Origin of the sequence: Rhizobium sp. Root1212 (assembly GCF_001424985.1) — a bacterium.
In the GTDB taxonomy this organism is placed as follows: domain Bacteria; phylum Pseudomonadota; class Alphaproteobacteria; order Rhizobiales; family Rhizobiaceae; genus Pararhizobium.
The window spans coordinates 1184318-1240072 of the sequence record NZ_LMDA01000001.1 but is presented as its reverse complement, the minus strand read 5'-3'; the positions used below and the strand labels follow the sequence as shown (position 1 = coordinate 1240072).

55 protein-coding genes and 1 riboswitch (2 of these 56 only partly in view) are annotated in these 55755 nt (G+C 62.6%); of the genes, 36 read left to right on the top strand and 19 right to left on the bottom strand.

The features are described 5' to 3' along the window. Nucleotides 1-372, bottom strand: the start of a protein-coding gene (locus ASC86_RS05885) for a class II glutamine amidotransferase (protein ID WP_056317383.1). The gene continues 471 nt to the left of window position 1, outside the view; 372 of the gene's 843 nt are visible here — the first part of the coding sequence; it begins with the start codon at nt 370-372; its stop codon lies off the left edge, out of view. A 257-nt stretch (nt 373-629) separates the two neighbouring features. Here ASC86_RS05885 and ASC86_RS05880 point away from each other — a divergent pair, with 257 nt between their 5' ends. The 11 genes from ASC86_RS05880 (at nt 630) to ASC86_RS05830 (ending at nt 13099) form a co-directional block, all read left to right on the top strand. Continuing rightward, nucleotides 630-1757, top strand: coding sequence for a Gfo/Idh/MocA family oxidoreductase (locus ASC86_RS05880; RefSeq protein ID WP_056317379.1), 1128 nt, complete (start codon nt 630-632; stop codon nt 1755-1757). An 84-nt stretch (nt 1758-1841) separates the two neighbouring features. Beyond that, a complete protein-coding gene (locus ASC86_RS05875) occupies nt 1842-2681 on the top strand; it encodes a MurR/RpiR family transcriptional regulator (protein ID WP_082509885.1) in 840 nt (279 codons plus the stop codon). Between the two features lie 80 nt (nt 2682-2761). Further along, entirely contained in the window at nt 2762-4699 is a 1938-nt protein-coding gene (gene iolC / locus ASC86_RS05870) for a 5-dehydro-2-deoxygluconokinase (RefSeq protein ID WP_056317372.1), read from the top strand. A gap of 76 nt (nt 4700-4775) precedes the next feature. After that, on the top strand, nt 4776-6629 hold the full coding sequence (gene iolD, locus ASC86_RS05865; RefSeq protein WP_056317369.1) for a 3D-(3,5/4)-trihydroxycyclohexane-1,2-dione acylhydrolase (decyclizing): 1854 nt from the start codon (nt 4776-4778) through the stop codon (nt 6627-6629). An 11-nt stretch (nt 6630-6640) separates the two neighbouring features. Continuing rightward, a complete protein-coding gene (gene iolE / locus ASC86_RS05860; RefSeq protein ID WP_056317366.1) occupies nt 6641-7558 on the top strand; it encodes a myo-inosose-2 dehydratase in 918 nt (305 codons plus the stop codon). Between the two features lie 23 nt (nt 7559-7581). After that, nucleotides 7582-8382, top strand: coding sequence for a 5-deoxy-glucuronate isomerase (gene iolB, locus ASC86_RS05855; RefSeq protein WP_056317362.1), 801 nt, complete (start codon nt 7582-7584; stop codon nt 8380-8382). 34 nt (nt 8383-8416) lie between these two features. Next, nucleotides 8417-8821: a GFA family protein gene (locus ASC86_RS05850; RefSeq protein ID WP_056317358.1), complete on the top strand. Its 405-nt coding sequence runs from the start codon at nt 8417-8419 to the stop codon at nt 8819-8821. Nucleotides 8822-8984: 163 nt separating this feature from the next. After that, nucleotides 8985-10577, top strand: a complete 1593-nt coding sequence (locus tag ASC86_RS05845) for an adenylate/guanylate cyclase domain-containing protein (protein ID WP_056317355.1) — start codon at nt 8985-8987, stop codon at nt 10575-10577. A 209-nt stretch (nt 10578-10786) separates the two neighbouring features. Further along, on the top strand, nt 10787-11653 hold the full coding sequence (locus tag ASC86_RS05840) for an AraC family transcriptional regulator (protein ID WP_082509883.1): 867 nt from the start codon (nt 10787-10789) through the stop codon (nt 11651-11653). Nucleotides 11654-11727: 74 nt separating this feature from the next. Further along, entirely contained in the window at nt 11728-12339 is a 612-nt protein-coding gene (locus ASC86_RS05835; RefSeq protein WP_056317351.1) for a LysE family translocator, read from the top strand. A gap of 85 nt (nt 12340-12424) precedes the next feature. Further along, a complete protein-coding gene (locus ASC86_RS05830) occupies nt 12425-13099 on the top strand; it encodes an HAD family hydrolase (RefSeq protein ID WP_056317349.1) in 675 nt (224 codons plus the stop codon). On the opposite strand, the gene thiD is transcribed toward ASC86_RS05830, so the two are convergent. The 4 genes from thiD to ASC86_RS05810 all read right to left on the bottom strand — a co-directional run bounded on the left by thiD (nt 13100) and on the right by ASC86_RS05810 (nt 17174). Next, a complete protein-coding gene (gene thiD / locus ASC86_RS05825; protein ID WP_056317345.1) occupies nt 13100-13903 on the bottom strand; it encodes a bifunctional hydroxymethylpyrimidine kinase/phosphomethylpyrimidine kinase in 804 nt (267 codons plus the stop codon). Then, nucleotides 13900-14535, bottom strand: a complete 636-nt coding sequence (thiE, locus tag ASC86_RS05820; RefSeq protein WP_056317342.1) for a thiamine phosphate synthase — start codon at nt 14533-14535, stop codon at nt 13900-13902. The genes thiD and thiE overlap by 4 nt, the downstream gene beginning before the upstream one ends. Next, entirely contained in the window at nt 14532-15329 is a 798-nt protein-coding gene (gene thiM / locus ASC86_RS05815; RefSeq protein WP_056317338.1) for a hydroxyethylthiazole kinase, read from the bottom strand. The genes thiE and thiM overlap by 4 nt, the downstream gene beginning before the upstream one ends. 48 nt (nt 15330-15377) lie before the next feature. Continuing rightward, nucleotides 15378-15474, bottom strand: a riboswitch (TPP riboswitch). Between the two features lie 116 nt (nt 15475-15590). After that, nucleotides 15591-17174 carry a peptide chain release factor 3 gene (locus ASC86_RS05810; protein WP_056318321.1) on the bottom strand — a complete coding sequence of 528 codons (1584 nt, stop codon included), beginning with the start codon at nt 17172-17174 and terminating at the stop codon, nt 15591-15593. A gap of 91 nt (nt 17175-17265) precedes the next feature. Here ASC86_RS05810 and dut point away from each other — a divergent pair, with 91 nt between their 5' ends. Both dut and ASC86_RS05800 read left to right on the top strand, forming a co-directional pair. Next, on the top strand, nt 17266-17736 hold the full coding sequence (gene dut / locus ASC86_RS05805) for a dUTP diphosphatase (RefSeq protein ID WP_056317336.1): 471 nt from the start codon (nt 17266-17268) through the stop codon (nt 17734-17736). Next, a complete protein-coding gene (locus ASC86_RS05800; RefSeq protein WP_056317334.1) occupies nt 17736-18611 on the top strand; it encodes a GNAT family N-acetyltransferase in 876 nt (291 codons plus the stop codon). The genes dut and ASC86_RS05800 overlap by 1 nt, the downstream gene beginning before the upstream one ends. 77 nt (nt 18612-18688) lie before the next feature. Here ASC86_RS05800 and ASC86_RS26485 read toward each other — a convergent pair whose 3' ends face one another. Both ASC86_RS26485 and ASC86_RS05790 read right to left on the bottom strand, forming a co-directional pair. Then, a complete protein-coding gene (locus ASC86_RS26485; protein WP_244477526.1) occupies nt 18689-19150 on the bottom strand; it encodes a hypothetical protein in 462 nt (153 codons plus the stop codon). A 39-nt stretch (nt 19151-19189) separates the two neighbouring features. After that, a complete protein-coding gene (locus ASC86_RS05790) occupies nt 19190-19630 on the bottom strand; it encodes an Lrp/AsnC family transcriptional regulator (protein ID WP_056317331.1) in 441 nt (146 codons plus the stop codon). Nucleotides 19631-19761: 131 nt separating this feature from the next. Here ASC86_RS05790 and ASC86_RS05785 point away from each other — a divergent pair, with 131 nt between their 5' ends. Then, the gene (locus tag ASC86_RS05785; protein WP_056317328.1) at nt 19762-20655 is read left to right on the top strand and encodes a DMT family transporter; all 894 of its coding nucleotides are present in this window, start codon (nt 19762-19764) and stop codon (nt 20653-20655) included. A gap of 86 nt (nt 20656-20741) precedes the next feature. Here the strand turns inward: ASC86_RS05785 and ASC86_RS05780 are convergent, their stop codons facing one another. Continuing rightward, nucleotides 20742-21260 (bottom strand): DNA starvation/stationary phase protection protein, encoded by a 519-nt coding sequence (locus tag ASC86_RS05780; RefSeq protein ID WP_056317326.1) that lies wholly within the window; start codon nt 21258-21260, stop codon nt 20742-20744. A gap of 292 nt (nt 21261-21552) precedes the next feature. On the opposite strand from ASC86_RS05780, the gene ASC86_RS05775 reads away from it, so the two are divergent. Together ASC86_RS05775 and cysK are read left to right on the top strand one after the other, a co-directional pair. Further along, nucleotides 21553-22170, top strand: coding sequence for a LysE family translocator (locus ASC86_RS05775; protein ID WP_056317323.1), 618 nt, complete (start codon nt 21553-21555; stop codon nt 22168-22170). Nucleotides 22171-22302: 132 nt separating this feature from the next. Continuing rightward, nucleotides 22303-23271 carry a cysteine synthase A gene (gene cysK / locus ASC86_RS05770; protein WP_056317321.1) on the top strand — a complete coding sequence of 323 codons (969 nt, stop codon included), beginning with the start codon at nt 22303-22305 and terminating at the stop codon, nt 23269-23271. A gap of 94 nt (nt 23272-23365) precedes the next feature. Here the strand turns inward: cysK and ASC86_RS05765 are convergent, their stop codons facing one another. Beyond that, nucleotides 23366-24898 (bottom strand): YifB family Mg chelatase-like AAA ATPase, encoded by a 1533-nt coding sequence (locus ASC86_RS05765; RefSeq protein ID WP_056317318.1) that lies wholly within the window; start codon nt 24896-24898, stop codon nt 23366-23368. A 655-nt stretch (nt 24899-25553) separates the two neighbouring features. After that, the gene (gene gshB / locus ASC86_RS05760) at nt 25554-26501 is read right to left on the bottom strand and encodes a glutathione synthase (protein WP_056317315.1); all 948 of its coding nucleotides are present in this window, start codon (nt 26499-26501) and stop codon (nt 25554-25556) included. A gap of 651 nt (nt 26502-27152) precedes the next feature. Between gshB and ASC86_RS05755 the strand changes: the two genes are divergently transcribed. From ASC86_RS05755 to ASC86_RS05740, 4 genes are all read left to right on the top strand, one after another. Continuing rightward, a complete protein-coding gene (locus ASC86_RS05755) occupies nt 27153-27485 on the top strand; it encodes a metalloregulator ArsR/SmtB family transcription factor (RefSeq protein WP_056317312.1) in 333 nt (110 codons plus the stop codon). After that, nucleotides 27482-28174 (top strand): MIP/aquaporin family protein, encoded by a 693-nt coding sequence (locus ASC86_RS05750; protein WP_056318315.1) that lies wholly within the window; start codon nt 27482-27484, stop codon nt 28172-28174. The genes ASC86_RS05755 and ASC86_RS05750 overlap by 4 nt, the downstream gene beginning before the upstream one ends. A 2-nt stretch (nt 28175-28176) precedes the next feature. Further along, nucleotides 28177-28599, top strand: coding sequence for an arsenate reductase (glutaredoxin) (gene arsC / locus ASC86_RS05745; protein ID WP_056317309.1), 423 nt, complete (start codon nt 28177-28179; stop codon nt 28597-28599). Nucleotides 28600-28739: 140 nt separating this feature from the next. Beyond that, nucleotides 28740-30035, top strand: a complete 1296-nt coding sequence (locus tag ASC86_RS05740) for a TCR/Tet family MFS transporter (protein WP_156386936.1) — start codon at nt 28740-28742, stop codon at nt 30033-30035. Nucleotides 30036-30060: 25 nt separating this feature from the next. On the opposite strand, the gene ASC86_RS05735 is transcribed toward ASC86_RS05740, so the two are convergent. From ASC86_RS05735 to rsmI, 6 genes are all read right to left on the bottom strand, one after another. Next, nucleotides 30061-31176 (bottom strand): sn-glycerol-3-phosphate import ATP-binding protein UgpC, encoded by a 1116-nt coding sequence (locus ASC86_RS05735; protein ID WP_056317305.1) that lies wholly within the window; start codon nt 31174-31176, stop codon nt 30061-30063. Between the two features lie 11 nt (nt 31177-31187). After that, nucleotides 31188-32030 (bottom strand): sn-glycerol-3-phosphate ABC transporter permease UgpE, encoded by an 843-nt coding sequence (gene ugpE, locus ASC86_RS05730; RefSeq protein ID WP_056317301.1) that lies wholly within the window; start codon nt 32028-32030, stop codon nt 31188-31190. Nucleotides 32031-32044: 14 nt separating this feature from the next. Next, complete coding sequence (locus tag ASC86_RS05725) at nt 32045-32869, bottom strand: ABC transporter permease subunit (protein ID WP_056318311.1); 825 nt, start codon at nt 32867-32869, stop codon at nt 32045-32047. 435 nt (nt 32870-33304) lie between these two features. Then, on the bottom strand, nt 33305-34603 hold the full coding sequence (locus tag ASC86_RS05720) for an extracellular solute-binding protein (RefSeq protein ID WP_056317298.1): 1299 nt from the start codon (nt 34601-34603) through the stop codon (nt 33305-33307). Between the two features lie 369 nt (nt 34604-34972). Beyond that, nucleotides 34973-35341: a YraN family protein gene (locus ASC86_RS05715; RefSeq protein WP_056317295.1), complete on the bottom strand. Its 369-nt coding sequence runs from the start codon at nt 35339-35341 to the stop codon at nt 34973-34975. Further along, nucleotides 35331-36251 carry a 16S rRNA (cytidine(1402)-2'-O)-methyltransferase gene (gene rsmI / locus ASC86_RS05710; RefSeq protein ID WP_056317292.1) on the bottom strand — a complete coding sequence of 307 codons (921 nt, stop codon included), beginning with the start codon at nt 36249-36251 and terminating at the stop codon, nt 35331-35333. Before rsmI ends, ASC86_RS05715 begins: the two co-directional genes overlap by 11 nt. 202 nt (nt 36252-36453) lie before the next feature. Between rsmI and ASC86_RS05705 the strand changes: the two genes are divergently transcribed. From ASC86_RS05705 to pyrF, 5 genes are all read left to right on the top strand, one after another. Beyond that, on the top strand, nt 36454-36984 hold the full coding sequence (locus ASC86_RS05705; protein ID WP_056317288.1) for a dihydrofolate reductase family protein: 531 nt from the start codon (nt 36454-36456) through the stop codon (nt 36982-36984). A gap of 221 nt (nt 36985-37205) precedes the next feature. Continuing rightward, nucleotides 37206-38324, top strand: coding sequence for a DNA polymerase III subunit beta (gene dnaN, locus ASC86_RS05700; RefSeq protein WP_056317285.1), 1119 nt, complete (start codon nt 37206-37208; stop codon nt 38322-38324). 239 nt (nt 38325-38563) lie between these two features. Further along, on the top strand, nt 38564-39160 hold the full coding sequence (pmtA, locus tag ASC86_RS05695; RefSeq protein ID WP_056317281.1) for a phospholipid N-methyltransferase PmtA: 597 nt from the start codon (nt 38564-38566) through the stop codon (nt 39158-39160). A gap of 10 nt (nt 39161-39170) precedes the next feature. Beyond that, complete coding sequence (locus tag ASC86_RS05690) at nt 39171-39752, top strand: histidine phosphatase family protein (protein WP_056317278.1); 582 nt, start codon at nt 39171-39173, stop codon at nt 39750-39752. Further along, nucleotides 39749-40453, top strand: a complete 705-nt coding sequence (gene pyrF / locus ASC86_RS05685) for an orotidine-5'-phosphate decarboxylase (RefSeq protein WP_056318308.1) — start codon at nt 39749-39751, stop codon at nt 40451-40453. The genes ASC86_RS05690 and pyrF overlap by 4 nt, the downstream gene beginning before the upstream one ends. 303 nt (nt 40454-40756) lie before the next feature. Here pyrF and ASC86_RS05680 read toward each other — a convergent pair whose 3' ends face one another. Further along, nucleotides 40757-41857 carry a NosD domain-containing protein gene (locus ASC86_RS05680; RefSeq protein ID WP_244477525.1) on the bottom strand — a complete coding sequence of 367 codons (1101 nt, stop codon included), beginning with the start codon at nt 41855-41857 and terminating at the stop codon, nt 40757-40759. Nucleotides 41858-41948: 91 nt separating this feature from the next. Here ASC86_RS05680 and ASC86_RS05675 point away from each other — a divergent pair, with 91 nt between their 5' ends. The 3 genes from ASC86_RS05675 to ASC86_RS26200 all read left to right on the top strand — a co-directional run bounded on the left by ASC86_RS05675 (nt 41949) and on the right by ASC86_RS26200 (nt 43836). Continuing rightward, a complete protein-coding gene (locus ASC86_RS05675) occupies nt 41949-42236 on the top strand; it encodes a DUF1330 domain-containing protein (RefSeq protein ID WP_056317275.1) in 288 nt (95 codons plus the stop codon). Nucleotides 42237-42368: 132 nt separating this feature from the next. Then, nucleotides 42369-43343 (top strand): complex I NDUFA9 subunit family protein, encoded by a 975-nt coding sequence (locus ASC86_RS05670; RefSeq protein WP_056317273.1) that lies wholly within the window; start codon nt 42369-42371, stop codon nt 43341-43343. Nucleotides 43344-43671: 328 nt separating this feature from the next. Further along, on the top strand, nt 43672-43836 hold the full coding sequence (locus ASC86_RS26200) for a hypothetical protein (protein ID WP_156386907.1): 165 nt from the start codon (nt 43672-43674) through the stop codon (nt 43834-43836). Nucleotides 43837-43946: 110 nt separating this feature from the next. Here the strand turns inward: ASC86_RS26200 and ASC86_RS05665 are convergent, their stop codons facing one another. Then, nucleotides 43947-44753: an undecaprenyl-diphosphate phosphatase gene (locus tag ASC86_RS05665; protein ID WP_056317270.1), complete on the bottom strand. Its 807-nt coding sequence runs from the start codon at nt 44751-44753 to the stop codon at nt 43947-43949. A 222-nt stretch (nt 44754-44975) separates the two neighbouring features. Between ASC86_RS05665 and ASC86_RS05660 the strand changes: the two genes are divergently transcribed. The 5 genes from ASC86_RS05660 (at nt 44976) to ASC86_RS05640 (ending at nt 49907) form a co-directional block, all read left to right on the top strand. Then, complete coding sequence (locus ASC86_RS05660) at nt 44976-45668, top strand: glutathione S-transferase family protein (protein WP_056317267.1); 693 nt, start codon at nt 44976-44978, stop codon at nt 45666-45668. Nucleotides 45669-45679: 11 nt separating this feature from the next. Beyond that, on the top strand, nt 45680-46840 hold the full coding sequence (gene queG, locus ASC86_RS05655) for a tRNA epoxyqueuosine(34) reductase QueG (protein WP_056317264.1): 1161 nt from the start codon (nt 45680-45682) through the stop codon (nt 46838-46840). Continuing rightward, nucleotides 46840-47712: an SDR family oxidoreductase gene (locus tag ASC86_RS05650; RefSeq protein WP_056317263.1), complete on the top strand. Its 873-nt coding sequence runs from the start codon at nt 46840-46842 to the stop codon at nt 47710-47712. Before queG ends, ASC86_RS05650 begins: the two co-directional genes overlap by 1 nt. A gap of 376 nt (nt 47713-48088) precedes the next feature. Beyond that, nucleotides 48089-48460, top strand: a complete 372-nt coding sequence (locus ASC86_RS05645; protein WP_056317260.1) for a septal ring lytic transglycosylase RlpA family protein — start codon at nt 48089-48091, stop codon at nt 48458-48460. A gap of 157 nt (nt 48461-48617) precedes the next feature. Then, the gene (locus ASC86_RS05640) at nt 48618-49907 is read left to right on the top strand and encodes an RsmB/NOP family class I SAM-dependent RNA methyltransferase (RefSeq protein WP_056318303.1); all 1290 of its coding nucleotides are present in this window, start codon (nt 48618-48620) and stop codon (nt 49905-49907) included. A gap of 267 nt (nt 49908-50174) precedes the next feature. On the opposite strand, the gene ASC86_RS26845 is transcribed toward ASC86_RS05640, so the two are convergent. Beyond that, entirely contained in the window at nt 50175-51095 is a 921-nt protein-coding gene (locus ASC86_RS26845) for a hypothetical protein (RefSeq protein WP_280136966.1), read from the bottom strand. A gap of 390 nt (nt 51096-51485) precedes the next feature. Between ASC86_RS26845 and ASC86_RS05630 the strand changes: the two genes are divergently transcribed. The 3 genes from ASC86_RS05630 to ASC86_RS05620 all read left to right on the top strand — a co-directional run. Then, entirely contained in the window at nt 51486-52766 is a 1281-nt protein-coding gene (locus tag ASC86_RS05630; protein WP_056317254.1) for an imelysin family protein, read from the top strand. A 463-nt stretch (nt 52767-53229) separates the two neighbouring features. Then, nucleotides 53230-54675, top strand: a complete 1446-nt coding sequence (locus tag ASC86_RS05625; protein ID WP_056317249.1) for a di-heme oxidoredictase family protein — start codon at nt 53230-53232, stop codon at nt 54673-54675. Continuing rightward, on the top strand, nt 54675-55755 hold the 5' portion of the coding sequence (locus ASC86_RS05620) for an imelysin family protein (RefSeq protein WP_056317246.1). 35 nt of this gene lie beyond the right edge of the window; only the first 1081 of its 1116 coding nucleotides appear in the window; it begins with the start codon at nt 54675-54677; the stop codon falls past the right edge of the window. Before ASC86_RS05625 ends, ASC86_RS05620 begins: the two co-directional genes overlap by 1 nt.

Genomic DNA, 55755 nt, shown 5'->3' with positions numbered 1-55755 from the left:
CGGCCGGCGCAACTGCTCGAAATCGCCGATCTGGCCGTTGTGCATGAACGACCAGCGGCCATGGACGAAGGGGTGACAATTGTCGCGTCGCGTGCCGCCGCCGGTTGCGGCGCGCACATGGGCGAGGAACAGGGGAGAGCGGATCTGCCGGGCAATGCTCTTCAGGTTGCAATCCGACCATGCCGGCAGGATATCGCGGTAGCGGCCGGGCTCGGGATGATCGCCATACCAGGCGATGCCGAAGCCGTCGCCATTGGTGGCCGTCTTGGCGCGGGTGGCGCAATGGGATTGCTCGATCAGCGAATGCGCCGGCGATGTCACCAGTTCTTCGAGATAGAGCGGTTCCCCGCGGTAGGCGGCCCAGCGGCACATGATCGGAACTCCATATTGGCAACGAAGCAGGCTGCCATTGACGGTTGGTTAACCATGATTTGATCCGATCATTCAACGCAAAACCGTAAAAATACGTTAACGATCAGGTCGAAGTCTGCTGAGAGCAAGAGATAGCCGGTTTTGCGGCGGATGGCGGTCCGTGGGAAGCACTTTCGATAATCGAATAAACATTCCATATTGACATAAGTTGGTATTCTCATTTCATTCTGTTCCGGCAAGCCTCGGGAGGAAATGAAATGAGCGGCAAGCGCATCGGTGTCGGCCTAATCGGCACGGGTTTTATGGGGCGTGCGCATACGCTCGGTTTTTCCATCGCCCAGCGCAGTTTCACCCTGCCGTTCGAGCTTGACCTCGCCGTCATCGCCGATGCCACCCTGCCGGCCGCAGAAGCCGCGCGCCGCAATTTCGGCTTCCGCAAGGCGACGGATGATTGGAAGAGCCTGCTTACCGATCCCGAAATCGATGTCATCGACATCACCACGCCCAATCTCCTGCACCGCGAAATGGCATTGGCGGCCATCGCCCACGGCAAGCATGTCTATTGCGAAAAGCCGCTCGCCCCGACCGTGGACGAATGCGCCGAACTCGTCGCCGCCACCGAAAAGGCCGGCGTCATCACCCAGGTCGGCTTCAACTACCTCAAGAACCCGCTTCTGAGCCTCGCCAAGGACCTGATCGACAGCGGCGAGATCGGCAGGGTAACCTCGGTGCGTGGCATCCATGCCGAAGATTTCATGGCCGACCCCACCGTTCCCTTCGGCTGGCGGCTCGATCCCTTAAGCGGCGGCGGTGCGCTCGCCGATATCGGCAGCCATATCATCGCCTCCTTCCGCCATCTGGTCGGGCCGATCTCTTCGGTGCTTGCCGAAACGGTGACACTGGTGAAAGAGCGCCCCGTCGCCCGTGGCGCAAGCGAAATGCGCCCCGTAGAGATCGACGACATCACCCGCGCCTTTGTCCGCTTTGAAAGCGGCGCGACCGGTAGCTTCGAAGCCAACTGGTGCGCCACCGGTCGCAAGATGCAGCATGATTTTGAAATCTACGGCACCAAGGGCGCTATCGTCTTCTCGCAGGAGCGCATGAACGAAATCCGGCTGTTCCGCGCCGGCGAAGACATCCGCACCCGCGGCTTCACCACCATCTGGGCTGGCCCCGAGCATCCGCCCTACGGCGCCTTCTGCGTCGCCGCCGGACACCACCTCGGCTTCAACGAACTGAAGGCCATCGAGGCCCACGAATTCCTGAACGCCATCGCCACCGGCAAACGCCCGGCAACGGATTTCCGTGAAGGCTACGAGGTCCAGAAGGTCGTCTCCGCCTGCTATGCCTCGGCCCGCTCCAGCAGCTGGATCACGATTGCATAGGCCGCCTTCCACCGAATGGAATGTTTATTCTGTTCTCTTCCATCACGATCGGCTAAAACCCCGATGAAGAGAAAAGGGGAAGCGATGAGCGACGAACAGGTCCCGCAGGATTTCGAGGCCTTGAAGGCGGCCATCCTCCAGCGCAAGGCGGTGCTGCCGAAGCGGCTGAAACAGGTGGCCGCCTATGCGCTTGATAACCCGGACGAGATCGCCTTCGGTACCGCCGCGAGCATCGCGGTTTCGGCCGATGTCCAGCCCTCGACGCTGGTGCGTTTCGCCCAGCATTTCGGCTTCGAAGGCTTTTCCAGCCTGCAGCAGATTTTTCGCGCGCGGCTGCGCGAGCGTGCTCCCGGCTATGACGAGCGCCTACGGGCGCTGGCGGAAAAGGGCCATGACGAGCTTGAAAGCGGCGCCATCCTCAACGGCTTCACCGCCGCCGCCCACAATTCGCTGGATGCTTTGACCTCCGCCATCGATCCCGTCCGCTTCGATAAGGCTGTGAGCGTCCTTGCCAATGCCTCGACCATCTATCTCATCGCCAAGCGCCGCGCCTATCCGATCACCAGCTACATGGCCTATGCCTTCGGCAAGCTGAAGATCCGCTGCCAACTCGTCGGCACCGCCGCCGGTATCGATGACGACATGCTGGCTTTCGCGGGCGAGGGCGATGCAGCCTTCGCCGTCAGCTTTTCCCCTTACGCGGCCGAGACGGTCGGCCAGGCCCGGACCGTCGCCGAAAAAGGTATTCCCGTCGTATCCCTGACCGATTCGGTGTTCTCCCCGCTCGCGGAATTCTCCGCCGTCTGGTTCGAACTCGCCGAGGCCGATCATGCGGGCTTCCGCTCGCTCTCCGCCAGCATGGCCTTTGCCATGGCGCTCACCGTCGCCGTGGCCGAAAAGCGCCAGCAGATCGCCTTGAAATGAATGGAATGAAAATTCCATATTGACTTAACATCGGAATTTACGTTTCATATCGGCCAATGTCAGACTGCCGGGAGGAAGCCATGGGCCAGACGAACAGCGCCGCGACCGATAGGACGCTCGATATCATCACGATCGGCCGCGCCTCCGTCGACCTCTACGGCCAGCAGATCGGCACGCGGCTGGAGGATGTGGCAAGCTTCGCCAAGTCCGTCGGCGGCTGCCCGACCAATATCTCCGTCGGCACCGCCCGTCTGGGCCTGAAATCCGCCCTCGTCACCCGCGTCGGCAAGGAGCAGATGGGCCGCTTCATCCGCGAGCAACTCGCGCGCGAGGGCGTCGAAACCGCCGGCATCGTCACCGATCCCGAACGTCTGACGGCACTGGCCATCCTCTCGGTCGAAAGCGACCATTCCTTCCCGCTGCTGTTCTACCGCGACAACTGCGCCGACAATGCCTTGTGCGAAGACGATATCGACGAAGCCTTCATCCGTTCCTCCCGCGCCATCCTCGTCACCGGCACGCATTTCTCCAAGCCGAACACCGATGCCGCCCAACGCAAGGCGATGCGCATCGCCAAGGCGAACGGCGGCAAGATCGTCTTCGATATCGATTACCGGCCGAACCTCTGGGGCCTCGCCGGCCACGATGCCGGCGACAACCGCTACATCGCCTCCGAGCGTGTTTCCGCGCACCTGAAGACGGTGCTCGCCGAGTGCGACCTGATCGTCGGCACCGAAGAGGAAGTGCTGATCGCCTCGGGCGAACAGGACCTGCTCTCGGCCCTCAAGACCATCCGCGCCAACTCCTCCGCCACCATCGTCCTGAAGCGCGGCCCGATGGGTTGCATCGTCTATGACGGCCCGGTGCCGGACGATCTGGAACAGGGCATCGTCGGCAAGGGCTTCCCGATCGAGGTCTATAACGTCCTCGGCGCGGGCGATGCCTTCATGTCCGGTTTCCTGCGCGGCTGGTTGCGCGGCGAGCCCCATGCGACCTCTGCCACCTGGGCCAATGCCTGCGGCGCCTTCGCCGTCTCCCGTCTTCTCTGCGCCCCGGAAATCCCGACCTGGACAGAACTGCAGTTCTTCCTCGAAAACGGCAGCAAGGAAAAGGCGCTGCGCAAGGACGAGGCGATCAACCACGTCCACTGGGCCACCACCCGCCGCCGCGACATCCCGGTTCTGATGGCGCTCGCCATCGATCACCGTCTCCAGCTCGAAGAACTGGCCGCCGGTGACGCCGAAAAGCTCGCCCGCATCCCGGCCTTCAAGGTCCTCGCCGTCAAGGCCGCCGAGCGCATCGCCGCCGGCCGCCCCGGCTTCGGCATGCTGCTCGATGACAAGTATGGCCGCGACGCCCTGTTCGCCGCTTCGAAGAACCGCGATTTCTGGATCGGCAAGCCGATCGAATTGCCCGGCTCCCGGCCGCTGCAATTCGAATTCAGCCAGGATCTCGGCAGCCGCCTGATCGACTGGCCCATTGATCATTGCATTAAGGTTCTGAGCTTCTACCACCCGGACGATCCGGCCGACCTGAAGGCCGCCCAGATCGCCAAGCTCCGCTCCGCCTTCGAGGCTGCCCGGAAAGTCGGCCGCGAAATCCTGATCGAAATCATCGCCAGCAAGCACGGCCCGCTTCAGGACGATACCGCCGCCCGCGCTTTGACCGAGCTTTACGATGCCGGCCTGAAGCCGGATTGGTGGAAGCTGGAGCCGCAGGCCAGCCGCGCCGCCTGGGCCGCCATCGACGGGGTGATCGAAACCCGCGATCCGCTCTGCCGCGGCGTCGTTCTCCTCGGACTGGAAGCCCCCTACGAAGTGCTGAAGGAAGGTTTCGCCGCCGCCAGGAGCGCCCGCACCGTCCGCGGTTTCGCCGTCGGCCGCACCATCTTCGCCGATGCCGCCAAAGCCTGGCTTTCCGGCTCCATGGATGATGAGCAGGCCATCGCCGACATGGCCGGCCGCTTCAAGGCGCTTGTCGATCTGTGGCAGGGGCTGGGAGAGACGAAGGCGGCTTGAGTCGAGACTTGCCCCTCACCCTAACCCTCTCCCCGCGAGCGGGGAGAGGGGACGACAGAATATTGAGGAGAAAACAATGGCCCAGAAAACCGTTCGCCTGACCATGGCGCAGGCCGTGGCGCGGTTCCTGACGCGGCAGATGACTGTTATCGATGGCGAAAAACTGCCGATCTTCGGCGGCGTCTTCGCCATTTTCGGCCACGGCAACGTCGCCGGTGTCGGCGAGGCCCTGCATGCGATCAAGGACACGCTGCCCACCTATCGCGGCCAGAACGAGCAGGGCATGGCCAATGCCGCCATCGCCTTCGCCAAGGCGAGCTTCCGCCGCCGCTTCATGGCCTGCACCACCTCCATCGGCCCCGGCGCCCTCAACATGGTGACGTCGGCCGCGCTCGCCCACGTCAACCGCCTGCCCGTGCTGCTCCTGCCCGGCGACGTCTTCGCCAACCGCCGCCCCGATCCGGTGCTGCAGCAGGTCGAAGGGTTTGCCGATGGCACCCTCTCGGCCAATGACTGCTTCCGCCCCGTGTCCCGCTATTTCGACCGTATCACCCGCCCCGAACAGATCATCCCGGCGCTGCGCCGCGCCATGCAGGTGCTGACCGATCCCGCCGATTGCGGCCCGGTCACCCTTTCGCTCTGCCAGGACGTGCAAGCAGAAGCTTACGATTACCCCGAAAACTTCTTCGACGAAAAAATCTGGCTCCCCCGCCGCATCCGCCCCGATGCCGACGAACTCGCCTCCGCCATCGCGGCGCTCAAGGCGGCTAAAAACCCCGTCATCATCGCCGGTGGCGGCGTGCTCTATGCCGAAGCCACCGCCGCCCTCGCAACTTTCGCCGAAAAACACGGCATCCCCGTCGTCGAAACCCAGGCCGGCAAGTCTGCCCTGCCGCACAGCCACCCGCTCAACATGGGCTCCGTCGGCGTCACCGGCACCTCCGCCTCGAATGCCCTGACGGAAACGGCGGACGTGGTTCTCGCCGTCGGCTCCCGCCTGCAGGATTTCACCACCGGCTCCTGGGGGCTGTTCAAGAATGAGAACCTGAAGATCGTCGGCCTCAACGTCCAGCCGTTCGATGCGGCCAAGCACGAAAGCCTGCCGCTGGTGGCTGATGCCCGCGAAGGCCTCGAGGCGCTGAGCGCCGGCCTTGGCGCGCATAAGGTTGATGGGGCCTGGACAGGCAAGGCCAAGACACTGAAAACCGAATGGATGCAGGCCGCTGACAAGGCGACTGCGACGACCAACGCCGCCCTTCCTTCCGATGCGCAGGTCATCGGCGCCGTCCAGCGCGCCCGTGGTGGCGCGTCCACCACGCTCGTCTGCGCCGCAGGCGGTCTGCCGGGCGAGCTGCACAAGCTCTGGCAGGCGGAAACGGCCGGCGGCTACCACATGGAATACGGCTTCTCGACCATGGGCTACGAGATCGCCGGCGGCCTCGGCGTCAAGCTGGCGAAGCCGGAAAGCGACGTTATCGTCATGGTCGGCGATGGCAGCTACATGATGCTGAATGCCGAAATCGCCTCCTCGATCATGCTCGGCGCCAAGCTGACGATCGTGCTGCTCGACAATGCCGGCTATGGCTGCATCAACCGGCTGCAGATGGCGACCGGCGGCGCGAATTTCAACAACCTGCTGAAGGACACCCACCACGTCACGCTGCCGGGCATCGATTTCGCGGCCCACGCCGCCGCCATGGGCGCCGTCTCCCGCAAGGTCGCCTCGATCAGCGAACTGGAAACAGCACTCAAGGAAACGGCAAGCGAGCCGCGCACCACCGTCATCGTCATCGATACCGATCCGCTGATCACCACGGACGAAGGCGGCCACTGGTGGGATGTCGCCGTGCCCGAAGTATCGGAACGTTCTTCCGTCAACGTGGCCCGCAAAGCTTATGAAAAGGCGCTGCTCGCCCAGCGCTTCGGTTAAGGAGAATTTGCATGAAAGCCAAACTCGGCATGTCGCCCATTGCCTGGTGGAACGACGACCTTCCCGAACTCAGCGACGACGTATCGCTCGAAGAATGCCTGCGGCAATCGCGGGGTGCAGGCTTCACCGGCATGGAGCAGGGCCGCCGCTTTCCGAACAATCCGGGTGAAATGCTGCCGATCCTGCGTGCCGCCGACGTGACGCTCTGCGGTGGCTGGTTCTCCGGCACGCTGGTCGATGAGGATTTGTCGGCCAACAAGGACCGCATCGCGCCGATGATCGAATTGTTCAAGGCCGTGAATGCGCCGTGCATCGTTTACGGCGAAGTTGGCCGCTCGATCCAGGGTGACCGCTCCAAGCCGCTCGCCACCAAGCCGCGCCTGACCGATGACGAGATGAAGGCTTACGCCCGCCGCGTTACCGAGTTCGGCGAATGGTGCGCCGACCAGGGTATGCCGCTCTCCTACCATCACCACATGGCCGCCGTCGTCGAAACCGAATCGGAACTCGATGCCTTCATGAAGAATTCCGGCGAAGGCATCCCGCTGCTGCTGGATGCCGGCCATCTGGCCTTCGCCGGTGGCGACGTTATGCGCGCCATCGACAATCACCATACCCGTATCAACCATGTGCATGTGAAGGACATCCGCCGCTCGGTCGTTGATGGCCTGGATCGCAGCAAGCAGTCCTTCCTCGATGCCGTGGCCCTCGGCGCCTTCACCGTACCGGGCGATGGCTCTCTCGATTTCGGCGCCATCGTCCAGCGCTTCGCCGATTACGGCTATGAAGGTTGGTTCGTGGTCGAGGCAGAGCAGGACCCACGCAAGTCGCCGCCGCAGAGAATGGCGGAGATCGGCTATGCCGAACTGATGCGCGTCATGACCGCTGCAGGCTATACCGTGGAAACGGAAGGCTTCCCCAAGGGGTAAAGCTGAATAAAAGGACCAAGGACATGCCAAACCTGCTCGTGAAACCCAAGGGCGACACCGGCCGCGTCCACGACATCACGCCGGAAAGCGCCGGTTGGACCTATGTCGGCTTCGCCCTCGACCGTCTGATAACCGGCGAAAGCTCCAGCGGCGACACCGGCGACCGCGAGGTCTGCCTCGTCCTCATCACCGGCAAGGCCAAGGTCTCGGTGGATGGCGAGGATTTCGGCGAACTTGGCGAACGCATGACCCCCTTCGAAGGCCAGCCCTATGCCGTCTATGTGCCGAAGGGCAGCAAATGGCAGGTCACCGCCACCACGGCGCTCGACCTCGCCGTCTGCTCCGCACCGGGCGGGGAGGGATATAAGGCCAAGGTCATCCGTCCCGGCACCCACCCGCTGATGACCCGCGGCAAGGCGACCAACACCCGCTACGTCACCAACATCATGCCGGAGGACGACGCCTCCGCCCACTCGCTTCTCGTTGTCGAAGTGATTACTCCCGGCGGCCACACCTCGTCCTATCCGCCCCACAAGCACGATCGGGACAATCTCCCGGCCGAAAGCTTTCTGGAGGAAACCTATTACCACCGCCTCAACCCCGCCCAGGGTTTCGCCATGCAGCGCGTCTACACAGACGACCGCTCGCTGGACGAAACCATGGCCGTGGAAGATGGCGATGTAACCCTGGTGCCGAAGGGCTATCACCCCGTCGCCGCCATCCACGGCTACGACCTCTATTACCTCAATGTCATGGCCGGCCCGTCGCGAATCTGGAAGTTTCACAACGCTCCGGAGCACGCCTGGCTTTTCACCGGCGTCTGACGCGCTATCTCCTTATTCGAAGGAGATAGCGGCCATGAAGATCGACGGACAATGCCATTGCGGGCTGATCAGCTATCAAGCCGAGATCGACCCACAAAACGTCTCCATCTGCCATTGCACCGATTGCCAGCAATTGACCGGCAGCGCCTATCGCGTCACGGTAAGCTGTCGTCTCACGGATTTCGAGCTGACCGGCGCAGCGCCGAATATCTACGTGAAGCATGGCGATAACGGCCGGAGGCGTTACCAGATGTTCTGCCCGAATTGCGGCTCTCCGGTTTACACCACCGGGGCAGGCGAAGATGCCGCCGAAATCGGCATCCGTGTCGGCACCGTCAACCAGCGCCGGGCGCTTTCCCCGAAACGGCAGAAATGGTGCATGTCAGCCTTGCCATGGAGCGCGTCCATCGAAGACCTGCCGGGCCGACCCGCCGAGTGATGGCCTGCCGGGCGCCATCGCTTTCGCCGCACCGGTTTCTCCCCAAAGAAGGTTATGCCGGCTGCTGCCGCAGGTACATTTTTACATTGCGCGCACGGCGCTGTTGTCCTGATATCTGGGCCATGGTGCAGGCTTGCATCGATCAACCGGGTGCATGAAAAAGATGACGGTTCCCGACGACTTGCGACAGAACATTGCCGAAAGCCGTTTCGGCGCCCGCCTGCTGATCGTGCTCGTTCTCGTGATGATCGCCGGTCTGCCGCTGGCTGTCTGGCTGGATATCAACAGCCTCTCGCGCGATGCCCTGCAGCGACAGGCGCAGGATATGAGTTCGCTCATCACCAGCATCCGCTCCTACTACGCGACGAATGTGGTGGGGCGTGTGCTCGCGGCCCATGCCGATGGGCAGACCAGCGAAACGGTCCTCTCGCACAACTATGCAACCATCCCCGGCGCCATTCCCATTCCGGCGACGCTTTCTCTGGAGCTTGGCGACGTCATCAAGGAGCAGCAGGCCAATATTTCATACCGCTTCATCTCGGATCTGCCATTCAAGAATCGTGCGCCGCATCCGATGGATGCCTTCGAGGTTTCGGCGCTCGCCACGCTGCGCGCGGATTCCAAGAAAACCGTCACGAGCATAGAACGGAAGGGTTTTGACAATATCTACCGGCTGGTGACGCCGGTCATCATGGGGCCGGCCTGCGTGGCCTGTCATGACAGCCACCCCGAAAGCCCGAAAAAGGACTGGAAGGTCGGCGATGTTCGCGGCATTCAGGAAGTGACGATCACCCAACCCTTCGCCCGCAATGCCTTTGCCTTCAAATACCTGCTGCTCTATTTCTTCTTCGTCGCGATCGTCGGCATCAGCTTCCTCGTGCTGCAACGGCGGCATGCCCATGTCATCAGGAGCTTCAACCGCGAACTCGAGGCGACCAATGAGTTTCTGGCCAGCATCTCGCTCAAGATCTCGCGCTATCTCTCGCCTCAGATCTACAAGAGCATCTTCAGTGGCCAGAAGGATGTCGTGGTTCATACCGAGCGCAAGCGGCTGACGATCTTCTTTTCCGATATCAAGGATTTCACGGCGACGACCGAGCGGCTGCAGCCGGAAGCACTGACGGAGATGCTCAACGAATATCTGACTGAGATGTCGAATATAGCTCTCGCCCATGGCGGCACGATCGACAAGTTCATCGGTGATGCAATACTCGTTTTCTTTGGCGATCCTGAAACGAGAGGCGCGGTGGAGGACGCGAAGGCCTGTATCCGCATGGCCATGGACATGCAGCATCGTCTCGGCGAGTTGAAGGCGAAATGGCGCAGCGACGGCACGGAAGAGCCCTTCATGGTGCGCATGGGCATCAATACCGGTTATTGCAATGTCGGCAATTTTGGCAGCAACGACCGCATGGACTATACGATCATCGGCGCAGAAGCGAACCTTGCGGCGCGCTTGCAGAGCATCGCCGAGGGCGGCAAGATCGTCATCAGCTATGAAACCTATGCGCTTGTGCAGGATATCGTCGATGCCCATCCGCTGCCGCCGATCACGATGAAGGGTATCCAGCGCGAGGTGGTGCCCTATTCGATTGACGGCCTTCTGGCCGGAGGGGATAGGAAAAGGCGTGTTCTGAGCGAACATCTGGCCGGGCTCGACCTTCATCTCGACATCGGCCAGCTCGATCCGGACGAGAAAGTGCGCGTTCGAAAGGCTCTGGCCGACGCCATGGCCGCGCTCGACAGCGCCTCGTGATCATGTTTGCCTGGCTGGCCCTAACGCGATATGCATTTGACCCGCCGCGGACAACATCGAAGGTTGCGCGCAGATCTGGGAACAAGACAAGTGTCTTCCATGGCGTCGCCAATTTTCGGTCAGACATTCCCCGCTTTCCCGTCGGCTGTGCACGGTAAGCGCGGCGTCGATACCATTCTGCAGCGCGGCCTGCCGGGAGGCCCGGACGAATGAGCGCGATTGCCGAGCCGGTCCCGCCCAAGTCCAAACCCTTCGTAAAGCGAAGCGGTCTGTTACGCGGCATTGAGGCGGTCACCGCCGACACGCGCCAGAGCTTTCCGCGCCATATGCATGAAACCTTCGGCATCGGCCTCATTCGCCGCGGTGCCCAGCGCTCGGCGAGCGGCCGCGGCCCGGTCGAGGCGGGTGCTGGCGATGTCATCACCGTCAATCCCGGTGAAATCCACGACGGCCTGCCCATCGGTGACGACGGCCGCGCCTGGCAGATGCTGTATCTCGACCCGGAACTGATGGGCGAAGCCTGTCGCGATGTCAGCGAACAGAAGTTCGCGGAAGCGGAGTTTTCCGACCCGGTCATCCGCAACCCAGCCATCGCCTCCAATTTCGCGCGGGTTTACGCGACGATGACAGGGCGGTTTTTTGCCGGAGACGAAACCCCCGACGACCCCCCATCACCCGACAGCCAAACCGCCGCCATGGCCGCCGAAGCCTGGCTGCTCGAAACTTGCGCCACTCTCCTTCTGCGGCCAACGAAACCCGGCATCCCTGCTTCCGTCCGTCACGCCCGCACCCTGATCGACGACGACCCGACCGCCCCCGTTTCCCTTTCCGACCTCGCCGAGGCAAGCGGCCTCAGCCGTTATCAGGTCCTGCGCGCCTTCTCCCAAGGGGTCGGCTTGACGCCGCACGCCTACCTCGTCCAGCGCCGCCTCAATATGGCGCGTCGTCTGATCCGCAATGGCATGCCGCTCGCCGAAGCCGCCGCAGCAAGCGGCTTTGCCGATCAGAGCCACATGACCCGTCTCTTTACCCGCTTCTTCGGCTTCAGCCCCGGCACGCTGGCGGCTTCCTTCTGAGCCCCTGCAATTTCGTTCAAGACCCGCACGGCCCTCCGCGCTTGATTGAGCCCATCTCAATCCCGGAGCCCCCTATGAGCCTCGACTATATCCTCACATCGCTGATCGTCATCCTGCTGCCGGGAACCGGCGTGCTCTACACGCTCGCCTGCGGCCTGAACGGAGGCATTCGCGGCAGTTTACTGGCGGCCTTCGGCTGCACGCTCGGCATCCTGCCGCATCTGGCGGCCAGCATCGTCGGTCTTGCGGCCCTGCTTCACACCAGCGCGCTCGCCTTCGAAATCGTCAAATATCTTGGCGTCGCCTATCTGTTCTACATGGCCTGGCTGGTGGCCAGGGATACGCAGAGCCTGCAGGTCAAGGAAAACGCCCCGCGCCTTTCCGCCCCCCACACCATCGCCACCGGCGTCCTGCTCAATATCCTGAACCCGAAACTGTCGCTGTTCTTCCTGGCTTTCCTGCCGCAATTCGTGGCCGCCGATGCCGCCGACCAGACCATGGCGATGATCGGCCTCGCCGTGGTCTTCATGGCGCTCACCTTCATCGTCTTCGTCATCTACGGCCTCTTCGCCACGATTGCCCGCCGCCAGATCGTGGCGCGGCCGGGCGTCACCCTCTGGCTGCGCCGCTCGTTCGCCGCCGCCTTCGGGTTGATGGGTCTGCGATTGGCGCTTGGGGGGAAGTAAAGCGTCGAAACGCGATATCCATTTGATCCGCCGCGCAAAACTTCGTATTCGAAGGCCCCGCGCTGATCATCAAGGAGCAAGCCAAGTGTCATCAGCTACGTCGCCGGTTTTCGGCAAGAAATATTCCGCTTTCCTGTTCGACATGGACGGCACCTTGCTGAATTCGATCGCCGCCGCCGAGCGCGTCTGGAGCCGCTGGGCCGAACGTCACGGGCTGGATGTCGCGACCTTCCTGCCGACCATGCACGGCAAGCGCGGCGTCGATACCATCCGCCAGCTCGGCCTGCCGGGCGTCGATCCGGTCGCGGAAGCCGCCCAGGTCACCCAGGACGAGATCGATGATGTCGACGGCGTCATGCCGATCCCCGGCGCCATCGAGTTCGTGAAAAGCCTGCCGGCCGATCGCTGGGCGATCGTCACCTCCTCGCCGATCCGTCTCGCCAAGGCCCGCATGGCCGCCGCCGGCCTACCTGAGCCGCAGTTCATCGTCACCGCCGAGGATGTCTCGCGCGGCAAGCCGAGCCCGGAATGTTACCTGCTCGGCGCAAAACGCGTCGGCTTCGATCCCCATGAATGCCTGGTATTCGAAGATGTCGCCGCCGGCGTTCTCGCCGGCGAAGCGGCGGGCGCGGATGTCATGGTCATCACCACCACCCACACCCATCCGCTCGAAACCTCCCATCCCGGCATCGATGGTTACCACGGCATCGTCGCCGCCACGGATGAGAACGGTAAGCTTTATCTTACTGACAATCGCTGATCAGGTCTTCCACAGCGCATGAAAATGCTGCACCGGCCCATGGCCGGTGCCGACGGAAAGATCGCTTGCCGCCGTAATCGCCCCGAGCAGATAAAACTTGGCCGCTGCAACGGCCTCGCCGACGTCCACCCCCTTGGCCAGCTCTGCCGCAAGCGCACTCGACAGCGTGCAGCCGGTGCCATGGGTATTCTCGGTCGCAACCCGCGCAGCCTCGAACCAGCGGACACCGTCCGCCGTCACCAACACATCCGGGCTATCCCCCTGTTCGAGATGGCCGCCCTTGACCAGCACGGCCTTTGGCCCAAGGGCAAGAAGCCGGCTCGCCTGCGCGGCCATTCCCTCCCGGTCCTCCGCCGGCGCTTCGCCCAGCAACGCGGCCGCCTCCGGCAGATTGGGCGTCACCAGCGTCGCAAGTGGAAGCAACCGCTGCGACAGCACCTGAACGGCCTCCGGCGCCAGCAACGGTGCCCCACCCTTGGCGATCATCACGGGATCGAGCACGATCGGGATATCGTGACGCTCCGAAAGCACGTCCGCCACCGCCTCCGCGATGGCTGCATTGGCAATCATCCCGATCTTCACCGCATCGACCCGGATATCGGCAAAGACCGCAGCAATTTGCTGCGCAACAAAATCCGGCGCCACGGCCTGAACACCCGTCACCCCGCGCGTATTCTGCGCGGTCAAAGCCGTCAGCGCCGCCATGCCATAGACCCCGCGGGCGGCAAAAGCCTTGAGGTCGGCCTGTATGCCCGCCCCACCGGAGGGATCGGAGCCGGCAATCGAAAGTACATTGCGGATCATCGCCGCGCCTCCGCAATTAACGCAGCCAGGAGCTGGGCGGAGGCTCGCGGATCAACGGTGCCGCAAATGGCAGAAACGACAGCCAGCCCCTCCGCCCCCGTCTTCAATACTGCCTCGACATGCGCGCCCTTCAGTCCGCCGATCGCAACGGAGCGCACCGGGCTCGCCGCCACCAGCGCCGCCAATCCATTGAGCCCCACAGGCTGCTTATGGTCCGGCTTCGTCGCCGTGGCAAAAACCGGCCCGACCCCGGCGTAATCGACAATGGCCGGATCGAGCCGCCGCGCCGCCTCCACGGTTTCCACGGAAACACCAAGGATCATATCCCTGCCGATCTGTGCCCTGGCTGCGGCCGGATCGCCGTCGTCCTGCCCGATATGCAACCCATCCGCACCGATCCGGCAAGCCGCCTCGATATCGTCATTGACGATCAGCAATCCGCCGGTACCGGCCAGCGCCTGCTTCAACGCCAGCCCCGTTTCGACAAGCCGTTCCGTGCCGCCGGTCTTGTCGCGCAGCTGCACCATCGTCGCACCGCCTTCGACGGCCGCCCGCGCCGTCTCCACCATGCCATAGGCCGCGCAAAGATCGGGATCGAGCACCAGATAAAGCGAGAGATCGAACGTCTTCATGCTGCCGTCACCGCGGCATCGAGCGCCGCCGGCTGCAGCGCCGCCAGCGCATCGAGGAACCGCCACTGGAAGGAACCCGGCCCCTCGGCCTGCTTCGCAGCCTCCTTGCCAGCAACGGCGAAGGCTACCAGCGCAGCTACCGTCGCATCGAACGGCGCCTGCGGCCGGATCGCCACGAAAGCCCCGACAAGGCAGGTCAGTGAGCAGCCGAGCGCCGTGATCCGCGGCATCAGTGCGGAGCCGCCATGAATATGCGCAGATCGTAAGCCATCAGTTACGAAATCGGTCTCCCCGGTCACGGCCACCACCGCCTTATGCCGCCGCGCCAGCAGAATGGCAGACTGTTCGGCAAACTCGACCGAGTCCCCGCTATCCACGCCCTTGCCCGCGCCTGTCCCCCCGGCCAGCGCGATGATTTCGGACGCATTGGCGCGAATGACCGTCGGCTTCAGATCGAGCAGGCTCGCGGTCGTCTCGCGCCGAAACCCGGTTGCGTAATGCGCGACGGGGTCGAGCACCCAAGGCTTGCCCGCAGCATTCGCAGCCTCCGCCGCGCCTCCCATGCCCGCCACCCAATCCGTCGAAAGAGTGCCGATATTGATCGTCAGCGCTCCGGCAATCGCGGCAAATTCGCCGGCCTCTTCCACGGCATGCACCATGGCCGGCGAAGCCCCCGCCGCCAGCATGACATTGGCGGCAATGTTCATCGCCACGTAATTGGTAATGCACTGCACGAGCGGGGCGCTCGCGCGCATCTCGATCAGCAACTGGCTTGCGGGAATGGTATCGGTCATATCGGCCCCTTCGTGACGGGGGCGGGCGTGAGGGCGAGCGCGGTGATGCGACAGGCCGAAACGACTCCCTCCGCCAGCATGATCTGGTTCAGGTTCAAAGGGTGCTTCTCAGCCCGGCTTTCGCCAGACGCCCCTGTCTTTCGCCCCTGTTGTGGCAGAGATGGCGAAGGCTGTCACGCAGATTTTTTTGAAGGGAAGGGGCCATAAACGAACAAACCGCCCGAAAGGGCGGTTTGAAAATCGATGGAAAAGGAGCCGAAATCAGGCCGCCTTGGCGACGTGATATTCCTTGATCGCGACCATCTTGATCGCCGGATAACGCTCGGCCTCGTAGCGCAGCGAAAAGCTGTCCTGCGCCAGGAAAACCGGATCGCCATCGAGATCGCGGGCGATATCGCCACGCTTGACGGTGAGGAATTTGTCCAGTTCCGCCGGCTGGTCCGACGAGATCCAGCGGCAGACGGAAAACCGCGCCATGTCGAAGGAAACCGGCAGCCCATATTCCGCCTGCAGCCGCTCCTTCAAGACATCGAGCTGCAGCGCCCCGACGACGCCGACGATCGCTGGCGATCCGTCTTCCGGCTGGAACAACTGCACGACGCCCTCTTCGGCCATCTGCTGCAGCGCTTCCTTCAGCTTCTTCGCCTTCATCGCATCTTCTAGCCGCACACGGCGCAGAATTTCCGGCGAAAAGTTCGGCACACCCTGAAACACCAGAGCTTCCCCTTCGGTCAGCGTATCGCCGATTCTGAGCGTCCCATGGTTCGGAATACCCACGACATCGCCGGCATAGGCCGTATCCGCCAGCTGCCGCTGCGACGCAAAGAAGAACTGCGGCGCGGTGAGCCCGAGCTGCTTGCCGGTGCGTGCCAGACGCGCCTTCATGCCGCGCTCCAGCTTGCCGGAGCAGATGCGGGCAAAGGCGATGCGGTCGCGATGGTTCGGATCCATGTTCGCCTGGATCTTGAAGACGAAGGCGGTCATGCGGTCTTCGGCGGCGTGCACGGTGCGGATATCCGCCACCTGGTCGCGCGGCGGCGGTGCAAAGGCGCCGAGCGCATTGATCAGGTCGCGCACCCCGAAATTCCGCAGCGCCGAGCCGAAGAACACCGGTGTCATATGGCCTTCAAGGAAGGCCTGCCGATCGAAGGGACGGCAGGCTTCCATCGCCAGCTCGGTCTCGTCGATAAAGGCCTGACGCTCATTCTCGGGCAACCGGCCGGCCACGGCCTGCGGCCCATTGACCTTGGTCGGCGTTACCTCGGTATCGGAGCCGCGCACGGTATTGTCGGCCAGATGATAGGAGCCGCAAAAGGTCTTGGAGCGGCCGATCGGCCAGGTCACCGGCGCCGTGTCGAGCGCCAGTTTCTCTTCCACTTCATCGAGGATTTCAAAAGGATCGCGGCTTTCGCGGTCCATCTTGTTGATGAAGGTGATGATCGGAATGTCGCGCATGCGGCAGACTTCGAACAGTTTCAGCGTCCGCGGCTCGATACCCTTGGCGGCGTCGATGACCATGACGGCCGCATCGACAGCCGTCAGCGTACGATAGGTGTCGTCGGCGAAGTCTTCGTGGCCGGGCGTATCGAGAATGTTGAAGACATTGCCTTCATATTCGAAGGTCATGACCGAGGTCACGACAGAGATGCCGCGCTCGCGCTCGATCTTCATCCAGTCGGAGCGGGTCTGGATGCGATCCTTCTTGGCCTTGACCTCACCGGCAAGCTGAATGGCGCCGCCGAACAGCAGCAGCTTTTCGGTGAGCGTGGTCTTACCCGCATCCGGGTGCGCGATGATCGCGAAGGTACGGCGGCGGGAAACCGCCTCGGCGAGGCTTTCGGCCATGATCATGAATCCTGTGGAATTGCCGGCTATCTAACGATTTTAGGCCGCGATTGCAATTGACCTCAGGCCATCGAGGGCAAAGTAATGCCCCATGACCTTGCACAACGAAACCCGCCCGCTCCTGAAACTCGTCCGCCTGGCCCATGGCGAGGGCCTCGACCTGCCGTCCTACGAGACCGCAGGCGCCGCCGGCATGGACCTGCGCGCCGCCGTCGAGGCCGATGCTGCCATCACCCTGCAGCCCGGCGAACGTGCCCTTATCCCCACCGGCTTCATCTTCGAAATCCCCGCCGGCTACGAAGCCCAGATCCGTCCGCGCTCCGGCCTCGCCTTCAAGAACGGCATCACCTGCCTCAACAGCCCCGGCACCATCGACAGCGATTACCGCGGCGAGGTCAAGGCACTGCTGATCAACCACGGCGCTGAGCCCTTCGTCGTCGAGCGCGGCATGCGCATCGCCCAGATGGTCATCGCCCCGGTCACGCAAGTCACGATCTGCGAAGCCAGCGAAACAACCGATACGACGCGCGGCGCGGGCGGTTTCGGCTCCACCGGCATCTGATGCCCGACGGCCTGACCTACCGTGAAGACTATTTCGCCGATCCCCAGGCTTGGCGCGCTCTGATCGATCTGATTCACGATACGTTCGGCATCGATGTCGGCCAGCTCGATCGCCTGGGCGGCCCCGACCCGACCAGCCGCGCTTTCGGCTATTTCGACGAGGCCGGCCGCTGCGTCGCCAATTTCAGCCTGTTCTCCATGCCGCTCATCGTCGACGGCCAATCCGTCCATGCGGTCGGTTACCAATCCGGCGCTGTGCGCCCGGAATGGCGCGGCCGCGGCCTCTACCGCGACCTGATGCACCGCGCCTTCGCCGCCGCCAAACAAGGCGGCTGCGAACTGGAACTTTTGCTCACCGACAAGCCGGCACTTTACGAAGCCCATGGTTTCCGCACGGTGACGGAATATGATTTCCGAGGACCCGCACCGGCCGCAGATCGCACCATCCCCGTCGGACGATCGCTCGATCTCAACAGTGCCGATGATCTCCTCCTCACCCAGCGCCTCCTGCAACACCGCACACCCGTCTCCCGCCGCTTTGCCGTCCTGAGACAGGCCGAGATGTTCCTGCTCAACCCTGCATTCGATCCCGAAATCCGCCTGAGCTACAGCGCCGCGCTTGATCTCATCGTGGCATGGCAGAGCGGTAAATCCGGCCTGTCGATTCTCGATCTCGTCGCCGCCGAAATACCGCCGCTGTCCCAGGTACTTGCCGTCATCGGCCAGACTACAGACCAGATCACGGTCTGCTTTCCGCCGGACCGGCTGGAGTGGGCAGGCGAACCCGCGGAGCGAAACGCCTATGCCGGCCTGATGGTTCGCGGGGAAATACCGTTGCCAAGGCTGCTCGCCTTGTCGCCGATGGCGGGATTTTAAGCCTCTCTCGTTTCGCCGCTCGATAGCGACGGGAGAGCTTTCCCAACAAAACGCGGCGTCGCTCCTTGAGCAACGCGCTATTCTTCATAAATTTCACCGTCCCGCACCGAGGCGCAGCCGGCTTGAGAGGGGTCAACCGAGCGATCGAAAACCGCCCATGCAGGCTGACCGTCGGCGGTCATGAACGACGTCACGTGCCGTCCACCCGTCAGCGCAATAGCGAGTTCCGGGAGACGCCCGAAGACGGAAATGTCCTGAACCTTCCGACCGATCAAAGATCTGAAAATCTCGTCCCAATTTTCCTCGTCACTCCAGCTTCCGCATAGAATGGAGTCGTCATTTTCGATTCTCCAGCTCCACTCGATCATGACCGTGAAGTCACCCTGCGGATTTGCCGGGGAGCCATTGCGTTTCATTTGCGGTGAGAGGTGTCCGAACTCCAGGAAAAGAGCAGAGCCATGACCTCGCCAGACTGCCGACAGCGGCAGGGATATGAGCCCGCGTCGATACTTTTCGAGAATAGTGGAAGATGCCGTCATGATGCCCCGGATCGGTGCCAAAAGAAGGAACTGCTGTGTTCAGGGAAGCAACGGCGGCAGCCGGCGTTTGACCGGGCTCGATTTGACGATCGAGGTATTGGTCTCGGCCCTTTCCGCTATGCGGTCGAGGATTTTGTCCAATTGCTCCATATCCTTAACCAGCAGCTTGGCGATAAAGCAGTCATCGCCCGTCACCTTGTCGCACTCGATGAATTCGGGCGTTTCCACGATCAGTTTCTCGACGATATGCAGCATGCCCGGCATCGGCCGAACTCGCACGACCGCCTGCAACCTGTAGCCAAGCGATACGGGATCGACATCGACGGTGTACCCGGTGATCACGCCGCGCTCATCGAGTTTGCGCAGCCGCTCCGCCGTACTTGGCGAAGAAAGGCCCGCTTCCGCCGCCAGCTCTTTCAGCGATATGCGGGCATTGGTCGAGAGGATATCCAAAAGTTTGCGATCAAGATCGTCCAGCATAAAGCCTCGCAGCACAATTGCCAGTTTCGCCTCAGAATGAAAGGTAAGAAAAGCATTTCACCTTCCTGAGGCCATGTAAAACACTTTCATCACGCTCTACGATCCGCCCGTTATCAGACAGGAGAAGAACAATGGCAAACGAGCAGATCCGGCGCGGCCAACTGGAGATGATAGCGGCCATGCTGATTTCGGGAACGATCGGCTGGTTTGTTCTGATGTCCGGCCTGCCGGTCATCGATGTCGTCTTCTGGCGCTGCGCAATCGGTGCCGTCGTCCTCGCCCTGGTCTGCGCCCGGCTAAGCCTTTTTCGTAAGAATAATCTTACAAAGCGAAAGTTTCTCATCGCCGTGGCCGGAGGCGTCGCCATCGTCCTCAACTGGCTCTTGCTCTTCTCCTCCTACAGCCACTCTTCCATCTCCATCGCGACGATGGTCTACAACACCCAGCCGTTCATGCTGCTGGGCCTCGGCGCCCTTTTCCTTGGCGAGAAAATTACGGGCGAAAAACTATTCTGGCTCGCCCTCTCCTTCCTCGGCATGCTGGCGATCGTCGAGGGCAAGAGCGGCGGCGGGGAGGGATATCTTCTGGGCATCCTTCTGGCTCTCGGCGCCGCCTTCTTCTATGCGTTCGCCGCATTGGCCGCAAAAAAGCTGAAAGGCACTCCACCGCATCTGATCGCCCTGATCCAGGTGCTGACGGGAACGGCGATGCTGGCCCCGCTCGCTCATCTGAGCGAACTGCCGGGCTCTGCCGCCGTATGGTCCAACCTGCTTCTGCTCGGCGGCGTGCACACAGGGCTGATGTATGTCTTACTCTACGGAGCCATCCAGAAATTGCCGACCCATTTGACCGGAGCGCTGTCGTTTCTCTATCCGGTGGTGGCGATCCTCGTCGATCGCTTTGCGCTCGACCACCAGCTGCAGCCGATGCAAATGGCCGGCTCCGCCGTCATCCTGCTTGCCGCAGCCGGTATCACGCTCGGCTGGCAGCCGCGCCGGCTTCTCGTCCGTCGCCGGACGGCTTGACCTCACCTTTGAAAAGCCAAAGGCAGCGCCGACGTCCCGGCGCTGCGTCCTCAGGAGCAGGCGAGGCCTGCGGCAACGGGGCGATATCACTTCGCCTGGCGGGTCGTTTCGAACAGGAACCAGGTGCGGCGCTCGGTCTCGTCGATCCAGTTTTCGAGAAGACTGGCGGTCGCGACGTCGCCATGTTCGTCGCAGAGGCCATGGGTCTCGCGCATCAGCGAAACGAGATGTTTGTTGTCCTCGCAAAGTTCGGCCAGCATATCCTCAGGCGTCACGTAATCGGCATCGTTGTCGGGAATGCGCTGCAGCCGCGCGGCATGGCCGAGCGAGCGCAATGTCGTGCCGCCGATCTTGCGGGCACGCTCGGCGACATCGTCGGTCATTGCGAAAATCTGTTCGGATTGCTCGTCCAGCAGCAGATGATAGTCGCGGAAATGCGGGCCGGACATATGCCAGTGAAAATTCTTCGTTTTCAAATAGAGCGCGAAGATATCGGCCAGCAGCGTTGTCAGGGCAGCGGAAATATCTGATATCGCGTTGGACGGCAGACCGGATGGCGTTGCCAGCGGGGCAAGACGGCGTTTTTCAGCGGAAGTCGGGGACATGGTTTTCTCCTTGCAGCTTGGACGGGTAAACAGGCGATAAGGGTAAGAAACCGGCGATGGACGATCGCAACGATGCCTCGACCGCAAGCGACTGTCTTGTCTCATATAACGTTGCCTTGCGTTTTTTCCCGCTGGCGGGGTGATGTTTTTTCGACACCCCGAAACGCGTCGTCCGACACGGATGCCGCCGGGTTTCGCACGGCGGACGCGCATCCGATACGCCCGGCGGCGGCGCTTGAAAGCGGGGCTGCGAAAGCGTAGAAATCGGCGGCACGAACCGGAGCGAACCATCATGTCCCTTGGCATTCTGCTGGCCTATTGCAGCGCCCTTTTCATCGCCGCGGCCATCCCTGGTCCGGGCATGACGGCGATCGTCGCGCGTGCTCTGGGGTCCGGCTTTCGGGAAACCTTCTTCATGGGACTCGGGCTTATTCTCGGCGATCTCGTCTACCTGACGGCAGTGATCCTCGGCCTGGCTTTCGTGGCGCAGACCTTCACTACGGCCTTCATGGTCATCAAGGTGCTGGGCGCGCTCTATCTCGTCTATATCGCCTACAAGCTCTGGACCGCCGGGCTTCTGCCGCAGGACATCACGGCTCGGAAAAGCGGCAGCATGGGCATGTCCTTTCTCTCCGGCCTCCTGGTGACGCTCGGCAATCCGAAGACGATGCTGTTTTACGTCGCGCTCGTGCCGACGCTGATCGATCTGCACGCGATCGGTCTCAATGCCTATGCGGTTCTGGTCGGCGCGACCTTCGTCGTCCTGATGGCCGTGTTGATCCCTTACATCCTCCTGGCATCGCGGGCCCGCGCCCTGCTGAAGCAGCCCAAGGCGCTGCGTTCCTTGAACCGGATTGCGGCCGGCATTCTGGGATCGACCGCCGTCTATATCGCGACCCGCGCGGCCTGAGAAAATCATTCGCCCAATCGCGGAGCCACAGGCCGTTTTTTTCTCGGCTGCCGGCAGCCGCGATGCCCCCGCGCTCTCGCTATTGCCGCGCGGCAACCCTATCTTGGGTCCACAACCATATGGGAGACGAGCATGTCCGATCAGCGCAAACCCGGCCGCGGCCGAGTCTATTCCTCCATCACCGAGACGATCGGCGATACGCCGATCGTGCGCCTCGACAAGCTGGCCCGCGAAAAGGGCGTGAAGGCCAACCTGCTGGCGAAGCTCGAATTCTTCAACCCGATCGCTTCGGTGAAGGATCGCATCGGCGTGGCGATGATCGAAACCCTCGAAGCGCAGGGCAAGATCACCCCCGGCAAGACGACCCTTGTGGAGCCGACCTCCGGCAATACCGGCATCGCGCTCGCCTTTGCCGCCGCCGCCAAGGGTTACAAGCTGATCCTGACCATGCCCGAAACCATGTCCGTTGAGCGCCGCAAGATGCTGGCGCTGCTCGGCGCCGAACTGGTGCTGACCGAAGGCGCCAAGGGCATGAAGGGCGCGATCGCAAAGGCCCAGGAACTGGCGGAAACCCTCGACGATGCCGTTATTCCGCAGCAGTTCGAAAACCCGGCCAACCCCGAAATCCACCGCAAGACGACGGCGCTGGAAATCTGGAACGATACCGATGGCGCGGTCGATATCTTGGTTTCGGGCGTCGGCACGGGCGGTACGATCACCGGCGCCGGACAGGTGCTGAAGGCGAAGAAGCCATCGGTCAAGGTGATCGCGGTCGAGCCCGAGGAATCGCCGGTGCTGTCCGGCGGGGCGCCCGGCCCGCACAAGATCCAGGGCATCGGCGCCGGCTTTGCGCCTGCCATCCTCGATACGTCCGTCTATGACGAGGTCGTCACCGTCAACAGCGCCGAGGCCATCGAGACCGCCCGCCATGTTGCCCGGCTCGAAGGGGTTCCGGTCGGCATCTCCTCGGGGGCTGCGCTGGCGGCGGCGATCAGGATCGGTCAGCGGCCGGAAAACGAGGGCAAGACGATCGTCGTGATCATTCCCTCCTTTGCCGAGCGCTATCTTTCGACCGCGCTCTTCGAGGGTCTCGGTTCCTGAAACACGGGCCTGCCCGTTTATCGGCGCCGCGCTTCCAGACGGTTGCGCGGCGTTTGATGTTTGCGGTCGAGCGGTCCCAATCTCCATGCGTCCCTCATGCCGCCACGGTCATCCGCTCGCCCGGCATTCGATAGGATATCGCCTCGGCGATATGGATGCGGCCGACAGTTTCCTGACCGTCGAGATCGGCAAGCGTGCGCGCGACCTTCAGGACGCGGTGGTAGCCGCGGGCGGAAAATCTCATCTTTTCGGCGGCATCGCGCAGCAATTGCAAGCCGCCGGCATCCGGTTGCGCCAGGGTCTCGATCATCGTCGTCGTGCAGCGCGCATTGGTGGTGATTTCCGGCAGACCGGCGGCGAGAAAACGATCGCGCTGCAACTCGCGGGCAAGGGCGACGCGGGCGGCGACACTGCTGCTCGGTTCCGACTGTCCGGGGCGGATGAGATCGTTCGCCGAAACGGCCGGGACATCGATGCGGATATCGATGCGATCGAGCAGGGGGCCGGAAATCCGCGCCTGATAATCGGCGGCGCAACGGGGGCCGCGGGCGCAGCTGTGGCCGGGCTCGCCGGCCATGCCGCAACGGCAGGGGTTCATGGCTGCAACCAACTGCACGGCGGCCGGATAGGACACCCGGTGATTGGCGCGGGCGATGATGCATTGCGCCGTTTCCAGCGGCTGGCGCAGGGCATCCAGAACCTGTGGGCTGAACTCCGGAAATTCATCGAGGAAGAGCACGCCATGATGGGCGAGCGAGGCTTCGCCCGGCTTGGCGCGCACGCCGCCGCCGATCATCGCCGCCATGGTGGCGGAGTGGTGGGGCGTGCGGAAGGGGCGGCGATCGGAAAGCTTGCCGCCGGAGAGCTGGCCGGCGATGGAATGGATCATCGAGACTTCGAGCAGCTCGGCCGGCGAAAGCGGCGGCAGGATCGAGGGCAGACGGGCAGCGAGCATCGACTTGCCGGAGCCGGGTGGGCCGACCATCAGCAGATTATGGTTTCCCGCCGCGGCGACTTCGAGCGCCCGCTTGGCGCTTTCCTGGCCCTTGATATCGGCGAGATCGGGCATGTTGGCGGCATTGGCGCGGATCGCCGGTTCCGGCCGGGAGAGGACCTGGGTTCCCCGGAAATGATTGGCGAGCGCGATCAGGCTGCGGGGAGCGAGGATATCGATATCGGCGCCGGCCCAGGCGGCCTCGGGGCCGCTGTCGGCGGGGCAGATCAGGCCCTTGTCGAGCGCATTGGCGCCGATGGCGGCCGGCAGCGCGCCGGCGACGGCGGCGATGGTGCCGTCGAGATTGAGTTCGCCGATCACCACATAGGCGGCAAGCGCATCCGCCGGGATCGCGCCGAGCGCCGCCATCAGGCCGAGCGCGATGGGGAGATCGAAATGGCTGCCTTCCTTGGGAAGATCGGCCGGGGCGAGATTGATGGTGATGCGCTTGGGCGGCAGCGACAGCCCGGAGGCATGAAGGGCGGCTTGCACACGCTCGCGGCTTTCGGCAACGGCCTTGTCCGGCAGGCCGACGATGTGCATGCCGAGTTTTCCCGGCGCAACCATGACCTGCACATCGACGGGCAGGCCCTCTATGCCCTGGAATGCAACCGTATTGACCCGTGCAACCATGCCCGCCCCTCCGCATCAGGCCGGCTAAAGCCCGTTTCCGTCTTTTCATCAGGTTGTGTGAGGAAATCTTGCACGGAATGCGGAATAAAACAAGAACAATTGTCGAACGATTTCGCGGGACACGATTATTCGGGTTGTGCTAGGTTGTTTTGCGCGAACAAAGGAGAACAACCGGGTGCAGCAACCGGCCTGTTACCTGCTTACTCCTTGTCAGGTTGCGTTGATATCGATCATAGCCTCGTCTGGTCGGGCGGGGAGTTTGCGTAGCGGAAATTTTTCGAGTTTGAAAATGGGGCGGTGAGGGCCGGTCTCCGTGGCGGGAGCTGTTTGCGCTCTTGTTTCGTCCTCGGTTTTCCATGGGGACGCAAGGGAGGGAATTTCGGGTCGGGTGCCCGTTCTGGCGTTTGATCTTTTGGGCTGCGTGCCGCCTTCACGCCGGACGGGAAGGACGTTTGCAGGGCTTTCGATTGTGGTGCTGTGAAGGGCGGGCCTCTGCGCCGAAAGGGTCGTGGTGCGGTGAGAGCCGATGTGCGGAAGGAGCCATGTGGCCGGTGGCAGCGCGGGGAGGCAGTCTTTCGGAGGTCCGGCGCGAAGTGGCGCAGAGGGATCTCTGCGCCGGCTCTGTCATAGGCCCGCTTGCGTTGGGTTGTCTTCGTTATGCGCGTTTGCGTTCGATGGCATCCCAGAGCAGGGAAGCGACGTCGGCGCCGCCGAATTTCTTCACCTCGCGGATGCCCGTGGGGGAGGTGACGTTGATTTCGGTCATCACGTCGCCGATCACGTCGATGCCGACGAAGAGGAAGCCGCGTTCGCGCAGGGCCGGGCCGATGCGGGTGCAGATTTCGCGTTCGCGAGCCGTCAGTTCCGTCGGCATGGGCGTGCCGCCGGCATGCATGTTGGAGCGGGCGTCGTTTTCGGCGGGGACGCGGTTGATGGCGCCGACCGGTTCGCCGTCGACGAGCAGGATACGCTTGTCGCCCTTGCGCACGGCCGGCAGGTATTCCTGGGCGATGAAGGGTTCGCGGAACATCTGGCCGAACATTTCGAGCAGCGACGACATGTTGCGGTCGTCACGGGCGGAATGGAAGACGCCGGCGCCGCCGTTGCCGTAAAGCGGCTTCAGGATGATGTCGCCCATCTCGGCGCGGAAGCTGGCGATTTCTGCAGGGTCGCGGGTGATCAGGGTCTTCGGCATCAGGTCCGGGAATTCGGTGACGAAGATCTTTTCAGGCGAGTTGCGCACCCAGGCCGGGTCGTTGACGACCAGCGTCTTAGGGTGGATGCGCTCCAGCAGATGGGTGGAGGTGATATAGGCCATGTCGAAGGGCGGGTCCTGGCGCAGCAGCACTACATCCATGGTCGAGAGGTCGATGCGTTCGGCCTCGCCGAGTGTGTAGTGGTCGCCCTTGACGTCGCGCAGCTGCATCGGCTGGACGGTGGCGTAGACCTTGCCGTCGCGCAGCGAAAGCTGGTTCGGCGTATAGTGGAAGAGCTTGTAGCCGCGGTTTTGAGCTTCCAGGCTCATGGCGAAGGTGGAATCGCCGGCGATGTTGATGCCCGATACGTGGTCCATCTGGACGGCGACATTGACGATTCTTGCCATGGGACATTTCCTGTTTGATCGTGAGGCGTCGGGCCTGTCTATATCAAATCGTCGTCGCGGAAACCTACAGATTTCTTTGCGGTTTCGGTGAAAGTGCGTCGGCTGGCCGGAAGGGTTTTGCGCCGACCCGGCCCGGCAGGGCGCGCTGCCGCGTTCACGCGGCGCCGGGCGCCCGTGGTTTGGGATCAATCGGCCGGGACACATCGGGTGCCTCAGGGATTGGTAGAGTGGTGACACGCGATGTGTCCCGTTTCGGTGGTTTTTACCTGCAACTCCGGTTCCTCTGCGAAGACGGCTGTTTGGCCGTTTTCCTGTGTGCCCCACAGGCACGCCCCGCTCTCTTTCAAACGGGAGGGAAACCATTTTCTGCAGGCCCCTTCGGTCGCGCCTGCGTTTCAAACACAGACCGAAGGCACCGGCCCCGCCTCGCCGGCAACGCTCTCCGGTGTATCCGATGGCGGGACGGCAGGAGTGTGTCACGGGCGGATGGGGCGGGGATTTGCGGGGAGGATTTTTTCAACGGCCTGCCAGACCTTTGTCGCTGTCTTGCATTCGGGCTGACCGTTGACGATGCCTGTGGCGAGGGGTGCTTGCCGAAGGGGTCGAGGTGGGGTATTTGATCAATTCAACATTTAAAGGATTATTGAATTGATGGACGAGCGGCATGCCCTTGGCGCTTTCGGAGCGCTGGCGCAGGAAACGCGGCTACAGATCGTGCGCATGCTCGTCGTGGCCGGGCCGGACGGGCTTTCGGCGGGGGCGCTTGCGGAGAAAGCCGGCGTATCCGCCTCCAATCTCTCCTTTCATCTCAAGGAACTCGACCACTCGGGGCTGGTGCGCCAGCATCGCGAATCCCGCTCCATCATCTACACCGCGCGTTACGATGCCTTGCGGGATCTGGTGCAGTTTCTTCTGGAGGACTGTTGCGGCGGGCATCCCGAGATTTGCGCTCCGGCGGTTTCGGCGGTGTCGTGTTGCGGATGACGCCGACGCTTTCCCGCCGGCTTGTCGCGGAAATGCTTGGGACCGGCATGCTGGTCGCCACCGTCGTCGGCTCAGGCGTGATGGCCGATCGCCTGACGGATGACGGCGCGCTTGCCCTGCTCGCCAACACGATACCGACGGGGGCGATGCTGGTTGTGCTGATCACGATCCTCGGGCCGGTCTCCGGCGCGCATTTCAATCCCGCCGTCAGCCTGGCGCTCGCGGCAGCTCGCCAGCATGCGGGCAGGGATGTCCTTCCCTACATGGTCGCGCAGGTCATCGGCGCAATCCTCGGGACGGGGCTTGCGCATCTGATGTTCGATTTGCCGCTTGTTCAGGTCTCCGGAACGGTGCGAACGGGATGGGGCCAGTGGAGTGCGGAGTTGGTTGCCGGCTTCGGGTTGCTCCTGACGATCCTCGGGGGAGTGCGGTTCAAAAGCGATGCGGTGCCGTTGCTTGTCAGCCTCTATATCGTGGCGGCCTATTGGTTCACGGCTTCCACGTCCTTTGCCAATCCGGCGGTGACGATCGCGCGGAGTTTTACGGACAGTTTTTCCGGCATCCGTCCCGTCGATGTTCCGGCATTCGCTATCGCCCAGTTCTGCGGCGCGCTGGTGGCGGTCGGGCTTTGCGGATGGCTGTTTTCGGGGGCCGGCGCATCTCCCGTTTCTCAAACAGAAAGGGCGTGACAATGCATGTCATCCTCTATCACAACCCGGACTGCGGCACCTCCCGCAACACGCTGGCGCTGATCCGCCATGCGGGGATCGAACCCCAGGTGATCGAGTATCTGAAAACCCCGCCGCAGCGGGACGAGCTGGCGAAGATGATTGCGGCGGCAGGCTTGAGCGTTCGGCAGGCGATGCGTGACAAGGAGAGCCTTTACGCGGATCTCGGTCTTGGCGATCCGGCGCTGACGGACGATCAATTGCTGGATGCCATGCTTGCAAACCCGATCCTGATCAATCGTCCCTTTGTCGTGACGCCCATCGGCACCCGTCTCAGCCGGCCTTCGGAGCGGGTTCTGGACGTGCTTCCGCCCACCCGTAACGGAGCGTTTTTCAAGGAGGACGGCGAGCCGGTGATCGATGCGGATGGAAGGCGGCTCGTGTAGGCGCCGGTCCAAGCGGCCGGGACGGCTTGCCGGGCGCGCTGTTCTGACGTAAATATCGCCTGTCGCGAAAAGCGGCCGCTCCGCTCTTTTTGGGCGGCAAATGGACGATCAGTCCCCGAGCGGCCGAGTACACGCCATCCATGTGCGCATGGTTCGGCCAGCGTTTCCCTAAAATCCCGCCTGATTTCGTCAGGCTCCTCGCAAGCCATCGGCGTCCTCATGACGTCTTGCGCCTGCGTCGATTGGAACGCGTCATGAACAGGTCTCTTATCGTTATTTTCACAGCCATTATTCTCGATGCCGTCGGTATCGGGCTTATCTTTCCCATCCTCCCCTCCCTTCTGCAGGAGGTCTCCCAAAGTCAGAACGTCGCGCCTGCTATCGGCACGATGACGGCGCTTTATGCGGCCATGCAGTTCGTCTTCGCGCCGGTGCTCGGTGCGCTCAGTGACCGTCTGGGGCGGCGGCCGGTGCTGTTGATTTCGCTCGGCGGCGCGGCGGTCAATTATCTGCTGCTGGCGCTTGCGCCCAATCTTGCCGTGCTCTTTCTCGGTCGTGCCATTGCCGGGCTGACGAGCGCCAATATCTCCGTGGCGATGGCCTATATCACCGATATTTCCACGGAGGATCAGCGCGCCCGGCGGTTCGGGCTGTTCAACGCCATGTTTGGCATCGGGTTCATTATCGGGCCTGTGCTGGGCGGGGTGCTGGGCCACCACTGGGTGCGGCTGCCCTTTGTTGCGGCGGCGGTGCTGAACGGGGGCAATCTGCTGATGGCGCTGTTTCTGCTGCCGGAATCGTGCATACCGAGCCGGGAGAGGATCGATCTTGCGGCGCTCAATCCGCTCGGCCCCTTGCGCTGGGTGTTTTCGGTGAAACGCGTGCTGCCGTTTATCCTGATCTTTTTCGTCTTCAGTGCCACGGGAGAGGCCTACGGCACCTGCTGGGCGCTGTGGGGGAGCGACAGTTTTCACTGGAACGGGCTGTGGATCGGGCTTTCGCTCGGGGCATTCGGGATTTGTCAGACGCTGGCGCAGGCCTTTCTTCCGGGGCCGGCGGTGAAGCTGCTTGGGGAGCGGGCCGCTATTCTTGCGGGGGTTGCCGGGGTGTGTCTGGCACTGGGCGTCATGGCGTTTGCGACGCAGGGCTGGATGATCTTCGCGATCATGCCGGTGTTTGCGCTCGGCGGGATCGGGGTTCCGGCGCTGCAGTCGCTGGCGACACGGCAGGTGGAAGAGGGGCGGCAGGGGCAGTTTCAAGGCGTGCTGGCCTCGGCCGTCAGCCTTGCCTCGATCGTTGCGCCGCTCGGGTTTTCGAGCGTCTATTTCGTGTTTCGCGACGTTTGGCCGGGGGCGATCTGGCTGGCTGTGGTCGTGGTTTATGCGCTGTCGGTGCCGCTGGTGCTGCGGCTGAAGCACGTGGGGGAAGCGGTTTAGCTGAAACCGGAAAACCGGCGGCCTGTTATCCGGCCGCTGGCTCCAGCATCGTCGCCTGCGGCAGCGTGGAGGTGCACGCGTCGAGGGGACGCGGCAGCCGCTTGCCGGTCGTGGGGTCGAAGAAATGCAGGCGCGACGGCGCGATCGTCAGCGCGATAGTGTCGGCAAGCTCGATTTCCGGGGAGAGGGCGGCCGTGATCGCCTTGCCATCCACATTGCCGTGGACGAGGCGCTGGGCGCCGAGTTCTTCGACGTAATCGATCTTCAGGGTGAGGGATTGTTCGCCGGCTTGCGCGATGCGCAGATCTTCGGCGCGCAGGCCGATGGTGAGTTCGGTGGGCAATGTCGAGAGGCGGTCGGTTTCCAGCGTCTGGGAGCCGAAATGCAGGCGGTTACCCTCGCGGTTGGCGCGGAGCAGGTTCATGGCGGGAGAGCCGATGAAGCTGGCGACGAAGGTGGAGGCGGGGGAGTGGTAGACGTCGAGGGGGCGGCCGATCTGTTCGATCTCGCCGCCGTTGAGGACCACGAGGCGGTCGGCGAGCGTCATGGCTTCGAGCTGGTCGTGGGTGACGTAGATCGAGGTGGTGCCGAGGCGTTTTTGCAGTTGCTTGATTTCGCCGCGCATGGAGACGCGCAGTTTCGCGTCGAGGTTCGACAGCGGCTCGTCGAAGAGGAAGGCGGCGGGTTTGCGCACGATGGCGCGGCCCATGGCGACGCGCTGGCGCTGGCCGCCGGAAAGCGCGCGGGGCTTGCGATCGAGGTATTTTTCGAGCTGCAGCATGCGGGCGGCCTCAGTGACGCGGGCGTCGATCTCGGCCTTGGGGGTGCCGCGGTTCTTGACGCCGTAGGCGAGATTGTCGTAGACGGTCATGTGCGGGTAGAGCGCGTAGTTCTGGAAGACCATGGCGATGTCGCGTTCGGCCGGCTCGACGGTGTTGACGATGCGGTCGCCGATTTCGACGGTGCCCTTCGAGATGGTTTCGAGGCCGGCGACCATGCGCAGAAGCGTGGACTTGCCGCAGCCGGAGGGGCCGACGAGCACGATGAACTCGCCATCGGCGATATCGATCGACACGGATTTCACCGCCTCGACGCCGCCGGCATAGATCTTCGAAACATTGGTGATGTTGATCGCTGACATGGGGCGTTCCTTTATTTGTCGCTTTCCGTGAGACCTTTGATGAACCAGCGCTGGAAGATCATGACGATCATCACAGGCGGCAGCATGGCGAGGATCGCCAGGGCAAAGGCCTCGTTGTAATCGGGAATGTTGGAGCCGACCCAGACGAGCAGGATCTGCTTGATGCCGCGGACCAACGTGAAGAAGCTCTCGTCGGTCGTCATCAGCGTCGGCCAGAGATACTGGTTCCAGCCATAGACGAACATGATGATGAAGATCGCGGCCATCATCGTCTTCGACAGCGGCACGATCACATCGATGAAGAATTTGAAGGGGCCGGCGCCGTCGATGCGGGCGGCTTCGAGCAGTTCGTCGGGGATCGATTTGAAGAACTGGCGGAAATAGAAGGTGCCGGTGGCGGACGCCAGAAGGGGCACGATAAGGCCCGTATAGGTATTCGTCAGGTGCAGTGTGTTCATGACCTCGTAGGAGGGCAGGATGCGGACTTCGAGCGGCAGGAGCAGCGTCGTGAAGATCATCCAGAAGGTGATGGTGGCGAAACGGAAGCGGAAATAGACCAGCGCGTAGGCCGCGAGCATCGACAGGATGATCTTGCCGGCGGCGAAACCGAGGCCGAGGATGAGGGAGTTCATCATCATCCTGAGGCCGGTGATCTTGCCGGTAAAGCCGCCCTGCTTGGTGAGCACCGTCTGGTAGGTCTCAACGAAATGGCCGCCGGGCAGGATGGAAAGGCCGTTGCGGTGGATGTCGGCGGCCTCGTGGCTGGAGGTCATCAGGGCGACGACCAGCGGGCCGATCATGATGAAGACGCCCATCAGCAGGATGACATGATCGAAGAGTTTGGCGCGCTGCATGGTTTCCCTCCCGCTCAGCTGTAGTGGACGCGCCGCTCGATGAAGCGGAACTGGAAGATGGTGAGCACGAAGACGATGATCATCAGGATGACCGACTGGGCGGAGGAACCGCCGAGATCGTTGCCGCGGAAGCCGTCCATATAGACCTTGTAGACCAGCGTGATCGGGTTGTTGGCGGCCTTGTCCTTCACCATCACGTCGATGACGCCGAAGGTGTCGAACAGGGCGTAGGTGGTGTTGATGATCAGGAGGAAGAAGGCGGTCGGCGCAAGCAAGGGCAGGATGACGGTCCGGAAGCGGCGGAAACCGGAGCGGCAGTCCATGAGGGCGGCTTCACGCACGGAAACCGGGATGCCCTGCAGGCCGGAGAGGAAGAAGATGAAATTGTAGGGGATCTGCTTCCAGATGGAAACGATGATCATCGCGGTTGCGGTGTCGGTGTAGTTGAGCCCGACCTTCATGTCCCAGCCGAACAGGGCGACGAATTTCACCAAGGGGCCGATGTGCTGGTCGAACAGCATCATGCCCATGAGGCCTGCGACCGGCGGGGCGATGGCGTAGACCCAGATGAGCAACGTCTTGTAGGTGGCATTGCCGCGGATGACACCGTCGGCCTTGACGGCGAGCAACAGGCCGATGGCGAGCGAGAAGAAGGTGACAACAGCGGTGAAGACGGCGGTGAAGCGGGCGATGCCGAGATATTCCGTGGATTTCAGGACATCGGTGTAGTTGCTGATGCCGACGAAGGTGGAGCCGAAGCCGAAGGGGTCTTCGAGGTAGAAGGACGACTGGATCGCCTGCACGGACGGCCAATAGAAGAAGGTGAAGATGATCGCCATCTGCGGGGCGAGGAAGAAATAGGGCAGAAAGGGCGAGGAGAATTGCACGCGCTTGGCGAAATGCGGCTCGGAGGGGGCGGAGCGGAAACGACGGAAAAAGCCGGCGGCCGTTGTCGGCGCCGCGCTGGTCGGGGAGAGGGATGGTGCGTGCGTCATTGGTCTGGCCCTTGAGGGAGTGCTGGGGGATGGTTCGGTGCTTGCCGCATTCCCCCTCTGTCACTTCGTGACATCTCCCCCTCAAGGGGGGAGATTCTTCTTTTCCCTGACTGCGTTTCAAGCGAGGGTTTGCCTCTTGTGATCTCCCCCCTTGAGGGGAGATGCCCGACACGGCAGAAGGGGGTAAAGCGGCACATTCAGAATGCGCGGAAACACCCCTTCATCCGGCCTTCGGCCACCTTCTCCCCCGCAGGGGGGAGAAGGGAAGCCAGTACCCTATCAGCCAGCCGTCTTCGCAAAACGGGCGAGAAGTTCGTTGCCTTCCTTCTCGATCGTGTCGAAGGCGTCCTTGACGGAGACTTCGCCCGCAAAGATGCGGCCGTATTCGCGTTCCATGATTTCACGGATCTGCGGGTAGAAGCCCAGGCGATAACCCTTCGACCATTCGCCGGCCGGCAGCATCAGCTGCTTGATGCCGACTTCGGCGGCAGGCTTCTTCTCGTAGTAGCCTTCCTTCTTGGCCATTTCGTAGGCTGCCTTGGTGATGGCAACGTAACCCGTGGCTTCATGATAGAAGACCTGAATTTCCGGCGAGGTCAGGAACTGGAAGAAGTCGGCGACGCACTTGTTTTCGGCGTCCGACTTGCCAGCCATGGCAAACAGGGCAGCGCCGCCGATGAAGGACGAGGTGCCCGCGCCGTTGATCGAACCCCAATAGGGCAGGAAATCGGCCGAGAACGGCATCTGGGCGGTCTTGGTCAGGCCGCCGAAGGAGCCGGAAGAGCCGATCCAGAGGGCGGCCTTGTTTTCTTCGAACATCTTCTGGTTATCGTTCCAGCCGGCGCCGTAGTAGGCGAAATAGCCCTGATCGGCCCAGGACTTCAGCTTTTCGAACATCATGACGAGGTTCGGGTCGGTGACCTTCAGCTCAGTGTCGACAACGCTGTCGTAGCCGTTGTTGTTGGTGGCGAACTGGATGTTATTGCGCGAGAAGAAGTTCTCGGTGAACTGCCAGGTGAGCTGCGACTGGACGAGCGGGATGTAGCCGGCTTCCTTGAGCTTCGGCGCGATCGCTTCGAACTCTTCCCAGGTCTTCGGGGCTTCGACGCCGGCCTTCTTCAGGGCTTCGTCGTTGATGTACATGATCGGCGCCGAGGAATTGAACGGCATGCCGACGAACTTGCCGTCGCTGTCGGCGTAGAAATAACGCACGCCGTCGATGAAGGCATTGCGGTCGAAGCTGTAGCCTGCCTTGGTGATCAGGTCTTCGGCCGGGATGACGGCGCCCTTGGCGTTGATGATCGTGGCAGCACCGGCGTCGAACACCTGCAGGATGTTCGGCTGTTCGCCCGAACGGAAGGCGGCAATGCCGGACGCCAGCGCTTCCTCATAGGTGCCCTTGGAAACCGGGGTGAGCGCGCAAGCGGTCTGCGCGGCGTTGAACTTCTGGGCGACTTCGTTGATGACTTCGCCGTTGCGGCCGGCCATGCCGTGCCACCAGGTGATATCGGTCGCGGCAAAGGAGGAGGTCGCGGAGAAAGCCAGCGCGAGGCCGGTCATCGTGATGTTCTTGATCATGGCAGTTCCTTTCACCAGGGTTGATACCAAGTCTCGATGATAGGAGCCTATAGGATGACTCATGATTGCTCTCTGGCCAGGCGCGATGCGCGGAGCGATGCTTGCGCATCGGACAAGCATCGCAACGACGCCAGAGAGCAATCATAAGTCACCTTCGGCCGGCTTCTCGTGCTTTCCGGCGTCGTCGAGTTCCTTGACCGATGCGAAAGCATCGCTCTGCGAACCTCTCCTAGCCGGAAAACGCGATCGAGCCGGTCCTATAGCCTCCTACCATCGAGACTTGGTATTTGGTGAGGAACCCGCTAAAGACCTTTCATGACGCGGCGATAACGCTTTGATGTCGGTTCTGTAACAACTGTGCACGGCTGTTCAAAAGGCATCGGGAATATGCGCCGGCCAGCGCCAGGGGCTGACGGAGACGATGTCGTAGCGGATGGAAAGCCTTGCGGCGTCGGGTTGGCGGGCGAGCCAGAGGTCGCTTGCAGCGCGAATGCGGCGCTGGGCCGTGGGCGAAACGGCGAAGACGGCGCTGTCGATGTTTGCACGGGCTTTCACTTCGACGCAGGCGACAAGATCACCCTTGCGGGCGATGATGTCGATTTCGCCGAGCCGGGTGCGGTAGCGGAAGGCGAGGATGCGGTAACCTTTGAGGATAAGGGCGAGCGCGGCGCGATATTCGGCGATTGCGCCTTTGCGCAATGCCTTCCGCTTGCGGATATCGGCCGGTTCAGGCGCCATCGCGCTCCTTCAACTCCAGCAGACGGTCGTAGAGGTCCTTGCGGTTGAGGCCGGTGCGTTTGGCGGCTTCGGTGGCGGCCTTGCCGGTGGACATCTCCTTGACGAGTGCGGACAGGAGGGCGTCGACATCCTCTTCCTTCGGCGGCGCCGGTGCATCCGGCGGGGCGATGACGAAGACGATCTCGCCTTTTACGGTGGTGCCCTCGTCGTAGAAGGCCTTGAGTTCGGCGAGCGTACCACGGCGGAATTCCTCGAAGGTCTTGGTGAGTTCGCGGCAGACCGTGGCGCGGCGCGTGTCGCCCAGCACATCGCAGGCGGCCTCGACGGTGGCGGCGATGCGGTGGGGGGATTCGAAGAAGATGAGCGTGGCGGGGATGGCGGCGAGTTCTGTCAGGCGGTCGCGGCGGGCCTTGTCCTTTGACGGCAGGAAGCCGGCGAACAGGAAGGTCTCGTTGGAAAGGCCGGAGCCGACGAGGGCGGCAAGCGGGGCCGAGGGGCCGGGGATCGGGATGACGCGGTGGCCGGCTTCGATGGCCGCCTGGCCGAGGCGGTAGCCGGGGTCGGAGACGAGGGGCGTGCCGGCGTCGGAAACGAGGGCTACGGATTTGCCGGCTTCGAGCGCGGCGATCAGGCGCGGGCCGGCCTCGTCGGCATTGTGCTCGTGATAGGCGTAAGGGCGGTTGACGATGCCGTAGCGGTCGAGAAGGACGCGGGTGACGCGGGTATCCTCGCAGGCGAGCACATCGGCGCCGGCAAGGGTTTCCAGCGCGCGCAGCGTGATGTCGGCGAGATTGCCGATGGGGGTGGCGACGAGATAGAGCGCCGGCTCCAGCGGGCGGGCGGGCACGGCGATATTGTGGATGCGATAGGTCTTTTGTCGCTCGCTGTCTGCCTGATGTTCCAAGGTCATGCTCTTTCTGTGCGCTGTTACCGGCCTTTATGGGCGAGCCGGGCGGTGGCGGCAAGGGCTGGCGGGTGGAGGAAGTCGTCTGTTCGTGGTCTCTTCCTCGTGCGCATTCCAATCAATTGTGGTGCAAAATCCCTCGGTCTCCCTTATAACTGATTGCGGAATGCAATCAGAAGCGTGTGCCAATCGAGGAAAGGAAGCGGGTATGGCCAAGCTGGTGTTTGGAATGAACCAGTCGCTGGACGGTTATGTCGATCACATGGCGTTTGCGCCGGGGCCGGCGCTTTTCCGTCATTTCATCAGGGAAGCCGAGCAGCAGGCGGGCAGCGTCTACGGCAGCCGGATGTATGAGATCATGCGCTACTGGGACGATGAACATCCGGAATGGGGTGCGGATGAGCAGGCTTTTGCCGCGGCGTGGCGGAAACAGCCGAAATGGGTCGTTTCGCGTTCGTTGACGTCTGTCGGGCCGAATGCCAGCCTTGTTGCTGACGATCTTGAGGGGGCGATGCGCCGGTTGAAGGCCGAGCGTGACGGGGAGATCGAAGTCGCCGGGCCGGAGCTGGCACACAGCCTCACCGGGCTTGGCCTGATCGACGAGTATCGGATTTATCTGCACCCCGTGGTGGTAGGGCATGGCAAGCCGTATTTCGCCGGACCCCGGCCGCCGCTGCGGCTGGTGGCCCATGATCTGATCGCCGAGGATGTGATCCGCCTGACCTATGTGCCCGCCTGATCTTGCGCTGCGTAGGCGGACGTAAACACGCAGTACGGTGGGATACTGGGGAAGACTGGCCAATCCCGTTGACAATCGTCCCGTCTCTTCCGCGATAGCGCTTGATTTCCGCGGCTTGTTTCTGCCATTTTGCCCGTCCACATCCTTGTGGGCCTGAGAGACGTCAAAGTGTAAATGCCGGGAGGCATGCTTCCGGCACTGGTTGAAAGCGGTAGCATCCCATGCGTATTACGATCGAGCGGTCCAATCTCCTGAAGTCGCTGAACCACGTGCATCGCGTGGTCGAGCGCCGCAACACCATTCCGATCCTCTCGAACGTGCTGTTGCGCGCCGATGGCGCAAGCCTGGAGATGAAGGCGACCGACCTCGATCTGGAAATCACCGAAGCCACGCCGGCGCAGGTGGAGCAGGCGGGCGCGACGACGGTGCCGGCGCATCTGCTCTATGACATCGTGCGAAAACTGTCCGACGGCTCGGAAGTGCTGCTGGCCACCAACACCGAAGGCACGGCAATGACGGTGCAGTCGGGCCGCTCGAAATTCTCGCTGCAGTGCCTGCCGCAATCCGACTTCCCGGACCTGACCGCCGGCGCGTTCAGCCACACCTTCCGGCTGAAGGCCACGGACCTCAAGATGCTGATCGATCGCACCCAGTTTGCGATCTCGACCGAAGAGACCCGCTATTACCTGAACGGCATCTATATCCACACGATCGAAAGCAAGGGGCAGCTGAAGCTGCGCGCGGTTGCGACCGACGGTCACCGTCTGGCGCGCGCCGATCTCGAGGCGCCGTCTGGCTCGGAAGGCATGCCGGGCATCATCATTCCGCGCAAGACCGTCAGCGAGTTGCAGAAGCTGGTCGACAATCCGGACGTCGTCGTCACCGTCGAGGTGTCGGATGCCAAGATCCGGCTCACCATCGGCTCGATCGTCATGACCTCGAAGCTGATCGACGGTACCTTCCCGGATTACCAGCGGGTCATCCCGACCAACAACGAGAAGGAACTGAAGATCGATTGCCAGTCGTTTGCGCAGGCCGTCGATCGCGTCTCGACCATTTCTTCCGAACGTGGGCGGGCGGTGAAGCTCTCGCTCACCGAGGGGCAGCTGACGCTGACAGTCAACAACCCGGATTCGGGAAGTGCGACGGAAGAACTGCCGGTCGGCTATGAAAACGATCCGCTGGAAATCGGCTTCAACGCCAAATACCTGCTTGATATCACCGCCCAGCTTTCCGGCGATGAGGCTGTGTTCATGCTGGCCGATCCGGGCTCGCCGACGCTGGTACGCGATCTCGCCGGCGACGACGCGCTCTACGTCCTGATGCCGATGCGTGTTTAAGCCCTTCGGGCCGCTGTCTTTTTCAAACGGCTCGGTTGGCCCCAAGGTCATATCGTGCCGTTTGCGTTTCCCGGCCTTCGTTTTCGACGGCGAAAAGATTTGGAAGTTTCCTGTCGGTTAACGGCGTTGGGAGACTTGTTTTTGTCGCAAAGCGCGGCAAATATTCGCTGTGTCGAATACGCTGCATGAGGGCGGCGGGTTCTTCGTCATCGGTGCATCGCCGGTCCGAGGGGAGAAAAATGAATTTTCGTCTGAAGCAGCATCTCGAGAAGAAATTCGACGAGGAAATCCGGTTCTTCAAGGGCTGGCGGCAGAACATGAAGGCCGTGGGCTCGATCATCCCGACCTCGGGCGTGACGGCCCGGCGCATGGCGAGCGTCGTCAATCCCCATTCCGGCTTGCCGGTTCTGGAGCTTGGTCCGGGCACCGGCGTCATCACCAAGGCGATTCTCGACAAGGGCGTGAAGCCGGACAACGTGGTTTCCGTGGAGTTTTCCACGGATTTTTACAACCATCTTCTCGGCCGTTTTCCGGGCGTGAATTTCATCAATGGCGATGCCTTCGATCTCGACACGACGCTCGGTGAGAAGAGCGGCCAGAAGTTCGATTGCGTGATCTCGGCCGTGCCGCTTCTGAACTTCCCGATGTACCGGCGTGTGGCGCTGATCGAGGACCTGCTGAAGCGCGTGGCGCCGGGCCGGCCGGTGATCCAGATTTCCTATGGGCCGCTGTCGCCGGTGGTGGCACTGCCGGATCGCTACCAGATTTCGCATTACGATTTTGTCGTGCGCAACATTCCGCCGGCCCAACTCTGGACCTATCGCAAGGCGCACTGACGGCTTTCCGATGTTTGCTGTTTACATCACCCATCCGCAGGTGCGGATCGATCCCGCCGTGCCTGTGCCGGAATGGGGGCTGTCCGAGATCGGCGTCGAGCGTTCGCTGGTGACGGCGGGGCATGGCTGGGTCAAGGAAATCGGCCGGTTCCTGTCGAGCGACGAGGTGAAGGCGCAGGAGACGGCGGCGATACTGGCGGCCGGGCGGCTTGTCGAAGTCCTGGAACATTCCGGGGAAAACGATCGTTCGGCGACGGGGTTCTTGAAGCCGGATGCCTTCGAGGATGCGGCCGACTGGTTCTTTGCCCATCCGACGGAAAGTTTTCGCGGCTGGGAGCGGGCGTCGGATGCGCAAGCACGGATCGTCGCTGCGGTTTTTGGCGCGCTGGAAAAGTACGACCCGAACATTCCGGTCGCTTTCGTCGGGCATGGCGGGGTGGGAACGCTGCTCAAATGCCATCTGGCAGGCGTGCCGATCGCCCGTCACGACCAGCCTCCGGGCGGTGGCAATCTCTTTGCGTTTTCCCTTGCGGATCGGTCGCTTGCATGCGACTGGACCCCGATGGAACAATGGCGGGGATGGATGAAATGACTGTGAACGCGCGTAACAGGCTGATCGTTGGTCTCGACCTTCCGACGATCGGAGAAGCGGAAAAGATCGTCTCGACGCTGGGCGACGAGGCGACATTCTACAAGATCGGCTACCAGCTGGTCTTTGCCGGCGGGCTGGAATTTGCCCGCGATCTGGCGAAAAGCGGCAAACAGGTCTTCCTCGACATGAAGCTGCTCGACATCGACAACACGGTGGCCAAGGGCGTCGAAAACATCGCCAAGATGGGGATGTCGATGCTGACGCTGCATGCCTATCCCAAGGCGATGGCGGCGGGGGTCGAGGCGGCCAAGGGCTCCGGGCTCTGCCTGCTCGGCGTCACCGTGCTGACCTCGATGGATGCCGACGATGTGAAGGATGCGGGCTATGCCCTCGATCCGCAGGCGCTGGTGCTGCGGCGGGCCGAACAGGCGCGGGCGGCGGGCATGGGCGGCATCGTCTGCTCGGCGGAAGAGGCGGCTGCGGTGCGCGGTATCGTCGGCGCGGATATGGCGGTCGTGACGCCGGGCATCCGCCCGGCGGGCAGCGACAAAGGCGACCAGAAGCGGGTGATGACGCCGGGTGACGCGCTGGCTGCCGGTTCGAGCCATCTGGTCGTGGGACGGCCGATCGTCAAGGCGGCCGATCCGCTGGCTGCGGTGCGCGGCATTCTCGCCGAGATGGATGGGGTTTTGAAGGGATGAATTTGAGGGCGGTGTTCCGCTAACCCGGAGCGTGCCATACTACCCCGCTGTCGGCTTCACTGATATCTCGGCCTCAAGGGCAAGAGTATTTTGCATACGAAGGCGCGGCTTGCTCCTTCCTTCTCGCCGCGTGCGGGGAGAAGGTGCCCGAAGGGCGGATGAGGGGCGGAGCCGGGGGCATTCTATCGATGAGAGTTTGCCCCTCACCCTAGCCCTCTCCCCGCAGGCGGAGAGAGGGGACAACAGAGCTTGCCGCGCCTTCCATAGGCGACGGCCCCGCCCTCGGGAAGAGCGTTCTTCCCTTTACTCCACCCTGTTCCCCTCGATCACATTCCTGTCGTCGTCATTCCGGATCAGCGAGGCATCGCCGCCGGTCAGGGTGTTGCCCGTCACTGTGTTGAACTCCGCGAAATCCTTCGAACTCAGGCCGCTGCCGAAGGGGGCGGCGGGGGCCGTCAAGCAGTAGAGGCGGGCGCCGTTGCGGGAGGCGAGCCAGACGGCGGGGGCCGCACCCGGTTTCGAATAGGAGAAGGTGTTGCCGCTGATCTCGTTGTATTGCGGGCTCTGGTGGCGGATGGTGCCGCCTTCGCCGCAATTGCGGTAGAGGTAGATGCCGCCATTGACCGGATCGAGGAAGCGGTTGCCGGAAATGCGGTTGCGGGCCGAGCCGTCGAGGGCGATCTGTTCGCGGGATTTGGTGGTTACGGCGAAGCTGTTGGAAACAATGGCGTTATCGGCCGATTCCGCATCGAGATAGATGGCGGTGCCGCCGGTTTGGCCGGTGAAACTGGAGTTTTCGACCGTAACGTGGGTTACGCCCGGCGCGAGGTAGAGCGGAATCTTGCCGTCGGCGATGAAGCTTATGCCGGACAGGTCGATATTATCGGGCGCGGCGGCCTGGGCGCGCTGCGTGTGGTCAGGCTGGAAAGAGGACAGGCGCACGTCTTCCGCCTGACCGTTCGTACCGAGACCCTGGATGCGGATGGCGCCCTTGACGGTGCAGTTGCGGATGGTGATGTCGTGCGGCGCACTCCAGCCCCCGTCCTTCGTCCGGATCGAGCGGATCAGGATCGTCGGTTTGCTGAAATTGACGCTGCCGCGGGCGCCGTCGAACGTGGCGCCGCCGCAGTCTATCGTGATGCCGGAGGCCTTTTCGCCGGAGAGGATCAGCCGCTTGCCGATGACATCCGACTTGTCGAGGGTGGGGGAGCAGCGGAGGTCGATGCTGGATGCCTGCTGCGTCGCAGGCTGGCGCAGCGCCGCGTATTCCTTGTCGGAGCAGGCGCGGGCCGGCGGCTGGACCGCAGCCATGGCCGGAGGAGGGGAAGGCAGCGTCATCGCTGCGGTGAGCAGCGTGATCGCGCCATAGCTAGGCAGCCTGCGCCGGGTTCGTCTCGATATCATGCCCTGTTCCTGTCGATCGCCCGCTTGACCGCATCGGTGATTTGCCGGAAGACGGTTATCCCATGCTTGCGGCGATAACGAGGAGAAGGCAATGGCAAAGGGATACTGGATCGCACGCGTCGATGTACGCGATGCCGAGCGCTACAAGGATTATGTCGCGGCGGCCAAGCCGGCCTTCGAGAAATACGGCGCCAATTTTCTGGCGCGCGGCGGGGAATACGAGCGGCTGGAGGGCCAGGTGCGTGCCCGCAACGTCGTCATCGAGTTTCCCTCGCTGAAGGCCGCGCATGACTGTTATCACTCGCCGGAATACCAGATCGCGGCGGCGATCCGGCAATCGGTCGCAGATGCCGAGATGGTGATCGTCGAGGGCGTGTGAGCGCTCTCTCCGATCTCGGGAAAAAAGCGGCGCAAAAGCCTGCCTGATAAGCCTTCACCTTGGCTGGGGATTGGGCTATGTAGCCGTAAGATGTGAAGCAACGCGCCAGCGAAATTCAGGAGTGCCCGTTCCATGACCTTGTCCAATATTCCGCCGCTCGTCACGGTTTTCGGTGGGTCGGGCTTTGTCGGCCGGCATGTCGTGCGTGCGCTGGCCCGTCGCGGCTACCGCATCCGGGTCGCCGTGCGCCGTCCCGATCTCGCCGGCTTCCTGCTGCCGCTCGGCAATGTCGGGCAGATTTCGCTGGTGCAGGCCAACCTGCGCTACCGCGCCTCGGTCGACGCGGCCGTGCATGGTGCAAGCCATGTCGTCAACTGCGTCGGCGTCCTGTTCGAAAGCGGCCGCAACACCTTTGACGCCGTGCAGGATTTTGGCGCGCGCGCGGCTGCGGAAGCGGCGCGGGGCGTTGGTGCGAAGCTCACCCATATTTCGGCGATCGGCGCCGATGCCAAGAGCGCTTCGGCCTATGGCCGCTCCAAGGGCCGTGGCGAAAATGCCGTTTTCCACACGGTGCCGGATGCCGTCATCCTGCGGCCGTCGGTGATCTTCGGCCCCGAAGACCAGTTCTTCAACAAATTTGCTGAAATGGCGCGCTTCTCGCCCGTCCTGCCGCTGGTCGGCGGTGGCGAAACGGAATTCCAGCCGATCTATGTGACCGATGTCGCCGAGGCCGTCGCCAATTCCGTGGCCGGCAAGGTTGCCGGCGGCAAGATTTATGAGATCGGCGGGCCGGATGTCCTGTCCTTCCGCGCCTGTCTCGAGATCATGCTCAAGGAAATCGACCGCAAGCGCACGCTTCTGCCGCTGCCCTTCGGCATTGCCTCGCTGATCGGTTCGGTCGCCTCGCTGGTGCCGTTCGTCAAGCCGCCGCTGACGGCCGATCAGGTGACGCTCCTGAAGTCCGACAACATCGTCTCGGATGCGGCCAAGAGCGAAGGCCGCACGATCGGGGCCTTCGGCATCGAGCCGACCTCGGTGGAGGCCGTGCTGCCGTCCTATATCGTGCGGTATCGTCCGCAGGGGCAGTTTTCGCGCGGTCTGGCGTGATCCACTTTTGTCTTCTCCCCAGCGGGGAGAAGATGCCCGAAGGGCAGATGAGGGGTTTCTCCGCGAATCCGAGCTAGCCGCTCCCCCTCATCCGGCGCTACGCGCCACCTTCTCCCCTGATGGGAGAAGGGAAGATCGGCGGCCCTTTTTCGTTGTGCGCAGGACAAGCGTTGCACTTCTGCCTCACTACTTCTGAGGAATGGCATTTACCTCGGATTCAATATGTTCCGATATTGATAACGGCCGTCGCAAAGCTTAGACAGCAGCCGCGCTGAGCCTTGCGAATCCCAAGGCGGCACGTCATTCCATCTCGAGAGGCAAACATTTCATGGGCAAGTCGATCGCAATCTTTTTTGCGTGCGCGGCACTCGTCATCGTGGCAGGGTCCTTCGTGGCGCCGAAGACGGTCGCCGGCCATCACGGCGATTGCTCGCCGGCCTATGGCGTCGATCCCTGCACCACTGCCTCGATCGACAAGATTTCCGAGAACTGAGTTTTTCGCCGCGCCCTGATGGGGCGCGCAAAGTTTATGGCGGGGGCCAGGAACCGCGTGCAGCCTTCTTCGGAAGCTGCACGCGGTTTTGTTTTTTCAGTCGATGACTGTCAGCCGAAGATCAGGAGGCCGATGAGGCCGGCGACGCCGACGACGATGCGCCAGATGGCGAAGGGGGCAAAGCCGCGGGTCGAGACGAAATTCAAGAGCGAACGCACGACGAGCAGGGCTGCGACGAAGGCGGCGATGAAGCCGACGGCGATCAGGGCGCTATCGTTGAAATCGAGTGCGTTGCGGTTCTTGTAGAGATCGAGCGTGAAGGCGCCGAGCATGGTCGGCATGGCGAGGAAGAAGGAAAATTCCGCCGCCGAACGCTTGTCGGTGCCGAGGAGCAGCGCGCCGGCAATGGTGGCGCCCGAGCGCGAGGTGCCGGGGATCATCGCCAGGCACTGAAAAAGACCGATCTTGAAGGCCAGCGAGGGTGGATAATCCATGACATCGCGGTATTTCGGCTGAAGCGGCAGTTTGTCGATCGCATAGAGGATGACGCCGCCGACGATGAGCACGATGCAGATCAGCATCGGCGTTTCGAAGAGCACGGTCTTGATGAAATCATGGGCGATGGCGCCGATGACGGCGGCCGGCAGGAAGGCGATGAGCACTGACAGCACGAAGCCGCGGGCCTTGGCGCTGGTGGGCAGCGCAAGGGCGATGGCGAGCAGCCGCTGGAAATAGACGAGCAGGATCGCAAGGATCGCGCCGAGTTGGATGAGGACCGCAAACGTGTTGCCTGGCGATTTGAAGCCGAGGAAATGGCCCGCCAGCAGCACATGGGCGGTGGAAGAAACCGGAATGAACTCCGTCAGGCCCTCGATGAGGCCAAGGATAAGCGCGCTGATGATCGATTGATCCGCCATAAGTTTAAGAATCCCTGAAGTTTTGGAGATTAGCCTGAGCGCTGAAGAGGCATTGGCTGATTCGCTTGAGTTTGAGGCTGCAAATTCCTATAGCTTTTTCCTGTCCGCCACGGAACGGCCGGTTTCAGGCAATAGGCATCGGCCTCCGCCCGACACGTACCAATCCGGACGACGCTGCTTCCCGACAGCCGTCCTTTTCCGATAGAACCGACGAAGCCCCCTATGCCGACACTTTATCATCACCCCATGTCCACCGCGTCCCGGTTCGTTCGGCTGATTCTGTCCGAATACGGCTACCAGACCGAGCTTGCGGAAGAGCAGCCCTGGGAAAAGCGCCGCGATTTTCTCGCGCTCAATCCGGCGGGCACCCTGCCTGTTTACGTCGATGACAGCATGAGGGCGCTTTGTGGCGCGATGGTGATCTCCGAATATCTGGACGAGACCAATGGTGTCTTGAAGCGCGATCGCCGGCTTTTGGCCGAAGACCCGTTCCAGCGCGCCGAAATCCGCCGGCTGGTCGAGTGGTTCCTGCAGAAGATGGAAAACGACGTGACGCGGCCTTTGGTGCGCGAGCGGATTTTCAAGCTGCAGATGACGCCGGATCAGGGCGGCGGTGCGCCGGACAGTAAGGCGCTGCGGACGTCGCGGGCGAATATCCGCCAGCATATGAAATATCTGTCGTGGCTTGCGGGCTCGCGCACCTACCTCGCCGGTGACCGGCTTTCCTATGCGGATCTGGCGGCGGCAGCGGCGGTTTCGGTGCTCGACTATCTCGGCGAGATCGACTGGACGGAATCGCCGATGGCCAAGGACTGGTACCAGCGGCTGAAGTCGCGACCCTCCTTCCGGCCGCTGCTGGCCGAGCGGGTGCGCGGGCTGATCCCGGTTTCGCATTACGCGGATCTGGATTTTTAAGGGCGAAGTTCATGACCGGCGGCCGCCCATCGCAGGACAGGCAGGACGCCAAACGCCGGAAGCTGGCGGCCTTCCTGAAGGAGGAAGCGCGCGACAAGGGTTTCGATCTCTGTCGCGTGACCTTGCCGGATTCGATCCCGCTTGCGCCGGGGCGCTTGCAGCAGTTCATCGCGGACGGGCAGCACGGCACCATGGACTGGATGGCCGAGACGGCGGCGCGACGCGGCGATCCCCGCGTGCTCTGGAGCGAAGTGCGCTCGATCGTGGTCTTCGGCATGAATTACGGGCCGGAGCATGATCCGCGCGGCGTTCTCTCGATGCCGGATCGCGGAGCGATTTCCGTCTATGCGCAGAACCGCGATTATCACGACATCATCAAGGGCAAACTCAAGGAAGTCGCGACCCGTTTTGCCGCAAGGGCGGGCGAGGATGTAAAAGTGTTCGTCGATACGGCACCCGTCATGGAAAAGCCGCTGGCCGAACAGGCGGGGTTGGGCTGGCAGGGCAAGCATACCAATCTCGTCAGCCGCGAGTTCGGCTCCTGGCTGTTTCTCGGCAGCATGTTTACGACCGCCGATCTCGACATCGATGTGGCCGAGGTGGATCATTGCGGATCGTGCCGGGCCTGCCTCTCCGCCTGTCCGACCGATGCCTTTCCGGCCCCATACCGGATCGATGCGCGGCGCTGCATTTCCTACCTGACCATTGAGCACAAGGGGCCGATCGATCCCGCCATCCGGCCGCTGATCGGCAACCGCATCTATGGCTGCGACGACTGTCTGGCCGCCTGTCCATGGAACAAGTTTGCCGTATCCGCCTCCGAGATGAAGCTGAAGGCGAGGGAAGAATTGAAGGCGCCGAAGCTTGAGCAACTGATGGCGCTGGACGATCCGGCGTTCCGGGCGATGTTTTCGGGATCGCCGGTCAAGCGCATCGGCCGCGACCGCTTCGTGCGCAATGTGCTGATGGCGGCGGGGAATTCTGGGGATCGGGGGATGATTGCTTCCTGTGCCGCGCTGGCGGGGGATGGCTCGCCGGTGGTGCGGGGCATGGCGGTCTGGGCACTGTCGCGGCTGATGACCTCTGGCGAATTTTCCGAATTTGCGGCAAGACGGAAAGACGAGACCGATCCTGATGTGATCGGGGAATGGGCTTTTGCGGGAGTGACGTGATGCAAGTTTTGATCCTGGGGGCCGGCTATTCCGGCAAGGCGATCGCCAAGGAACTTCTGCCCCAGGCATCCCGCATCACCGGCACGACACGCTCTCCTGAAAAGCGGGATGACTTGAAGGGGCTCGGGATCGAGGCGCTGCTCTATGACGGGCAGGCGATTTCGCCGGAGCTTGCGGCGGCGATGGGCACGGCGACGCATCTGATCCAGTCGATTGCGCCGGGGCGCGAGGGTGATCCGATCCTGCGGCTGGGCTTCGAGCGCATGCGAGCGATGATGCCGGCGCTGGAGTGGGTGGGGTATCTTTCGACCGTCGGCGTCTATGGCGACCACAAGGGCGGTTGGGTGGATGAAGACGCGGAATGCAGGCCCGTCTCGCTGCGCTCGCGTGAGCGCGTGGAGGCGGAGGATGGCTGGGTTGCCTTCGGCGCGGCGGCAGGCATTCCGGTCGCCATTCTGCGGCTGGCGGGCATCTATGGGCCGGGGCGCAATACGTTCCGCAATCTGGCCGAGGGAACGGCGAAACGGCTGATCAAGCCGGATCAGGTGTTCAACCGCATCCGGGTCGAGGATATTGCCGGCGCAACGGCGTTTCTGATCGGCAGGCACGCCGGCGGCATCTTCAATATCACCGACAACGAGCCGGCGCCGCCGCAGGATCTCGTCACGCTTGCCGCAGACATGATGGGCGTTGAGCCGCCGCCGGAAGTCGCCTTCGACGATGCCGAACTGACGCCGATGGCGCGCTCCTTCTATGGCGAGAACAAACGGGTCTCCAACGCCAAACTGCGCGATGCCGGCTACGAGATGCGGTTTGCCGACTATCGGGCCTCGCTGTCGGACCTCTGGCAGCGCGATATCTGGCGCGGATAAATGCAATTTTCTGGAGATTTGAAATATGGCATGCGCCTTTTGCGCGCGCCACAAGATGCAACTTTTGCGAGATGTGGCGTTTTTATATGCCGGAGATTGGTGGCTTTTCGGCAGTTTAAAAAAATTCAATCCGTTTTTTATTCGATCGCAGCACTATTGTTCCACGTTTAGTCCGACTTTTTGCTTCGCCGTTGAATCTAAAGCGAATCTTTCCGGAATCGCTAACAGATTCAATTTCCTTGGTTTTTTAAAATTCACAGGATCGCCGGAAGTCTTAAGCGGGGGTTAAAGGTTGAAGCACGTTTTCGCCACTTTTTGCCCTGAAAAGCCGAGCCTTCGTAAGACTTAAGTAAATTTTACACGAAGGGGTCCCTGTTTGAAGAACAGAAAGCTCTCGGCCGCAGCTGCGGCACTCGTCTTTGCCTTGGGGGCAAGCCTGACGTCGACAACGGTGGCTGAGGCCAAGAGCGCGGCCTGTGGTGGCGCATCCTGGTATGCGCTCGGATCGCGGACCGCTTCCGGCGAGCGCATGAACGCCTCCAACCTCACCGCTGCCCATCGCAGCCTGAAGTTCGGCACTAAGGTTCAGGTCATCAACAAGCGCAACGGCAAGAGCGTCGTCGTTCGCATCAATGATCGCGGCCCGTTCATCCGCGGCCGAGTGCTCGACCTCTCCAAGGGTGCGGCGTCCCAGATCGGCATGATCCGCTCGGGTACGGCCAGCATCTGCTACCAAGTCATCGGCTGAGCCGGTGTTGAACGTGCCGGCCCGGAAAAAGGTTCCGGGAGGCAGGGATAAAATTCGTTGCGGGGCGGTTTGACCGCTCCAACCCGCCGCCAGTGCCGATGGCGGCTTGCTCTTCGGCCCCATCGCCGCTACCACGGCGGAAAATGGAGTGATGAAGATGCGATTGGGTGGCAGGCTCGCCGGCGCCGTTGAAGTTCTGGCCGATATCGAAGCGCGCAAACGTCCGGTGGCCGATGCTCTCAAGGATTGGGGGCTGGCGCACCGCTTTGCCGGATCGGGCGACCGCGCCGCGATCGGCAACATCGTCTATGACGCGCTGCGCATGAAACTCTCCCACGCCTATCTGATGGACAGCGACAGCGCCACAGCCCTCGGCCATGCCGTGATGTTTCGGCAATGGGGCGTGACGCCGGAACAGCTCGCCGCCGAGCTGGAAGGTGACCGGTTTGCGCCCGAGCCGCTGACCGACGCGATGAAGGCCGCCTTTGCCAGCCGCAAGCTGGAAGATGCGCCGCTCCATGTGCAGGGCGATATTCCCGAATGGCTGCAGCCATCCTTCGAAGACAATTTTGACGACGACTGGCTGGCGGAAGCGCAGGCGCTTGCCGGGCGGCCGTCGCTCGATCTGCGCGCCAATACGCTGAAGGCGAGCCGCGACAAGGTGCTGAAGGCGCTGGAGCGCAACGGCGTCGAGCCGACGGTGATCGCCCGCAACGGCGTGCGCGTGAAGGCCGGCGAGGGCGCCTCGCGGCTGCCGAACGTCACCGCCGAGCTGTCCTTCCAGAAGGGCTGGTTCGAGGTGCAGGACGAAGGCTCGCAGATCGTCGCCGATCTCGTCTATCCGCAGGAAGGCGATCAGGTGCTCGACTATTGCGCCGGCGGCGGCGGCAAGACGCTCGCCATGGCGGCGGCGATGAACAACAAGGGCCAGATCCACGCCTATGACACCGACCGCAAGCGGCTCGCCCCGATCATCGAACGCCTCAAGCGTGCCGGCACCCGCAATGTGCAGGTGCATGACCGGTTCGAAGATCTGGCCCAGCTGATGGGTCGTTTCGACAAGGTTCTAGTCGATGCGCCCTGCACCGGCACCGGCACCTGGCGCCGCCGCCCGGATACCAAGTGGCGGCTGACGCAGAAGAGCCTCGAAGAGCGCATGGGCCAGCAGCAGGAGGCGCTGATGAGCGCGGCGAATTTCGTCGCTCCGGGCGGCCAGCTCGTTTACGTCACCTGTTCGGTGCTGCCCGAGGAGAACGAGGCGCAGGTCTATGCCTTCTGCGAGGCAAACCCGGATTTCGAGATCGTCTCGACCGCCGATCGCTGGGCTGAGCTTTTCGGCGAGGACAAGCCGCAGCCCTGGTCTGCGGACATGATGAGCGTGACGCTGACGCCGGCTGCGACCAATACCGACGGCTTCTTCTTCTGCGTGATGGAAAAGGCGTCCTGACATTCGCTCACTGCGAGCGGTGGGGCGATCGCAGAGGGATGTAATGACATTGCTGCGAACCTCCCACTCCTCCCCAGCGGGGAGAAGTGCCGAGCGCGGGCGAGGCGATGAGGGGGTACTCTCCGCGAGGTCGGTGCAAGCCGGCCCCCTCATCCGACCCTTCGCGCCACCTTCTCCCCGCGGGGGGGGGGGAGAAGGGAAAACGGGATGCGCTTCCCGTGAACAGACATGCCTCCGCATATGTGGAAGGGCGGGGCAGCCGGATTTTCAGATGATGACGAAGTCGGCGTTGGTCAGCGCAAGGTTCTTCGAGAGCGTTGCGATCAGGACCTCGCCGCCAGAGGCGTTGCCGTTGGAATCGTAGATCAGCTTGCCGGTGTCGGTTTCATAGATGATGCGGTCGCTGGCATCATGCGCCTTGCCGGAGGTGCTGGCATAGAACGCATCCGCGGACAGCGTGCCGGTCTTCGTCAGCTTGGTGAAGATGGCGTTTTCCAGCTGGATCGTATCGTCGGCGACGTTGAAGTCGGTGATCTTGTCGACATTGGTGCTGGCGCTGAGCGCGGTGTCGAAGATGAACGTGTCCTTGCCGGCGCCGCCGGTCAGCGTGTCGTTTCCGGCCTGTCCGCGCAGGATATCATTGCCGATCCCGCCGTTCAGCAGGTCGTTGCCGATCCCGCCTGTCAGGGCGTCATTGCCGCCTTCGCCGTAAAGCTGGTCATTGCCGGCATCGCCGCCGAGCTTGTCGTTGCCGTTGCCGCCATAGAGCTTGTCGTCGCCGTTTGCGCCCCAGAAGGCGTCGGCATAGGCCGTTCCGGTGATGGTGTCGTTGCCGGACAGCAGGGCGGCCAGGAATTTCGCCGTGCTGCCGCTGTCGAGTGCCGCGGCAAGGGTCTTGCCGGAAATGGAAAGGCCGGTTTCATTGACGATCGTGATGCCGTCGCTGACGACCTTGAAGGATGTCAATGTTCCCGCCGTGATCCCGACGACCTCGCCACCGGAATACTTGTAGGTCAGGCCGGTGCCTGAAAACTGCATGTAGTTGGCGGCGTCGTCCTTCAGCAGGATGCCTGTCTTGGTGAATTTCTCGGTGTTGTAATTGAGGATATCGTCGAGGCTCTCGCTGACGATCTCCTGAAAGCTCAAACCCTGAGTTTTAACAAAGCCTTTAAGTGTAATATTCGCCAATTGAATGCTCCTTGCTGAATTTCCGACTGCTTGGCTAGCACGGCGAAATAGTTGGTTCAATTTGGGAAAGCGGCCACTACTGGTGATTGTCGTTCTAGGGTTAGTCAGCGATTAAAATCTTTTATTTTCAGGGTGCTAATACACGCAAGGGCCGAAGATGGGCCGAAGGGCGGGTTACTCGAACCGATACCGGGCCGGGATTAGAGAGGATGCCGCCCTCGACCCATGCGGCCGCTTCTCCGGGCCTTCGGAAGCTTGAAGCGTTCTAAACTATACACTTTGACACAAGTTTGATTTTGGTCCATGAGAGATGCGTTATTTTGGACGCGCCTCGGCAAGGGGTGCCGGAGGCTGTCCCCGTTCGACGGGATAGACATCACAGGAGAGGTCATGACCACATCATTTCTTCGCGGCGCCGTGCTGGCGCTCGTGACCGCGACGTCGGCGCTGGCGATCACGCCTGCCTATGCGGCGGCCGATGCGAGCGCCGTCGTCAAGCACTTCGTCGAGGTGGGCCACGCCAAGTATGAGGACGCGCTGAAGACCGCCGAAGCGCTCGACAAGGCCGTCGACGCGCTGATCGCGACGCCGGGCGAGGCGACGCTGAAGGCCGCGCGCGAAGCCTGGCTTGCCGCCCGCAACCCCTATCAGGAAAGCGAAGTCTACCGCTTCGGCAGCCCGATCGTCGACGAATGGGAAGGCCGTGTGAATGCCTGGCCGCTGGACGAAGGCCTGATCGACTATGTCGACCCGAGCTACGGCACGGAAAGCGATGAAAACGCGCTGTTCACCGCCAATGTGATCGCCAACAAGACGATCAAGATCGATGGCAAGGACGTCGATGCCAGCAACATCACGCCGGAATTCCTCTCGGGCACGCTGCAGGAAGCCGACGGCATCGACGCCAATGTCGCGACCGGCTATCACGCCATCGAATTTCTGCTCTGGGGTCAGGACCTGAACGGCAACGGTCCGGGCGCCGGCAACCGTCCCTACACCGATTACGACCAGGCCAATTGCACCAATGGCAATTGCGACCGCCGCGCCGCCTATCTGAAGGCTGCGACGACGCTGCTGGTGTCCGATCTCAAGGAAATGGTCGCCAACTGGACGCCGGACGGCGCTGCCACCAAGCATATCGAGGCTGACCCCAAGGCCGGCATCGCCGCCATCCTGACCGGCATGGGCTCGCTCTCCTACGGCGAGCTTGCCGGCGAGCGCATGAAGCTCGGCCTGTTGCTGCACGATCCGGAAGAGGAGCATGATTGCTTCTCCGACAACACCTACAACTCGCACCTTCACGATGCGATCGGCATCCAGGCCGCCTATCTCGGCGACTATACCCGCACCGACGGCACCAGGATGACCGGCCCGTCGCTCTCCGAACTCGTCGCCGCCAAGGACCCGGCGCTCGACAAGGAGATGAAGGACAAGCTCGCCGCCACCATCACCGCGATGCAGGCCATGGCCAAGCGCGGCGAGACGGTCGAGAAGTACGACCAGATGATCGCCGAGGGCAACACCGAGGGCAACGCCGTGGTGCAGGCTGCGATCGACGGGCTCATCGCGCAGGCGAAGACCGTGGAGCGGGTGATTGCCGCGCTCGATCTCGGTACGATCGAGCTTGAAGGTTCCGACAGCCTGGATAATCCTAACGCTGTCTTCCAATAATCAGGAAAGGCGGGCGGCGGCTTTTGCGTGCCGCCCGTTCTTGCGCATGCGTATCGCGATGGTTCGCCGCCTTCTTCTGCCGTCCGTTGCCGCCCTGATGCTGGCGACGGGCGGCTTTTATGTTTTGGGGGACGGTCTTGCCGCTGACTTCCCTTCTCCCCAGCGGGGAGAAGGTGGCCTGCAAGGCCGGATGAGGGAGACGGCTGGCACGGAGTTTGCGGAGACATCCCCTCATCTGCCCTTCGGGCATCTTCTCCCCTTGGGGCAGAAGGGACGACGGAGTGGGATCGGTGACGACGGAGGGCGCGGCATTTCCCTTCTCCCCGCTGGCGGGGAGAAGGTGGCCGACAGGCCGGATGAGGGGCGAGACAGCGGCTTTGCCGGGAATGAGAGATTGCCCCTCACCCTAGCCTTCTCCCCGCAGGCGGGGAGAGGGGACGACCTCAGCGCCGTCGAACCATCGGTGAGCCTCTCCCGACCTGATCTTTCCGAAGCGGATCGCGCAAAAGTTACAGCCGTCACCCGCCCGACACTCGACTTCTCCAAGGCCGAAAATTTCGAAGCCATGTCCGCAGGGGCGGCGACCTCTATCGCGCCGGTCAATCAGGATAGTTTTTCGCAGCCCTCCGCCAATATCACTTTCGAAGAAGAGCAGGGTTTCCACCTCGGCAATGCGCTGTTTCGCAAGCTCTGGGTGTCGGCGCCGTCCTCGACGCAGGCATCGGACGGGCTTGGGCCGCTCTACAATGCCCGCGCCTGCCAGACCTGTCATTTCCGCGACGGGCGCGGGCATCCGCCGGAGGGTAGCGCGGATGCGACCTCGATGTTTCTGCGGTTGGCGCGTGGACCCCATACTGAGGCTGAGAAAGCCGCGATTGCGGCCCATGACGTTTTGAATTTTCCCGATCCCGTCTATGGCCGGCAATTGCAGGACAGCGCCGTGCCCGGCCTGCCGGCCGAGGGACACATGGCGATTGCCTATCGGGAAGAGCCGGTGACGCTGAAGGGCGGCGAGACGGTTTCGCTGCGGCGGCCCTCCTATAGCGTTGCCGATCTCGGCTATGGGCCGCTCGGTGCCGATACGACGATCTCGCCGCGCGTGACGCAGGCGATGATGGGGCTGGGGCTGATCGAGGCCATCCATCCCGACGATATTCTCGCTCATGCCGACCCCGACGATCGCGATGGCGACGGCATCAGCGGGCGGGCGGCGATCGTGCGCGATCCGGCGACCGGCAACACCGTGCTCGGGCGATTCGGCTGGAAGGCGCAGAACGCCACCGTGCGCCAGCAGAGCGCCGACGCCTTTGCCGGCGATATCGGCATTTCGACGCCGGCCTCGAAGGACAGCCACGGCGATTGCACCACCGCGCAAACGGCCTGTCTTGCCATGGCGGACGGGGTGCAGGCGCGGCTCGGCGATACCGAGGCGCCCGATCCGGTGCTTGGTCTCGTGACCTTCTATGCCGAGAACCTGGCGGTGCCGGCGCGGCGAAAGGCGAGCTTTTCCGAGACCTTGACGGGCAAGAAGGTGTTTTACGAGACGGGTTGTATTTCCTGTCACGTACCGAAATTCGTCACCCGCCGTGATGCCGCCAACAAGGCCCACGCCTTCCAGCTGATCTGGCCCTATTCCGATTTCCTGCTGCATGACATGGGCGACGGGCTTGCCGATGGCCAGAGCGTTGGAGAAGCCTCGGGGAAGGAATGGCGCACGCCGCCGCTTTGGGGTATCGGTTTGACCCGCACCGTCAGCGGCCACACGTTTTTCCTGCATGACGGCCGCGCCCGGAACCTCACCGAAGCCATCCTCTGGCACGGCGGCGAGGGGCAGAAAGCACGCGACCGGTTTGCCGACCTGGACAAGGCCGACAGGCAGGCCCTCATCACGTTTCTGGAGTCTCTTTGATGCGCCTTCCGCTTGTCACTCTCGGTTTTTCGCTGCTGGCAACGGTGGCTCTGGCGCAGGATTCGAACGGCGTGACGCCGCGGGTCGTCAACGAGGCGGCGGTGCCGGCCGTTCTGCAAAAAGCCGTCGATAATTTCATTCGCCCCGGTTATCGCGACCTGATGGAGACGACGGAAGCGCTGTCCGAGGCGCACCATCTTTTCTGCGAAAACCCGTCCGAGGAAAGCCTTGGCAACCTGCAGCTCATCTTCGACAATGCGGTGCAGAAATGGTCGACGATCGAGATCGTCCGCGTCGGGCCGGTGCTGGAACAGAACCGGTTCGAGCGCTTCCTGTTCTTTCCCGACCGCAAGAGCACCGGCCTGAAACAGGTGCAGCGCATCATCGCCACCAAGGACGAGACGGCCGCGAAGCGTGAGACGCTGAAGGTCAAGAGTGTGGCGGCGCAGGGGCTCGGCGCGCTCGAATATGTGCTCTACGGCACCGGCTCCGAAGAGCTGGCAAATGAGCCGAACGGTTTCCGCTGCCGTTATGGCGCGGCCATTGCCGATAACCTCGCCGAAGTGGCGGGCGAACTGCACGAGGCCTGGGAAAAGCCGGATGGCGTGCAGGCGGAATGGAAGAAGCCGGGGCCGGACAACCCGTCCTTCCGCGACAACAGGGAGGCGGTGACCGGGCTGCTCGGCATTCTCGTCCACGGCGTCGAGACGGTGAAGGACCAGCGGCTGCGGCCGTTCTATGCCGGGTCCGTCAACGGCGTCGCCGACAAGGGGCATCCGAAGCTGGCGGCCTACTGGCGCTCCGGCAACACCATGCCGTCGCTGCATGCGAATTTCGAAGCCCTGCAAAAGCTGTTCGATGGCGCGGACATGCGCTCGCTTCTGCCCTCCGACAGCAAGTCGGTCGCGGGGTCCGCGGATTTCGTCTTCAAGTCGCTGGTACGGGTGTCCGAGGAGATCGACCTGCCGATCGACGAGGCGATCGCCGATGACGAGCAGCGGGGCAAGCTGGATTTCATCGTGCTCAACACCGACGACCTTTTGCAGCGGCTGAACCGGGATTTCGGCGGGGCGATCGGGC

What these genes read in the sequence shown, in the direction of transcription:
- ASC86_RS05880 (WP_056317379.1), top strand. Translation starts at nt 630, where the DNA reads ATGAGCGGCAAGCGCATCGGTGTCGGCCTAATCGGCACGGGTTTTATG.
- ASC86_RS05875 (WP_082509885.1), top strand. Translation starts at nt 1,842, where the DNA reads ATGAGCGACGAACAGGTCCCGCAGGATTTCGAGGCCTTGAAGGCGGCC.
- iolC (WP_056317372.1), top strand. Translation starts at nt 2,762, where the DNA reads ATGGGCCAGACGAACAGCGCCGCGACCGATAGGACGCTCGATATCATC.
- iolD (WP_056317369.1), top strand. Translation starts at nt 4,776, where the DNA reads ATGGCCCAGAAAACCGTTCGCCTGACCATGGCGCAGGCCGTGGCGCGG.
- iolE (WP_056317366.1), top strand. Translation starts at nt 6,641, where the DNA reads ATGAAAGCCAAACTCGGCATGTCGCCCATTGCCTGGTGGAACGACGAC.
- iolB (WP_056317362.1), top strand. Translation starts at nt 7,582, where the DNA reads ATGCCAAACCTGCTCGTGAAACCCAAGGGCGACACCGGCCGCGTCCAC.
- ASC86_RS05850 (WP_056317358.1), top strand. Translation starts at nt 8,417, where the DNA reads ATGAAGATCGACGGACAATGCCATTGCGGGCTGATCAGCTATCAAGCC.
- ASC86_RS05845 (WP_056317355.1), top strand. Translation starts at nt 8,985, where the DNA reads ATGACGGTTCCCGACGACTTGCGACAGAACATTGCCGAAAGCCGTTTC.
- ASC86_RS05840 (WP_082509883.1), top strand. Translation starts at nt 10,787, where the DNA reads ATGAGCGCGATTGCCGAGCCGGTCCCGCCCAAGTCCAAACCCTTCGTA.
- ASC86_RS05835 (WP_056317351.1), top strand. Translation starts at nt 11,728, where the DNA reads ATGAGCCTCGACTATATCCTCACATCGCTGATCGTCATCCTGCTGCCG.
- thiD (WP_056317345.1), bottom strand. Translation starts at nt 13,903, where the DNA reads ATGATCCGCAATGTACTTTCGATTGCCGGCTCCGATCCCTCCGGTGGG.
- thiE (WP_056317342.1), bottom strand. Translation starts at nt 14,535, where the DNA reads ATGAAGACGTTCGATCTCTCGCTTTATCTGGTGCTCGATCCCGATCTT.
- thiM (WP_056317338.1), bottom strand. Translation starts at nt 15,329, where the DNA reads ATGACCGATACCATTCCCGCAAGCCAGTTGCTGATCGAGATGCGCGCG.
- ASC86_RS05810 (WP_056318321.1), bottom strand. Translation starts at nt 17,174, where the DNA reads ATGGCCGAAAGCCTCGCCGAGGCGGTTTCCCGCCGCCGTACCTTCGCG.
- dut (WP_056317336.1), top strand. Translation starts at nt 17,266, where the DNA reads ATGACCTTGCACAACGAAACCCGCCCGCTCCTGAAACTCGTCCGCCTG.
- ASC86_RS05800 (WP_056317334.1), top strand. Translation starts at nt 17,736, where the DNA reads ATGCCCGACGGCCTGACCTACCGTGAAGACTATTTCGCCGATCCCCAG.
- ASC86_RS26485 (WP_244477526.1), bottom strand. Translation starts at nt 19,150, where the DNA reads ATGACGGCATCTTCCACTATTCTCGAAAAGTATCGACGCGGGCTCATA.
- ASC86_RS05790 (WP_056317331.1), bottom strand. Translation starts at nt 19,630, where the DNA reads ATGCTGGACGATCTTGATCGCAAACTTTTGGATATCCTCTCGACCAAT.
- ASC86_RS05785 (WP_056317328.1), top strand. Translation starts at nt 19,762, where the DNA reads ATGGCAAACGAGCAGATCCGGCGCGGCCAACTGGAGATGATAGCGGCC.
- ASC86_RS05780 (WP_056317326.1), bottom strand. Translation starts at nt 21,260, where the DNA reads ATGTCCCCGACTTCCGCTGAAAAACGCCGTCTTGCCCCGCTGGCAACG.
- ASC86_RS05775 (WP_056317323.1), top strand. Translation starts at nt 21,553, where the DNA reads ATGTCCCTTGGCATTCTGCTGGCCTATTGCAGCGCCCTTTTCATCGCC.
- cysK (WP_056317321.1), top strand. Translation starts at nt 22,303, where the DNA reads ATGTCCGATCAGCGCAAACCCGGCCGCGGCCGAGTCTATTCCTCCATC.
- ASC86_RS05765 (WP_056317318.1), bottom strand. Translation starts at nt 24,898, where the DNA reads ATGGTTGCACGGGTCAATACGGTTGCATTCCAGGGCATAGAGGGCCTG.
- gshB (WP_056317315.1), bottom strand. Translation starts at nt 26,501, where the DNA reads ATGGCAAGAATCGTCAATGTCGCCGTCCAGATGGACCACGTATCGGGC.
- ASC86_RS05755 (WP_056317312.1), top strand. Translation starts at nt 27,153, where the DNA reads ATGGACGAGCGGCATGCCCTTGGCGCTTTCGGAGCGCTGGCGCAGGAA.
- ASC86_RS05750 (WP_056318315.1), top strand. Translation starts at nt 27,482, where the DNA reads ATGACGCCGACGCTTTCCCGCCGGCTTGTCGCGGAAATGCTTGGGACC.
- arsC (WP_056317309.1), top strand. Translation starts at nt 28,177, where the DNA reads ATGCATGTCATCCTCTATCACAACCCGGACTGCGGCACCTCCCGCAAC.
- ASC86_RS05740 (WP_156386936.1), top strand. Translation starts at nt 28,740, where the DNA reads ATGTGCGCATGGTTCGGCCAGCGTTTCCCTAAAATCCCGCCTGATTTC.
- ASC86_RS05735 (WP_056317305.1), bottom strand. Translation starts at nt 31,176, where the DNA reads ATGTCAGCGATCAACATCACCAATGTTTCGAAGATCTATGCCGGCGGC.
- ugpE (WP_056317301.1), bottom strand. Translation starts at nt 32,030, where the DNA reads ATGCAGCGCGCCAAACTCTTCGATCATGTCATCCTGCTGATGGGCGTC.
- ASC86_RS05725 (WP_056318311.1), bottom strand. Translation starts at nt 32,869, where the DNA reads ATGGCGATCATCTTCACCTTCTTCTATTGGCCGTCCGTGCAGGCGATC.
- ASC86_RS05720 (WP_056317298.1), bottom strand. Translation starts at nt 34,603, where the DNA reads ATGATCAAGAACATCACGATGACCGGCCTCGCGCTGGCTTTCTCCGCG.
- ASC86_RS05715 (WP_056317295.1), bottom strand. Translation starts at nt 35,341, where the DNA reads ATGGCGCCTGAACCGGCCGATATCCGCAAGCGGAAGGCATTGCGCAAA.
- rsmI (WP_056317292.1), bottom strand. Translation starts at nt 36,251, where the DNA reads ATGACCTTGGAACATCAGGCAGACAGCGAGCGACAAAAGACCTATCGC.
- ASC86_RS05705 (WP_056317288.1), top strand. Translation starts at nt 36,454, where the DNA reads ATGGCCAAGCTGGTGTTTGGAATGAACCAGTCGCTGGACGGTTATGTC.
- dnaN (WP_056317285.1), top strand. Translation starts at nt 37,206, where the DNA reads ATGCGTATTACGATCGAGCGGTCCAATCTCCTGAAGTCGCTGAACCAC.
- pmtA (WP_056317281.1), top strand. Translation starts at nt 38,564, where the DNA reads ATGAATTTTCGTCTGAAGCAGCATCTCGAGAAGAAATTCGACGAGGAA.
- ASC86_RS05690 (WP_056317278.1), top strand. Translation starts at nt 39,171, where the DNA reads ATGTTTGCTGTTTACATCACCCATCCGCAGGTGCGGATCGATCCCGCC.
- pyrF (WP_056318308.1), top strand. Translation starts at nt 39,749, where the DNA reads ATGACTGTGAACGCGCGTAACAGGCTGATCGTTGGTCTCGACCTTCCG.
- ASC86_RS05680 (WP_244477525.1), bottom strand. Translation starts at nt 41,857, where the DNA reads ATGATATCGAGACGAACCCGGCGCAGGCTGCCTAGCTATGGCGCGATC.
- ASC86_RS05675 (WP_056317275.1), top strand. Translation starts at nt 41,949, where the DNA reads ATGGCAAAGGGATACTGGATCGCACGCGTCGATGTACGCGATGCCGAG.
- ASC86_RS05670 (WP_056317273.1), top strand. Translation starts at nt 42,369, where the DNA reads ATGACCTTGTCCAATATTCCGCCGCTCGTCACGGTTTTCGGTGGGTCG.
- ASC86_RS26200 (WP_156386907.1), top strand. Translation starts at nt 43,672, where the DNA reads ATGGGCAAGTCGATCGCAATCTTTTTTGCGTGCGCGGCACTCGTCATC.
- ASC86_RS05665 (WP_056317270.1), bottom strand. Translation starts at nt 44,753, where the DNA reads ATGGCGGATCAATCGATCATCAGCGCGCTTATCCTTGGCCTCATCGAG.
- ASC86_RS05660 (WP_056317267.1), top strand. Translation starts at nt 44,976, where the DNA reads ATGCCGACACTTTATCATCACCCCATGTCCACCGCGTCCCGGTTCGTT.
- queG (WP_056317264.1), top strand. Translation starts at nt 45,680, where the DNA reads ATGACCGGCGGCCGCCCATCGCAGGACAGGCAGGACGCCAAACGCCGG.
- ASC86_RS05650 (WP_056317263.1), top strand. Translation starts at nt 46,840, where the DNA reads ATGCAAGTTTTGATCCTGGGGGCCGGCTATTCCGGCAAGGCGATCGCC.
- ASC86_RS05640 (WP_056318303.1), top strand. Translation starts at nt 48,618, where the DNA reads ATGCGATTGGGTGGCAGGCTCGCCGGCGCCGTTGAAGTTCTGGCCGAT.
- ASC86_RS05630 (WP_056317254.1), top strand. Translation starts at nt 51,486, where the DNA reads ATGACCACATCATTTCTTCGCGGCGCCGTGCTGGCGCTCGTGACCGCG.